The following is a 57,671-nucleotide window of genomic DNA, read 5'->3' as shown; positions in this document are numbered from 1 at the left end:
GTGATGGTGTTCATCGACGTAAACTGCGTCGACATGGCCATACCCAGCACAAACAGCGGCAGGATCAGCATCCAGATGGGTAACGCCGCAGATTGCAGGGAGAACTGCGCAATCATCAATCCAATAAAGATCGTCACGCCAACCAGCGTCTTACGATAGCCAAACCAGCGCAGCACCTGCGTGACCGTCGATTTTGCCAGAATTGAGCCCATCGCTGTGGGGGCCATCATGCAGCCAGCAATCAGGGCCGGATAGCCGAAACCGACCTGGAGCATCAGCGGCATCAGGAACGGTACGCAGCCCGTGCCCAGACGCGAGGCAATATTGCCCGCGATCCCGACGGAAAACGTTCGGGTGTTAAACAGAGATAAAGAGATAAGCGGTGTCGGATGGCGACGCGCATGACGGATATATAGAAGGAACAGCAGAATACCGCTAAGAATGATGGCCAGCGCCAGCCACGTCGCTACGATTTTCTCGCCAAACAGCTCCATCCCGCTGGAGAACAGGACCAGGCTCAGGCCAAACAGGAAGAAGCCGCCCATATCAAAGCTGCGTCGTGGTGTGGTGAAGTTCGGCATATATTTGCGGGCATAGATTAGCCCTGCCACACCAATCGGAATATTAATCAGGAAGATCCAGTGCCAGCTTGCCCAGGTCACCAGTACGCCGCCGAGAACCGGGCCAAGTATCGGGCCGACCAGCCCCGGCATAGTCACAAAGTTGAGCACCGGGAGCAGTTCGCTGCGCGGATAGGCGCGCAATAACGCCAGACGCGCGACGGGCATCATCATCGCGCCGCCTATCCCCTGTAGAACGCGGAAGATAACCAGTTCCGTCAGAGAGGTAGAGAGGGCGCAAGCCAGAGAACCGAGGGTGAACAGCGTCACCGCCAGCATAAACACTTTGCACGTGCCGAAACGATCGGCCAGCCAGCCGCTGACCGGAATGAGCATTGCCACCGTCAGGGTATAACTGATGATGGCGGATTGCATCGCCAGTGGGGAGCGGTTAAGGCTTTGGGCTATTGCGGGAAGGGCGGTATTGAGGATAGTGGCATCCAGTGCCTGCATAAAGAACGCCATGGCTGCAATCCACGGCAATCCGGCCATACTGCGTGCTTTTTTCTCTGTCATTTATTTACCTGCTGGTGGGTTGGCGCGGCCAGCAACGCCTGGCACGCACTCAGGGCTCGCTGCCCGTCGCTTTCCTGAATGGCATCGACTATCGCCTGATGCAGATCCAGCTTCACCACCTCATCCTGTGTGATAGAGGCAAAGTAAGTGTGGTACACAGAATGGAATAAAGAAGCAAAGGAGGTCAGGAAAGGATTTCCGCTCATATTATAGATATGTTCATGCCAGGCCATATCGACCTCTATCCAGCGCTCGCGGTTAAAGTGCTTTTTCAGATCCACCATCTCTTCCATAAAAGTATTGAGCTGCGCTTTTTGCTCTGCTGTGCCGAGCGTAGCGGCAAGCAGACAGGCCTGAGGCTCAAGACTGCTGCGCATGACCAGAAAGTGATCGACGACCTGATTAAAGTTATCTTCGGTCATCCACCAGGTGAGTAACTCCTGATCGAGAAAGTTCCAGTTCCCCTGAGGCATAACGCGGGTGCCAATGCGCGGGCGTGGAAGCACCATCCCTTTCGCCGTTAATGTTTTTACCGCTTCGCGAACGGCGGTACGGCTTACACCAAACTGATCCCCCAGCTCCATCTCGCTGGGCAGGATGCTACCTGGGGCATATTTACCCGCTAAGATCAGCTGAGCCAGCTTTTCTGCCAGCACATAGGACAGGTTTTTTTGAGCTGCCAGCTGTTGTGCGCTTAATGGCATCGCTTTTATTCCTTAAATATTGATGCGGCTAATTATGCCATCTCAGGGGTGATTGTGGTTGCAGATACATCAATTAGAACAATTTGTAGCTTGATCTCATCGCTTTTGGTGAAAAAAAACACGGTCAGAAACTTTTTTTAAATTACCTCTTGTCACTTCAGAAGAACTCCCTATAATGCGCCTCCACTGACACGGAACAACGGCACACACGCCGCCGGGTCAGCAGAGAAAAGCAAAATAAACGCTTGACTCTGAAGCGGGAAAGCGTAATATGCACACCCCGCGCCGCAGCGAAAACGTAGCGGCACTGCTCTTTAACAATTTATCAGACAATCTGTGTGGGCACTCAAAGTGACATGGATTCTTAATGTCCTCGGACACTAAATGAATACCAAGTCTCAACGAGTGAACACGTAATTCATTACGAAGTTTAATTCATTGAGCATCAAACTTTTAAATTGAAGAGTTTGATCATGGCTCAGATTGAACGCTGGCGGCAGGCCTAACACATGCAAGTCGAACGGTAACAGGAAGCAGCTTGCTGCTTCGCTGACGAGTGGCGGACGGGTGAGTAATGTCTGGGAAACTGCCTGATGGAGGGGGATAACTACTGGAAACGGTAGCTAATACCGCATAACGTCGCAAGACCAAAGAGGGGGACCTTCGGGCCTCTTGCCATCGGATGTGCCCAGATGGGATTAGCTAGTAGGTGGGGTAACGGCTCACCTAGGCGACGATCCCTAGCTGGTCTGAGAGGATGACCAGCCACACTGGAACTGAGACACGGTCCAGACTCCTACGGGAGGCAGCAGTGGGGAATATTGCACAATGGGCGCAAGCCTGATGCAGCCATGCCGCGTGTATGAAGAAGGCCTTCGGGTTGTAAAGTACTTTCAGCGGGGAGGAAGGCGACAGGGTTAATAACCCTGTCGATTGACGTTACCCGCAGAAGAAGCACCGGCTAACTCCGTGCCAGCAGCCGCGGTAATACGGAGGGTGCAAGCGTTAATCGGAATTACTGGGCGTAAAGCGCACGCAGGCGGTCTGTCAAGTCGGATGTGAAATCCCCGGGCTCAACCTGGGAACTGCATTCGAAACTGGCAGGCTAGAGTCTTGTAGAGGGGGGTAGAATTCCAGGTGTAGCGGTGAAATGCGTAGAGATCTGGAGGAATACCGGTGGCGAAGGCGGCCCCCTGGACAAAGACTGACGCTCAGGTGCGAAAGCGTGGGGAGCAAACAGGATTAGATACCCTGGTAGTCCACGCCGTAAACGATGTCGACTTGGAGGTTGTGCCCTTGAGGCGTGGCTTCCGGAGCTAACGCGTTAAGTCGACCGCCTGGGGAGTACGGCCGCAAGGTTAAAACTCAAATGAATTGACGGGGGCCCGCACAAGCGGTGGAGCATGTGGTTTAATTCGATGCAACGCGAAGAACCTTACCTACTCTTGACATCCAGAGAACTTAGCAGAGATGCTTTGGTGCCTTCGGGAACTCTGAGACAGGTGCTGCATGGCTGTCGTCAGCTCGTGTTGTGAAATGTTGGGTTAAGTCCCGCAACGAGCGCAACCCTTATCCTTTGTTGCCAGCGGTCCGGCCGGGAACTCAAAGGAGACTGCCAGTGATAAACTGGAGGAAGGTGGGGATGACGTCAAGTCATCATGGCCCTTACGAGTAGGGCTACACACGTGCTACAATGGCGCATACAAAGAGAAGCGACCTCGCGAGAGCAAGCGGACCTCATAAAGTGCGTCGTAGTCCGGATTGGAGTCTGCAACTCGACTCCATGAAGTCGGAATCGCTAGTAATCGTGGATCAGAATGCCACGGTGAATACGTTCCCGGGCCTTGTACACACCGCCCGTCACACCATGGGAGTGGGTTGCAAAAGAAGTAGGTAGCTTAACCTTCGGGAGGGCGCTTACCACTTTGTGATTCATGACTGGGGTGAAGTCGTAACAAGGTAACCGTAGGGGAACCTGCGGTTGGATCACCTCCTTACCTTAAAGAACCTGACTTTGTAGTGTCCACACAGATTGTCTGATGAAAAGTAAATAGCAAGGCGTCTTGCGATTGAGACTGTACGTCCCCTTCGTCTAGAGGCCCAGGACACCGCCCTTTCACGGCGGTAACAGGGGTTCGAATCCCCTAGGGGACGCCACTTGCTGGTTCGTGAGTGAAAGTCACCTGCCGTCATATCTCAAAACTGACTTGCGAGTCATGTTTGAGATATTTGCTCTTTAAAAATCTGGATCAAGCTGAAAATTGAAACGACACACAGCTCATGTGTGTTCGAGTCTCTCAAATTTTCGCAATCGGAAGTGAAACATCTTCGGGTTGTGAGGTTAAGCGACTAAGCGTACACGGTGGATGCCCTGGCAGTCAGAGGCGATGAAGGACGTGCTAATCTGCGAAAAGCGCCGGCGAGGTGATATGAACCTTTGACCCGGCGATGTCCGAATGGGGAAACCCAGTGCAATCCGTTGCACTATCGTTAACTGAATACATAGGTTAACGAGGCGAACCGGGGGAACTGAAACATCTAAGTACCCCGAGGAAAAGAAATCAACCGAGATTCCCCCAGTAGCGGCGAGCGAACGGGGAGCAGCCCGGAGTCTGAATCAGCTTGTGTGTTAGTGGAACGGTCTGGAAAGTCCGACGGTACAGGGTGATAGTCCCGTACACGAAAGCACACTTGCTGTGAACTCGAAGAGTAGGGCGGGACACGTGGTATCCTGTCTGAATATGGGGGGACCATCCTCCAAGGCTAAATACTCCTGACTGACCGATAGTGAACCAGTACCGTGAGGGAAAGGCGAAAAGAACCCCGGCGAGGGGAGTGAAAAAGAACCTGAAACCGTGTACGTACAAGCAGTGGGAGCCTCTTTATGGGGTGACTGCGTACCTTTTGTATAATGGGTCAGCGACTTATATTCTGTAGCAAGGTTAACCGTATAGGGGAGCCGAAGGGAAACCGAGTCTTAACTGGGCGTTAAGTTGCAGGGTATAGACCCGAAACCCGGTGATCTAGCCATGGGCAGGTTGAAGGTTGGGTAACACTAACTGGAGGACCGAACCGACTAATGTTGAAAAATTAGCGGATGACCTGTGGCTGGGGGTGAAAGGCCAATCAAACCGGGAGATAGCTGGTTCTCCCCGAAAGCTATTTAGGTAGCGCCTCGTGAACTCATCTTCGGGGGTAGAGCACTGTTTCGGCTAGGGGGCCATCCCGGCTTACCAACCCGATGCAAACTACGAATACCGAAGAATGTTATCACGGGAGACACACGGCGGGTGCTAACGTCCGTCGTGAAGAGGGAAACAACCCAGACCGCCAGCTAAGGTCCCAAAGTCATGGTTAAGTGGGAAACGATGTGGGAAGGCACAGACAGCCAGGATGTTGGCTTAGAAGCAGCCATCATTTAAAGAAAGCGTAATAGCTCACTGGTCGAGTCGGCCTGCGCGGAAGATGTAACGGGGCTAAACCATGCACCGAAGCTGCGGCAGCGACGCTTAGGCGTTGTTGGGTAGGGGAGCGTTCTGTAAGCCGTTGAAGGTGTCCTGTGAGGGGTGCTGGAGGTATCAGAAGTGCGAATGCTGACATAAGTAACGATAAAGCGGGTGAAAAGCCCGCTCGCCGGAAGACCAAGGGTTCCTGTCCAACGTTAATCGGGGCAGGGTGAGTCGACCCCTAAGGCGAGGCCGAAAGGCGTAGTCGATGGGAAACAGGTTAATATTCCTGTACTTGGTGTTACTGCGAAGGGGGGACGGAGAAGGCTATGTCAGCCGGGCGACGGTTGTCCCGGTTTAAGCATGTAGGCGGAGGTTCCAGGTAAATCCGGTACCTTATTAACGCTGAGGTGTGATGACGAGGCACTACGGTGCTGAAGTGATAAATGCCCTGCTTCCAGGAAAAGCCTCTAAGCATCAGGTAACACGAAATCGTACCCCAAACCGACACAGGTGGTCAGGTAGAGAATACCAAGGCGCTTGAGAGAACTCGGGTGAAGGAACTAGGCAAAATGGTGCCGTAACTTCGGGAGAAGGCACGCTGATATGTAGGTGAAGCCCCTGCGGGCGGAGCTGAAATCAGTCGAAGATACCAGCTGGCTGCAACTGTTTATTAAAAACACAGCACTGTGCAAACACGAAAGTGGACGTATACGGTGTGACGCCTGCCCGGTGCCGGAAGGTTAATTGATGGGGTTAGCGGCAACGCGAAGCTCTTGATCGAAGCCCCGGTAAACGGCGGCCGTAACTATAACGGTCCTAAGGTAGCGAAATTCCTTGTCGGGTAAGTTCCGACCTGCACGAATGGCGTAATGATGGCCAGGCTGTCTCCACCCGAGACTCAGTGAAATTGAACTCGCTGTGAAGATGCAGTGTACCCGCGGCAAGACGGAAAGACCCCGTGAACCTTTACTATAGCTTGACACTGAACACTGGTCCTTGATGTGTAGGATAGGTGGGAGGCTTTGAAGCGTGGACGCCAGTCTGCGTGGAGCCAACCTTGAAATACCACCCTTTAATGGCTGGTGTTCTAACGTAGACCCGTAATCCGGGTTGCGGACAGTGTCTGGTGGGTAGTTTGACTGGGGCGGTCTCCTCCCAAAGAGTAACGGAGGAGCACGAAGGTTGGCTAATCCTGGTCGGACATCAGGAGGTTAGTGCAATGGCATAAGCCAGCTTGACTGCGAGCGTGACGGCGCGAGCAGGTGCGAAAGCAGGTCATAGTGATCCGGTGGTTCTGAATGGAAGGGCCATCGCTCAACGGATAAAAGGTACTCCGGGGATAACAGGCTGATACCGCCCAAGAGTTCATATCGACGGCGGTGTTTGGCACCTCGATGTCGGCTCATCACATCCTGGGGCTGAAGTAGGTCCCAAGGGTATGGCTGTTCGCCATTTAAAGTGGTACGCGAGCTGGGTTTAGAACGTCGTGAGACAGTTCGGTCCCTATCTGCCGTGGGCGCTGGAGAATTGAGGGGGGCTGCTCCTAGTACGAGAGGACCGGAGTGGACGCATCACTGGTGTTCGGGTTGTCATGCCAATGGCACTGCCCGGTAGCTAAATGCGGAAGAGATAAGTGCTGAAAGCATCTAAGCACGAAACTTGCCCCGAGATGAGTTCTCCCTGAGACTTTAAGTCTCCTGAAGGAACGTTGAAGACGACGACGTTGATAGGTCGGGTGTGTAAGCGCAGCGATGCGTTGAGCTAACCGATACTAATGAACCGTGAGGCTTAACCTTACAACGCCGAAGCTGTTTTGGCGAAGAGACAGACACGATTTTCAGCCTGATACAGATTAACAGAATTTGCCTGGCGGCTTTAGCGCGGTGGTCCCACCTGACCCCATGCCGAACTCAGAAGTGAAACGCCGTAGCGCCGATGGTAGTGTGGGGTCTCCCCATGTGAGAGTAGGGAACTGCCAGGCATCAAACAAGTGAAGAGGCCATCCGCAAGGATGGCCTTTTTGCGTTTGTACGTCGAAAAACGATAGGCCGGGTCAGGCGAAGCCGTCACCCGGCAGCTTTCAGACTGCACACCACGCCAAAATAAACTCTGCAATCCCCTCCACATTATTCAAATCCAGAACCGGTACTTCCAGCGTCAACGCAGCGTCACTGGCCACAGCAATCACATGTTCATCCAGCGTTAACTCACTTACATCATGCCCGGCACCGTTTCTGAACAGCAGGATCTTCGCAACAGCCTCGTGCTTAAACCCCTCAACCAGCACCAGATCCAGCGTGGAATGATCCATCCGGCTGACAAGATAAGCGAGATCCAGCGGTGCTTCATCCGGAGTTTCTGTCATTAACGCCCAGCGCTGGTTACTCGCCACCATCGTTTGTGCAGCGCCAGCCTTACGCAGCTCATAGCTATCTTTCCCCGGCTTATCGACATCCATGTTATGGTGCGTGTGCTTAATCAATCCGGGACGAATACCTTTAGCGCAAAGTGCAGGTATCAGCTTTTTTAGCAGCGTAGTCTTCCCGGTGCCGCTCCAGGCAGAGATCGCTAATACGGGTATCATTTCTTCTCCTGCATCATCTGCAAATCTTCCGTCGTGTTTACATTCACAAACGCCGATTTCATGTCGCTGAAATCAACGGAATGCCCTCCTGACTGGCGCATAAATACCATGACGCGTCGCTCTCCTGCGGCCAGGTAATCTTCCAGCGCAGATATTAACGAGCGATTAATCAATGCGATCGTCGGATGGTCGCGTTCGCCGTCGTGTACCCAGACGACGGGAGCACCCTCGCACCGCTGCACCAGACGTTCAACCAGACAGGACGGGATGAAGGGCGTATCACATGAACAAAAGAGAAACCACTCTCCATGCGACTGCTGCATAACGGAAAGCATTCCCGCCAGCGGGCCGGGGTAGTCCACAAGCTTATCCTGATAAACCGGATATCCACTGCGCTGGTAAATATCAACATGTCGGTTAGCGCTGATCGCCATCGACGACACCTGATTTGCCAGGGTATCAGCAACATGCTGCCATAAGGGGGTGTTGTTCAGGAGCTGAAGACCTTTATCTTTTCCGCCCATTCGCGTTGCCCTGCCTCCGGCAAGAACGACCCCGATGATTTCCTGGCATTGATTCACGAATATCGCCTCTTTTATTGTGGGATTGACCCTGCTAACGTGTCTCTCTAAATGAAAGGAGCACTACCATGAAATGTAAACGTCTTAATGAAGTCATTGAGCTTCTCCAGCCGGCCTGGCAAAAAGAGCCAGAGCTGAATCTGATGCAATTTTTACAGAAACTGGCGAAAGAGTCAGGTTTTGATGGCGAACTGGCAGACCTTTCTGACGACATCCTGATCTACCACCTCAAAATGCGTGACTCGGCTAAAGATGCTGTTATTCCTGGTATTCAGAAAGATTATGAAGAGGATTTTAAAACCGCATTACTGCGCGCCCGAGGCGTAATTAAAGAGTAAAAGCTTGTAAGCGGAGCCACCGAAATCGCCACAAGATGATATCCTGAATCATTCGTATAATTTCCGGATGATCGGATGAACGACCAGGCTTTTACTTTCCAGACACTACACCCGGATACCATTATGGATGCGCTGTTCGAGCAGGGTATTCGGGTGGATTCCGGGTTAACCCCTTTAAACAGCTACGAAAACCGTGTCTACCAATTTCAGGACGAAGAGCGCCAGCGCTTTGTCGTAAAGTTTTACCGGCCACAGCGCTGGTCCGCAGAACAAATTCAGGAAGAGCATCAGTTTGCCCACGATCTGCTGGATGACGATGTTCCCGTTGCGGCACCGCTCAAATTTAATAACCAAACGCTGCTGACCCATCAGGGTTTTTACTACGCGGTATTTCCGAGCCTGGGCGGAAGACAGTTTGAGGCAGATAATATCGATCAGATGGAATGGGTTGCCCGTTATCTGGGGCGCATTCATCAGACGGGACGTAAAAAATCGTTTGTTGCCCGACCGACGATTGGTGTTCAGGAATATCTTATTGAGCCGCGAGAGGTATTCGAAACATCGGCGCTGATCCCAAAGGCGCTTAAGGATAATTTCCTCACGGCGACCGATAAGCTTATTGAGGCTGTAAAAGCCTGCTGGCGGGATGATATTACCGCTCTACGCCTGCACGGTGACTGCCACGCCGGGAATATTCTCTGGCGCGACGGCCCGCTATTTGTCGATCTTGATGACGCTCGTATGGGACCTGCGGTGCAGGATCTGTGGATGCTGCTCAACGGTGATAAAGCCGAGCAGCGCATGCAGCTTGAGACCATAATTGAAGCTTATGAAGAATTTAGCCCCTTTAATTCAGACGAAATTGCCCTGATAGAGCCTTTACGTGCGATGCGATTTGTTTATTATCTCGCGTGGTTAATCAGGCGTTGGGAAGACCCGGCTTTTCCCCGAAATTTCCCCTGGCTTACCGGGGAGGATTACTGGCGCAACCAGATATCCACATTTACCGAGCAGGTTAAGGTTCTACAGGAACCCCCTCTGCAATTAACGCCGATGTATTAATTGGACACACCCAGGAGAGAGTTAATCATGAAAAAAATTTGGCTGGCGCTGGCTGGTATGATTCTGGCATTTAGCGCAACTGCTGCGCAGTTTACCGACGGTAAGCAGTACATTACGCTGGACAAGCCTGTAGCTGGCGAGCCTCAGGTGCTGGAGTTCTTCTCCTTCTACTGCCCGCACTGCTACGAGTTTGAGCAGGTACTTCATGTTTCTGACAACGTGAAGAAAAAGCTGCCGGAAGGCACCAAAATGACGAAATACCACGTTGAGTTCCTTGGCCCATTGGGTAAAGATTTGACTCAGGCATGGGCGGTTGCGATTGCGCTGGGTGTGGAAGATAAGATCACCGCGCCTATGTTTGAAGCCGTACAGAAAACCCAGACCGTACAAACTACGGCAGATATCCGTAAAGTGTTTGTTGATGCCGGTGTGAAAGGTGAAGACTACGACGCTGCCTGGAACAGTTTTGTGGTGAAATCTCTCGTGGCACAGCAGGAAAAAGCTGCCGCTGACTTCCAGTTGCAGGGCGTGCCAGCGATGTATGTTAACGGTAAATACCAGGTAAATATGCGTGGTATGGACACCACCAGTATGGATATCTTCGTACAACAGTACGCTGATACCGTGAAACACCTGATTGAGATGAAGTAACAAACATAAAGAAAACGCCGGTCATTGACCGGCGTTTTTGTATGAAGATTTTAACTCCGCTATCTGTTCGTCTTTCTCTTTCCAGAGTGTATTGAGCCAAAGCTGGAAACGACGTTTGAAGTTTTTATCGTTAACGTAATCACCGTGCAGTTCCGTATCGATGGGCAACAGATCAACGCGGACTACGATACGCGTCAGCTTGCCGCTGAGCATATCGTAGAACGGCGTCCTGTCGTTTTCCGGATAGCAGAGCGTTACGTTCAACAATTTATCAAACTGCTCACCCAGCACGTTGAGGGCCATTGCGATACCCGCTGCCTTTGGCGGCAACAGGTGCTGATACGGAGAGCGAGTCTGCTGGCGCTTCTCTTCGGTAAAGCGCGAACCTTCGACGAAATTAACTATGGTGGTGGGATGCGCGCGAAACTTCTCGCAAGAACGGCGCGTAGTTTCCACGTCCATACCGCGGCGTTCCGGATGACGAATCAGATAGCTGCGTGAATAGCGTTTCATAAACGGCATATCCAGCGCCCAGCAGGCCAGACCAATGAAAGGCACCCATGCCAGTTGCTGTTTCAGAAAGTATTTGTTCATCGGAATATGTTTGCGAAACAGCACGCACAATACAACGATGTCGGCCCAACTGTGATGATTGCAGATCAGCAGATACCAGTTCTTTTTATTCAGCTTCTCAAGGCCCTGCACGTCCCACTTTAACCAGGGGTTCAGATACAACAGGATCGCCAGCCCTTCACACCAGCAGTACATCATAAAATTACAAAAAGCAGACACTGCACGCCATACCGGAGGGACGGGCAGCAGGAGCTTAATTATTCCGGCAACGATGATTGGCACAGAACAGGCGATGGTAACCAGAATAGTTAAAATGACGCTTAGCAATAAGGTTATCGCAGCGAGTATTTTCGACATAATGAATTTTTTCAGATAGTTAGCTGTAATTAAGCAGCCGGCTATCCGGTGCTGGGCGCCGATCTTATCAGATATTGGCCCAGACCAGGGCGCTTTCACACGAAGAGGCTGCGGCTTTTCCTGCCATGCAGCGAAATTTTCTATATATAGACAAGGTGCTTACGTCTTATATCCACATAGACTAAATAACCATCAGCGGGATGGGATCTTAAGTGATCTAATTTCAAATTATTGATTTTATTTGATAAATAATTTTTCAGTATCAGTTTTATAGAACTGTTATTCACCTGTATTAAAAATATGCACAAACTTATCCACAGTTTGTTTTTGCGAGCGATCTTCACGATCGCAAAATCTTTTTCTGTATAAAGCGCTAAAACCTGATGTTTTCATCCTTCTGTGGCATCCTTTACCCATAAATTAATTAAAGGCACGGACATTATGGTTCAGATCCCAGAAAACCCACTTATACTCGTCGATGGCTCTTCTTACCTTTATCGGGCGTATCATGCGTTTCCTCCTCTGACCAACAGCGCAGGGGAACCTACCGGCGCAATGTACGGCGTGCTGAATATGCTGCGCAGCCTGATTCTGCAATACCACCCAACCCATGCGGCCGTGGTGTTTGATGCGAAGGGGAAAACCTTCCGCGATGAATTATTTGAGCATTACAAATCTCACCGTCCTCCCATGCCTGACGATCTGCGTGCGCAGATTGAACCGCTGCACGCTATGGTCAAAGCGATGGGGCTGCCTTTGCTGGCTGTCTCGGGCGTTGAGGCTGACGACGTTATTGGCACCCTGGCGCGCGAAGCTGAAAAGGCTGGCCGTCCGGTGCTGATCAGTACCGGTGATAAAGACATGGCGCAGCTGGTAACACCTGGGATCACGCTGATTAATACCATGACCAACACCATTCTTGGCCCGGAAGAAGTGGTTGCCAAATATGGCGTGCCGCCAGAACTCATTATTGATTTCCTCGCCCTGATGGGGGATTCCTCGGATAACATCCCTGGCGTGCCGGGCGTGGGCGAAAAAACAGCTCAGGCGCTGCTGCAAGGGTTAGGTGGGTTGGATACGCTGTACGCAGAGTCCGACAAAATTGCCGGACTTACCTTCCGTGGTGCAAAAACCATGGCCGGAAAGCTCGCCGATAACAAAGAGGTGGCTTACCTCTCTTATCAGTTAGCCACCATCAAAACCGACGTCGAGCTGGAGCTTACCTGCGACCAGCTTGAAGTGCAGGAACCCGCCGCAGAAGAACTGCTTGGCCTGTTCAGAAAATACGAATTTAAACGCTGGACCACGGATGTCGAAGCCGGGAAATGGCTTCAGGCGAAAGGGGCAAAAGCTGCGGCGAAGCCGAAAGAAACTATCGTTGTCGATGCCGAAGAGCAGGCAGAAGAAGCAGCGGCAGCACTCTCATTCGATAACTATGAAACCATCCTTGAAGAGTCGCAGCTCGTCGCCTGGATTGAAAAGCTGAAAAAAGCGCCGGTATTTGCGTTCGATACCGAAACGGACAGTCTCGATAACATATCTGCCAATATGGTAGGTCTGTCATTCGCGACGGAGCCGGGTATGGCAGCCTATGTTCCGGTAGCGCATGACTATCTGGATGCGCCGGAGCAGATCTCGCGCGAGCGCGCCTTAGAACTGCTGAAGCCGATTCTGGAAGACGAGAAAGCGCTTAAGGTCGGGCAAAACCTGAAGTACGACCGCGGTATTCTGCAAAACTACGGCATTGAACTGCGTGGTATCGCTTTTGACACCATGCTGGAATCTTACATTCTGGACAGCGTGGCGGGCCGCCATGATATGGATTCCTTATCCGATCGTTGGCTGAAACACAAAACCATCACCTTTGAAGAAATTGCCGGTAAGGGCAAAAATCAGCTGACCTTTAACCAGATCGCGCTGGAAGAAGCAGGCCGCTACGCCGCGGAAGACGCTGACGTCACGCTACAGCTGCATCTCAAAATGTGGCCGAAATTGCAGAAGCACGAAGGGCCGCTGAATGTTTTCCAGAACATTGAGATGCCGCTGGTGCCTGTGCTGTCCCGCATTGAGCGTAACGGCGTCAAAATCGACCCAACGGTGCTACATAATCACTCTGGCGAGCTGGCGCAGCGCCTGACCGAGCTTGAACAGAAAGCGCATGAACTTGCTGGAGAGGCATTTAACCTGTCGTCACCGAAACAGCTGCAAACCATCCTGTTTGAAAAGCAGGGTATCAAACCGCTGAAGAAAACGCCGGGCGGCGCGCCTTCAACCTCTGAAGAGGTGCTGGAAGAGCTGGCGCTGGACTATCCGCTGCCAAAAGTTATCCTGCAGTACCGTGGTCTGGCGAAGCTGAAATCGACCTATACCGACAAACTGCCGTTGATGATTAACCCGAAAACGGGCCGCGTACATACTTCCTATCACCAGGCTGTAGCGGCGACCGGGCGACTTTCGTCAACCGATCCTAACCTGCAAAACATTCCGGTGCGTAATGAAGAGGGCCGCCGTATACGCCAGGCTTTCATTGCGCCAGAGGATTATCTGATTGTCTCCGCAGACTACTCGCAAATCGAACTGCGTATTATGGCGCACCTGTCGCGTGACAAAGGCCTGCTGACGGCATTTGCCGAAGGGAAGGATATCCACCGGGCGACAGCTGCCGAAGTGTTTGGCCTGCCGCTGGACAGCGTGACAAACGAACAGCGTCGTAGCGCAAAAGCGATTAACTTTGGCCTTATTTACGGCATGAGCGCATTTGGCCTATCACGCCAGCTCAACATTCCGCGTAAAGAGTCGCAGAAGTATATGGATCTCTACTTTGAGCGCTATCCGGGCGTGCTGGAATATATGGAGCGTACCCGCGCGCAGGCGAAAGAGAAAGGCTACGTTGAAACGCTGGATGGCCGTCGTCTTTACCTTCCGGACATCAAATCCAGCAACGCCGCGCGCCGTGCTGGCGCTGAACGTGCTGCTATCAATGCCCCGATGCAGGGCACTGCGGCAGACATCATCAAACGCGCGATGATCGCCGTTGATGCCTGGCTGGAAAAAGAGAAACCGCGCGTGAAAATGATCATGCAGGTACACGATGAACTGGTATTTGAAGTCCATAAAGACGACCTGGAAAAGGTCTCTCAGAAGATCCATGAACTGATGGAAAACAGCATGAAGCTGGACGTTCCGTTGCTGGTGGAAGTGGGTAGCGGCGAAAACTGGGATCAGGCTCACTAAGCGTTATCGGAATAACGCGCGTTTTATGTAAGTAAGCAACATAAGTACGCGCGTTTTGTGACGATCATTAGAATTCCCTATGTAAAGAATGAAAAAAAACTACAAAAAGTGCTTTTTCAAGAGACAAAAAAAGAGTAGAGTTAACGACGTAGGGTACAGAGGTAAGATGTTCTATCTTTCAGACCTTTTACTTCACGTAATCGGATTTGGCTGAATATTTTAGCCGCCCCAGTCAGTAATGACTGGGGCGTTTTTTATTGCGGGAAGGAAAGTTTCGGGCGAAAAAAACGCGGTCATCGCCGCGCCTGTTGTTACTCTGCTTCCGCTTCTGTCGCCGGTTCCAGATCGTTAAACCAGCTGTCTAGCTTCTGTCGCAGTTTGTCCACACCCTGCTTTTTCAGCGAGGAGAACGGTTCAACCTGTACATCACCGTTGAATGCCAGCACCGCTTCACGCACCTTGTTCACCTGCGCCTTGCGCGCGCCGCTCGCCAGCTTATCCGCTTTTGTCAGCAGCACCAGCACCGCAATATCGCTTGCCACCGCCCAGTCAATCATCTGCTGGTCGAGATCTTTTAGCGGGTGTCGAATATCCATCAGCACCACCAGACCTTTCAGACACATGCGTTTTTCCAGGTATTCACCCAGCGCACGCTGCCATTTGATCTTCATCTCTTCCGGTACCTGCGCGTAACCGTAGCCCGGTAAATCGACCAGGCGTTTGCCTTCAGCCACTTCAAACAGGTTAATCAGCTGAGTACGGCCAGGTGTTTTTGAGGTACGCGCCAGGTTTTTCTGATTGGTCAGCGTATTCAGGGCGCTGGATTTTCCCGCATTGGAGCGGCCAGCAAATGCCACTTCAATCCCTGTGTCTGAGGGCAGGTGGCGAATATCGGGCGCACTGGTGACAAAATGCGTCTGTTGGTAGTTCCAGGTAGTCACGTGGTCGTCTCCAAAAATCGTAATCTGTGGGGGATTATACCTGAATGCGGGCAAAAGGCTTTTCCCTTCGTCATTGACGTGTAAGTGAAAGCCCTACGGAATGTAAGAGATCTGCCCTTAAGCGTATGAGAAATTTAAGAGAAATCGCAGGCACTAAAAAACTCAAAATATTAAAATTCAAAGAGTTATTAATGAGTAATTATCTGAAAATCCGGTTTAGTACCTTTTCGTTGCTTGTTAGTTTAAGAGAACAAGGTAAAGTGTGCGTCAAGGCGAGGATGCCAGCAGGAAAACGACTTAAGGATAAGGGTCAGGAGCGCCAGGAGGCGAAGACTCAGGATTGTCAGGACGACCGGCGCCTGGAGGCGTTTTTAACAGGAAACGGAACCGTATCACGGACGGTAGTAGCCAAGGGATAAACAGGGTTTGTTGAAGGCAAACAGGGAATGTCTGACCCGTTAAGGGTTGTGAGTCAGGAAAAAAGGCGACAGATTGCTCTGTCGCCTTTTTTCTTTGCTTGCTTTCTGCTAGATTTCGCCGCAATTCTATACTGAAGAAAACGACTTAAAGATAAAACATCATGAAAAAACCGACCTCCGCTGCGGGCGCGAAACGCCCTGCAAAAGCACGCCGCAAAACGCGCGAAGAACTGAATCAGGAAGCGCGCGATCGCAAACGCGATAAAAAGCATCGTGGCCATACTGCGGGTAGCCGTGCTAACGGTGGCGGTGCCGCAGGCGCTTCTGCAAAAGGCAAACAGCAGAAAGATCCTCGTATCGGCAGTAAAACTCCCATTCCACTGGGCGTGACAGACACGCCGGTCACTAAGCAGCACAAACCAAAGAGCGAGAAACCTATGCTTTCACCGCAGGCTGAGCTGGATATGCTGGAGAACGATGAGCGCCTGGATGCGCTGCTGGAACGTCTTGAAGAGGGTGAAACCCTGACCGCTGAAGAGCAGTCCTGGGTAGATGCCAAACTGGATCGCATTGATGAACTGATGCAGAAGCTGGGTCTGTCCTACGATGATGAAGAAGACGAAGAGGAAGACGAAAAGCAGGAAGATATGATGCGTCTGCTGAAAGGTGGAAACTAACATTTGCACCCGGCAGGTACACTCGTCCTGCTTATAACCCTTCCGGTTATATGTTATCTGGTGTGGTTATTCGTTAAACTACGGCGGTTGTCGCGGCGACAGAAGTGGCTGCGCACCCGAATGATGGCCCGCAACGGGACCAGAACGGGCCGCCGTATACGAACGCGACACCAACGGAAGGAGTGAGCATGTCTGTACCATCTATCGACTGGGATTTGGCCCTGATCCAGAAATATAACTATTCCGGGCCGCGTTATACCTCATACCCCACCGCGCTGGAGTTTTCTGACGCTTTCGGCGAGGCGGATTTTCAGCATGCTGTGGCGCGCTATCCCGAGCGCCCGCTGTCGCTCTACGTCCATATTCCGTTCTGCCACAAGCTCTGCTACTTCTGCGGCTGCAATAAAATCGTTACCCGCCAGCAGCACAAAGCCGATCAATACCTCGATGCGCTTGAACAGGAAATTCTGCACCGCGCACCGCTGTTTAAAGGCCGTCACGTCAGCCAGCTTCACTGGGGCGGCGGTACGCCAACTTATCTGAACAAAGCGCAGATCAGCCGCCTGATGGCGCTTCTGCGCGGCAATTTCAGTTTTAACCACGACGCTGAAATTTCGATCGAGGTCGATCCGCGTGAAATCGAGCTGGATGTGCTGGATCATTTACGCGCCGAAGGCTTCAACCGCCTGAGTATGGGCGTACAGGACTTCAACAAAGAAGTACAGCGCCTGGTCAACCGCGAGCAGGATGAAGCGTTTATCTTTGCCTTACTCAACCATGCGCGTGAAATCGGCTTTACCTCAACGAATATAGACCTGATTTACGGCCTGCCGAAGCAGACGCCGGAGAGCTTCGCCTACACGCTTAAACGCGTGGCTGAGCTCAACCCGGACCGTCTGAGCGTCTTTAACTATGCGCACCTGCCGACGCTGTTCGCCGCGCAGCGCAAAATCAAAGATGCGGATCTGCCTTCCGCCCAGCAGAAGCTGGACATTTTGCAGGAGACCATCGCCTCGCTGACCGAAACCGGCTATCAGTTTATCGGGATGGATCACTTTGCCCGCCCTGACGACGAACTGGCGATTGCCCAGCGCGAAGGTGTTCTCCACCGTAACTTCCAGGGATACACCACCCAGGGAGATACCGATCTGCTCGGAATGGGTGTCTCCGCTATCAGCATGATTGGCGACTGCTACGCCCAGAACCAAAAAGAGCTGAAGCTGTATTACCAGCAAGTTGATGAAACGGGCAACGCGCTGTGGCGCGGCATTGCGTTAACGCGCGACGACTGCATCCGTCGTGATGTGATTAAGGCGCTTATCTGCAACTTCCGTCTCGAATTCCGCGAGGTGGAGTCGCAATGGGATCTGCAATTCAGCGATTACTTTGCCGAAGACCTGAAGCTTCTTGCGCCGCTGGCGAAAGACGGGCTGGTGGATGTGTCGGAGAGCGCGGTGGTCGTCACGCCGAAGGGGCGTCTGTTGATTCGTAATATCTGCATGTGCTTCGATGCCTATCTGCGCCAGAAAGCGCGTTTACAGCAGTTCTCGCGCGTGATTTAAGTTGCAATGCCGGATGGCGCTTCGCTTACCAGGCCTACAACTCGCAACTATGTAGGCCGGGTAAGGCGAAGCCGCCACCCGGCTTTTCATCGACAGCTCGTTAGCTAAACAGCCCAACCAGTGCCGCACACAATACCGCCGCAACGGCAGTTTGTGGCGTGTGGCTTTCTGCTGCACCGCTCGAAAGCAAGGTCACTAATGATTCCAGCATGATGCACCCCCCCAGTTTCCGGGCACGATCATACAAAACTCATCGGAACAGTAAAGCGCAAAATAACGGCACTTTGCGCTCAATTAGTAACCTTTACACAGCGGAGTAAGATCACTCCATTCCCAGCTCTTTCAGCTTGCGCGTCAGGGTGTTTCGACCCCATCCCAACAGGCGAGCCGCTTCCTGTTTGTGGCCCTGGGTATGACGAAGCGCGGTGGTCAACAGCGTGCGCTCCATTTCAGGCTGTGCTTCAGAGAGCAAGTTTTGATGACCGGAACGCAGCGCGCGATCTGCCCACTGCGCCAGCAGCGTTGCCCAGCTGTCCGGCAACGTATGTCCTGAGGTGCTCTCGGGCACGGTGGCTTCAAACAGTTCTGCCGGTAAATCCTGAATCAGCACTTCCTGGCCGGCGGCCATCACCGTCAGCCAGCGACAGGTGTTTTCCAGCTGACGCACGTTGCCCGGCCACGCCAGACGGGTGAGGGCGGCATCCGTTTCCGGATGAAGCTGCTTGGCTTCCACGCCCAGCTCGCGGGCCGCCACCTGCAGGAAATGGCGCGCCAGACGCGGGATATCTTCCCGACGCTCGCGCAGCGGCGGCAGGTGGACGCGGATCACGTTCAGACGATGGAATAAATCCTCACGGAATTTCCCCTCTTGTACGCGCAGCTCCAGGTTCTGGTGCGTCGCGGCGATAATGCGTACGTCCACCTTCACCGGCGCATACCCGCCCACGCGGTAAAACTGTCCATCTGCCAGCACGCGCAACAGTCGGGTCTGTACATCCAGCGGCATATCGCCGATTTCATCCAGGAAAAGCGTGCCGCCGTCAGCCTGTTCAAAGCGTCCCTGACGAATGGTATTGGCTCCGGTAAACGCCCCTTTTTCGTGGCCGAACAGCTCAGATTCAATTAAATCCTTAGGGATCGCTGCCATGTTCAGGGCGATAAAGGGGGCTTTCGCCCGCGGGCTGTGGCGATGCAGGGCGTGTGCGACCAATTCTTTACCGGTCCCTGATTCACCGTTAATCAAGACGCTGATAGACGAACGCGACAGACGCCCGATGATGCGAAACACGTCCTGCATGGCCGGCGCTTCACCGATGATGTCCGTCGTCGGTCCAAAGTCGGGGGCATTGCGGGGCTGCTGTTGCTCCTGATAGTGGCTGATAGCGCGCTCAACCAGCGCAACGGCTTCGTCGATATCAAACGGTTTTGGCAGGTAATCAAACGCGCCCTGCTGGTACGCGCTGACGGCAGCATCCAGGTCGGAGTGGGCGGTCATTATGATGACCGGAAGCATAGGGTGGCGCTGTTTGATCTGCTTTAAGAGCGCCAGTCCGTCCATTCCCGGCATGCGAATATCCGAGAGCAGAACGTCCGGCGTTTTGGTGGTGAGTGCGTCGAGCACCTCGCTGCCACTCTCAAACGTCGTGCAGCTCAATCCCGCTCCTGTGAGCGCGCGTTCAAGCACCCAACGGATGGAGCTATCGTCATCGACTACCCAGACTATCCCTCGTTGCATAAACGTCACCTTTATTTTTTAATCGGCAGGAAAACCGAAAACTCGGTATGTCCCGGCCAACTGGTAAATTCAATTTTGCCGGAGTGTTGGTCAATCAAATTTCGGGCTATGGATAACCCCAGCCCGGTGCCGCCTTCGCGACCGCTGACCATCGGGTAGAACAGGGTGTCCTGGAGATGCGGCGGGATCCCCGGTCCGTTATCTTCCACATCAATACGTGCTGCCAGACGATAACGTACGCCGTGCAGCGTCAGCTGGAACGCGGTGCGGGTACGCAGAATAATTTCGCCACCCTCCGGGCCCAGCGCCTGCAACGCGTTACGCACAATGTTCAACAGCACCTGTTCAATCTGGTCCGGATCGTGCGCCAGCTCCGGCAGGCTTGGGTCATAGTCACGCACCAGCGTGACGTTATCCGGCAGCTCCATCGAGACGAGTTTCACCACCCGCTCCGCGACCTTGTGAATGCTTTCTGAAACGTGCATCCCTGGCTGCTGCGGCCCGAGCAGGCGATCGACCAGATTACGCAGACGGTCCGCCTGCTCAATAATGACGTTGGTATACTCCGCCAGGGCAGGGTCAGGCAGCGCTTTGGTCAAAAGCTGTGCCGCACCGCGTAAGCCGCCCAGCGGGTTTTTGATCTCATGGGCCAGCCCGCGCACCAGGTCGCGCGCCGCAATCTGCTGCGCATGCTGAAGCTGCTCCTGGCTGAGACGACGCTGGTTATCCATCGGCGCCATTTCCAGCAGAATCATGCCATCTGGCAGGCGCTGTGCGGTGAGGGACAAAATATGCGAGCGTCCGTCAATCACCAGTGTCACTTCGTTATCGGTGAAGCCCTGACCCGCCTGCAAACTCTCCTGCATCAGGCCAATATTCAGCGAGAAATAGCTCAGCAGTTCTGGCAGCGGCGTGCCAAACAGTTTACGGGCGCTTTGGGCGAGCAGCTGCTGCGCCGCCGGGTTGGCGTAATGCACCGCCAGCTCGTCGTCGACCAACAAAATACTGTTAATTAAAGAATTGAGGATCTGCCCAGCATCGGGCAGCGTGCCAGTTGCCATTCAGCAGTCTCCTGGAGTCGTTGCACTATTTTAGTGCAGTATAGCGTTTTAGAGGTAAAAAGCGCGTGAGATCAGGTTGTTGGTGGAGAAAAAAGCCCATCCGAAGATGGGCTAAAGTTTCCACGGCAACGACTCCCGACGCGTATGCGCCGGGTAAAACAAATCAATTAAACGCTGTAGTACAGTTCGAACTCAACCGGGTGCGGCGTCATGCGAACGCGGTCGTTTTCTTCGGTACGCAGCGCGATGTAAGCGTCGATAGCTTCATCGGTGAACACGCCGCCAGCGGTCAGGAACTCGCGGTCTGCGTCCAGCGCCTGGAGGGCTTCTTCCAGAGAGCCGGCAACCTGTGGGATCTCTTTCGCTTCTTCTGGCGGCAGGTCGTACAGGTTTTTGTCCATGGCTTCGCCCGGGTGGATCTTGTTCTTGATACCGTCCAGACCGGCCATCAGCAGTGCTGCGAAGCACAGGTATGGGTTAGCCGCCGGGTCCGGGAAGCGCACTTCGATACGACGCGCTTTCGGAGACGCAACCACCGGGATACGGATAGAAGCAGAACGGTTACGGGCAGAGTACGCCAGCATTACTGGTGCTTCGTAGCCAGGGACCAGACGCTTGTAGGAGTTAGTGGTTGGGTTCGCCAGGGCGTTGATCGCTTTAGCGTGTTTGATAACACCACCGATGTAGTGCAGCGCCTGCTCGGACAGACCCGCGTATTTGTCGCCAGAGAACAGGTTAGTGCCGTTCTTGGACAGGGACATGTGGCAGTGCATACCGGAACCGTTGTCGCCGAACATGGGTTTTGGCATGAAGGTCGCGGTTTTACCGAAACGGTGCGCAACGTTGTGCACAACGTATTTGTAGATCTGAATCTCATCCGCTTTTTTGGTCATGGTGTTGAAGCGGGTTGCGATTTCGTTCTGGCCAGCCGTTGCCACTTCGTGGTGGTGCGCTTCAACAACCAGGCCCATCTCTTCCATGATCAGACACATGGTAGAACGGATGTCCTGAGAAGAATCGACCGGAGGAACCGGGAAGTAACCGCCTTTCACGCCCGGACGGTGACCTTTGTTACCACCTTCGTACTTGGTGGAAGAGTTCCATGCGCCTTCGATGTCATCGATAGCGACGTGGGAACCAGAAATGGAAGCACCAAAACGGATGTCGTCGAACAGGAAGAACTCTGGCTCTGGCCCGAACAGAACGGTGTCTGCAATACCGGTAGAACGCAGGTACTCTTCAGCGCGTTTTGCGATGGAGCGTGGGTCACGGTCATAGCCTTGCAGCGTGCCAGGTTCCAGGATATCGCAGCGGATGATCAGCGTAGGTTCTTCGTAGAACGGGTCAATGAGCGCAGTGGTTGCATCTGGCATCAGAACCATGTCGGATTCGTTAATGCCTTTCCAGCCGCCAATGGAGGAGCCGTCAAACATTTTGCCTTCTTCAAAGAATTCGGCGTTCACCTGATGAGCAGGGATCGTGACGTGCTGTTCTTTACCTTTGGTATCGGTGAAGCGCAGATCAACAAACTTCACTTCATGTTCGTTCAGCATCGTCAAAACGTGTTCAGCGGACATACTTAACTCTCCAGATTGGTCATTGTCGTCGTGGTAACGAGGTCTTCAAATCGGCTGGGCTGCCATATTTTTACTGTATTTCTGTAAAGCGAAATCTGTGCCAACTTTTAAAACACCCCAAAAAGGCGTTATCATGCGCACCATAGTGCAGAAGGGCTGCACCACATTGGATTCTTTGCACCATTATAGTGCTTCAGTGTGAACATTGAGCACCATATTGGTGCAATTTACGTTAAAGTGCCCTTTTACCGCTCCGTGAAAGCGATCACAAAGCATCTCTGCAATACTTGTTTGCGGGGGATGTTTGTGATCCTGTTTTGTAGTGCGATTAATCCGTGTACAATAACGCGCTATTTCTAAATGCCTGAGGCAAAGTTGTGATCGAAAAATTGCGTAATATCGCCATCATCGCGCACGTCGACCATGGTAAAACTACCCTGGTTGATAAGCTGCTACAGCAGTCCGGTACGTTTGATGCTCGTGCCGAAACTCAAGAGCGTGTGATGGACTCCAACGATTTGGAGAAAGAGCGTGGGATTACCATCCTCGCCAAAAACACCGCTATCAAATGGAATGACTACCGTATCAACATCGTTGATACCCCAGGGCACGCCGACTTCGGTGGTGAAGTTGAGCGCGTGATGTCCATGGTGGATTCCGTGCTGCTGGTGGTTGACGCATTTGATGGCCCTATGCCGCAAACGCGCTTCGTGACCAAAAAAGCATTTGCCCACGGCCTGAAACCTATCGTTGTGATCAACAAGGTTGACCGTCCTGGCGCGCGTCCTGACTGGGTTGTTGACCAGGTCTTCGACCTGTTCGTTAACCTCGACGCGACTGACGAACAGCTGGACTTCCCTATCGTTTATGCGTCTGCGCTGAACGGTATCGCCGGTCTGGATCACGAAGACATGGCGGAAGACATGACTCCGCTGTACCAGACGATTGTTGACCGCGTTCCTGCGCCAAACGTTGACCTGGAAGGCACCCTGCAAATGCAGATCTCCCAGCTCGACTACAACAACTATGTTGGCGTAATCGGCATTGGTCGTATCAAGCGCGGTAAAGTGAAGCCTAACCAGCAGGTCACTATCATCGATAGCGAAGGCAAAACCCGTAACGGTAAAGTCGGTAAAGTACTGACTCACCTGGGTCTTGAGCGTATCGAGAGCGACATCGCTGAAGCGGGCGACATCATCGCTATTACCGGTCTGGGTGAACTGAACATCTCCGATACCATCTGCGATCCGCAGAACGTCGAAGCGCTGCCAGCCCTGTCCGTTGATGAACCAACCGTATCCATGTTCTTCAACGTCAACACCTCTCCGTTCTGTGGTAAAGAAGGTAAGTTCGTTACCTCTCGTCAGATCCTTGACCGCCTGAACAAAGAGCTGGTGCATAACGTTGCGCTGCGCGTTGAAGAAACCGAAGACGCTGATGCATTCCGCGTTTCCGGTCGTGGTGAGCTGCACCTGTCTGTTCTGATTGAGAACATGCGTCGTGAAGGTTTCGAGATGGCGGTATCCCGTCCGAAAGTTATCTTCCGCGAAATCGATGGCCGTAAACAAGAGCCATTCGAAAACGTAACGCTGGACGTTGAAGAGCAGCACCAGGGTTCTGTCATGCAGGCACTGGGTGAGCGTAAAGGCGACCTGAAAAACATGAATCCAGATGGCAAAGGCCGCGTACGTCTCGACTACGTGATCCCAAGCCGTGGCCTGATCGGCTTCCGTTCTGAGTTCATGACCATGACCTCCGGTACCGGCCTGCTGTACTCCACCTTCAGCCACTATGACGACATCCGTCCGGGCGAAGTGGGCCAGCGTAACAACGGCGTACTGATCTCCAACGGTCAGGGTAAAGCGGTTGCGTTTGCGCTGTTCGGTCTGCAGGATCGCGGTAAGCTGTTCCTGGGTCACGGTGCTGAAGTTTACGAAGGCCAGATCATCGGTATTCACAGCCGTTCTAACGACCTGACGGTAAACTGCCTGACCGGTAAGAAACTGACCAACATGCGTGCGTCCGGTACTGACGAAGCAACGGTTCTGGTTCCACCGATCAAGATGACGCTGGAGCAGGCTCTGGAATTCATCGATGATGACGAACTGGTAGAAGTGACGCCTCAGTCAATTCGTATCCGTAAACGTCACCTGACCGAGAACGATCGTAAACGTGCTATGCGCGGTGCGAAAGAAGAGTAATTCGGTTATGCCGTAGGCCGGGTAAAGCGCAAGCGCCACCCGGCAACGAAAAGCCGCTGAGCGATCAGCGGCTTTTTTATTAGAAGGAATAACGTAACCCTAACCGAATCCGGTACTGCTCGCGGTTGTAATCATTCCATCGGTCCAGCCACTGGAGTTCGAGGTACGGCAGCCAGTTTCTGTCGATTTTATAGCTGAACTTGTTGGTAATTTCCCAGTGATGATCTTTGCCATTTTTGCTGTGGTAATCATTCACCCGCTGGAAAAAGTGCGGCTCAAAGGTGTAGAAAAACGCATCCGTCACTTTGAAATTCCAGTAGTTGGCGAATTCGTGCGTGTCGTTTTTATCCATCTGCCCGTTATAGTCCGGCGTATCGTAATTGTTATGGTTATAGCGATAGCGGAACGTCAGATTAAACCAGTCCGTAAATTTATAGTTAGTATCTAAATAGAGTGCTCCACCCGATCCTGCGCTGCTGTCGTTAATTAACCCGCCGGGCTGGAAGGTGAGTTTGTCGGTCGGTTTGAAGAGCGGATACCAACCCTCGATTTCGTTATAGCTGTGTTTCAGTTCGTCCCATTTCCCCACGTTATAAGCGTTGGTGAACATCAGCCCCGCGCCCATATCGAAGTTATAGCCCGCACGCAGGATCACCTCGTGCAGCTCAGAGACCGTATTGTACGCTTCGCGCGTTTCGACATAGGCCCCGGCAAAAACCGGGCAGGACACAGACGACACGATCAGTACGGTGATGATTCTATTCATAATTTGTCCATGTATCAGGTACAGAAAGGCCTCCCTCCTGATTAACAGGAAGGACATATTGGCCGGATTTATAGTTATAAAGTGACTGCTGACGCTTTATTGTTGGTGGTTATCTCAGGGGTATTTGCTGTCTGTTTTTTCCGTTTTCCAATCTCCTCGATAATAAAGGCGAAGCGCGCTTCGTTGAGTTTATAAAACAGCCCCATGGTCACGGCAGCAACGATCGCCAGGCCGCACGGCCAGAGGAAAATCAGCTGACGCAAACCCAGCAGCGTGCCCGCGCTCTGCACGGCATGGGGAACGTAGCCAATCTGGGTCAGCATGATGCCGGGCAGAAAACCGGCGAGCGCAGCGGAGATTTTGCGCGAGAAGGTATAGCCGGTATATACCGACCCTTCGGCGCGAATCCCGGTTTTCCACTCGCCGTAATCAACCGTATCCGGCACCAGCGCCCAGTTCAGGCTGTTCACAAACGCCGTGCCAAAGAAGGCCATGCAGGAAAAGAGCACAAACAGCAGGGAGCTGGTTCCCCAGAAGAAATTCAGCACGTCGCCCACCGCCCACAGCGCCAGCCCGCCCAGATAGACCGGTTTCTTGCCAAAGCGCTTTACCGCACCGGGCACCAGAAACACGCCAATCAGAATGCAGCCCATGCTGAAAAAGCCCATCCACGACAGGAGATGCAGATCGTTCAGCACATACTGGGTGTAATAGACCTGAATCGCCAGCTTGATGTTAAACGCGGCGAGGGTACAGAGGTTGGCGATGCACAGCACCAGCAGCGGCGGATTGCGGAAAATTGCGCAGAATGATTTCAGAATGCCGGGCTTATGGTGATCGGGCGTAAGCTCGACGTAGCGCTCTTTCACCCCGCTGTAGCACCACCACATGCAGAACAGCCCCCCGGTGACGAACACCAGCGCGGCCACCAGATAGCCGAGTGAGGGCTGGCTGACGAACAGCGCCTGAATCGGCATAAAGCCGACGGTGCAGAGCAACAGTCCTACCGTTGCGCCGCCCTGACGCCACGCCGCAAGCTGCGCGCGCTCGTTCGGGTTTTTGGTGATGGCCGGAACCATTGCACCGTAGGCGCAGTTCATCAGGCTGTAGCAGAGGCCAAACATCATGAAGAGCACGGTGGCGAGGGCCGTTTTCACCGTCAGGCTAAAGTCGTTGGCCATAAACTGCGCCGTGGCCACCAGCGCCACCGGGACGGAGGCGTAGAGAATGAATGGCCGGAATTTCCCCCGCGCGCCGATATTACGCCGGGAGTCCAGCAGCACCCCGGTCAGCATGTCGGTAAACGCGGTAAAGAACTTGGCGACCAGAAAAATGATGCCGCCGTAGAACGCGGGCATGCCCAGCTCGTCCGTGTAAAACTTCAGCAGATACAGCGTGCCAATACACAGCATCAGGTTCGAGCCAAAATCGCCCATCCCGTAGGCGCACTTCTCTCGCAGGCTCAATTTCAGGGTTAACGGATCAGTATTGTGTGTCATGGTCGATCCTCAAAGCGCCCCGCAGGGCGCTCAATCACGTCATTTATGCCGTACGTTTGCGCAGCTCAATTTCTTCCACGATGCGCACATACATCTTCTCGTTGAGGTTGTAGAAGCAGCCCATCGCCACGATGGTGATGACCGCCAGCAGGCTCGGGTAGATAAATATCAGCTGCCGCAGCCCTTCAACCGTGCCGGCGGATTGCACCACGTTGGGCACATAGCCAATCTGCGTAAGCATGATCCCCGGGAAGAAGCCCGCCAGCGCCTGCGATACCTTGCGGAAGAAGGTAAAGCCGGTATAGACCGTCCCCTCGGAGCGTACGCCGGTGCGCCACTCGCCGTACTCCACGGTATCGGAGACCAGCGCCCAGTTCAGGCTGTTCACGAACGCGGAACCGAAAAACGCCAGGCAGGAGAACGCCACAAAGCTCACCGAGCCGCCGCCGAAGAAGTAGTTAAGCAGATCGCCTGCCACCCAAATTGCCAGCCCGCTGATATAGACCTTTTTCTTACCAAAGCGCCGCACCGCGCCGGGCATCATAAAGACGCCGATAAAAATACAACCCATGCTGAAGAAGCCCATGTACGACAGCAGGATCGGGTCGTTCAGCACGTACTGCGTGTAGTAGACCTGAATGGCGAGTTTGACGTTAAAGGCACCCAGCGTGCACAGGTTAGCGATGCACAGGATAAACAGCGGACGGTTCCCGGCGATGGCGCGAAACGACTGCAACAGCCCCGGTTTCTGCGCCGGGTTAGCAGGTTGCGTCTCAACGTAACGCTCGGTTACGCCCTTATAGCACCACCACATAAAGAACAACCCGAACAGCGAGAAGAGGGTGGCGGCAAAGATGTAGCCAAGCTGGTCATTGCCCTCAATGAGGTTCATCACCGGGACAAAGCCCACCGTACAGAGCAGCAGGCCGAGCGTGGCGCCGCCCTGACGCCAGGCCGCCAGCGAGGCTCGCTCGTCCGGGTTTTTGGTAATGGCGGGCACCATCGCGCCGTAAGAGCAGTTCATCATGCTGAAGAACAGGCCGTACAGCATGAACAGCACCGTTGCCATCACCGTTTTGCCGGTCATCTCAAACGGTGTGCCGACGAAGTTGGCAATCGCCAGCAGCGTCACAGGGAAGGCTGCATACAGCACGAACGGGCGGAATTTCCCTTTCGGGCCAATCTTGCGCCGGGAGTCGAGCATGATCCCGGTGCCCATATCGGTGAAGGCGGTAAAAAACTTCGCAATCAGGAAGATAATCCCCCCGTAGGTACCGGGCAGTCCCAGCACGTCGGTGTAGAACTTCAGCAGATACAGCGTGCCGATATCCAGCAGGATGTTAGAGCCGAGATCGCCCATCCCGTAGGCGAGTTTTTCTTTAAACGGCAGGCGCAGGGTTGCCGGGTCAGAAGTATGTTGACTCATTATTGTTCTCCGTCTGCCCGCAGGTTTCCCCGCGGGCGAGCCTTATCAGATATGACGTAAGGTGCTAAACAGATCTGCCCATTCGCTTTGCTGGCGATAGAAGACCGGCGGTTTGCCGAGCGGGGCATCAACGTTCACGTCACCGCCCTGGCAGGTTTCCCCCGTCCAAGCATTGACCCAGCTGTCCTGCGGCAGATAGAGCGACCAGTCGCGGCGTCCCTCTTCATGAACCGGGGCCACCAGCAGATCGCGGCCAAACAGGTACTGGTATTTCAGCGTGTAGGCGCGCGCGTCGTCCTCGTAGTGCAGGAACAGCGGACGCATCACCGGCAGGCCGCTTTTCGCGTTCTGCGCAACCGCAGCTTTGATGTACGGCTTCAGAGTGGTGAACACGGTGGTCATGCGCGCGAAGTGCGCGATGGTTTCGGCGTCGCCGTCGAACTGCCAGTTGTCGCCAGGGCGATTGCCCTCGTGGGTACGCATCATCGGCGTAAAGGCGCTGAAATCGCACCAGCGCAGCAGCAGCTCTTTGCTGCGCTTCATCTCGAACAGCGTCGTATAGCCGCCAATGTCGCTGTGGTGCAGCCCGTGCCCGGTCATCGCCAGAGACAGCGCCGCCGGTACGACGGACGCCAGACCGTCGTCCAGGCTCCAGTCGACGTTCTGATCCCCCGCCCACATCATCACCGAGTGCTTCTGGCTGCCGGTGTAGCCCGCGCGCATGAAGAACAGGATCTCCCCGAGCTTGCCGGTCTCCTCCAGTGCTTCGTAGTTACATTTCGCCCACAGGGCAGGCCAGGCGTTATGCATGATCTCCGCGCTAACGCCGTTGTGCAGGAAGGTATCGGTCGGCAGATATTCCCCGAAATCGGCCATCCAGCCGCCGCAGCCCAGTTCGATCAGGTTCTTTTTGATGACCTCTTTGTACCAGCCGTAGGCTGCCGGGTTGGTCAGGTCGATAACGCCTGCGTAGAACTCGCCGAACTCAACGTGGTAATCCTCGCCGTTGGCGTTTTTGGTCAGATAGCCGCGTTTCGCCGCCTCTTCGCAGAGATCTTTATCGCTGGCGACGTACGGGTTGATATAGGAGAGGAACTGCACGCCTTCCTGTTTCCACTGCGCAATCCGCTCATCAAGCTGCGGATAGAGCGCGCTGTTCCACTTCCAGTTCCACATCACGCGTTTGCCGAAGGAGGTCATCCGGATGCCGGACCAGTCCTGCGCCCAGATGCCGTTGACCTTCACGCCGCCCTCGCGCATGGCGTCGAGCTTCTGCTGACACACCTCGGTGCCACCCTGAATACCCAGCGTCACGCCGTCGTAAACCCAGTCCGGCAGTTCAGGCTGACGCCCCAGCAGGCCGGTCAGTTTTTCCAGCAGATCGACGTAGGTTTCTGCGCATTCGAAGCGCAGCGTGGCGTTATCTTCCCAGAACGCCAGCTCGTGGAAGTCCGGCGTGCTGAAGTTGAAGTTCATATAACAGCTGTTATCCACGTGGCAGTAGTACTTCTGGGTGCTCACGAAGGTAGGCTGCGGGAAGAAGGTCCAGTAGTAATCGCCGCCCGCGTTCTCTTTGCAGTCGGCCTGCCAGGTGACGTAGGTCTGCTTATTGCGGCCCACGCCCTGCTCGCTGGTCCACAGCGGAAACGGCTTGCCGCGCAGATCGAAATACGAGAACTGCTCTCCGCAGCCGTATATATGATCGTCAGGCTGAGCTGCCAGCCGCAGCCAGATGCGGTTATGGCTGGCGGCGTCATTTTTCAGCTTCAGCTCCAGACGGCCTTCACCATCCACGCCCACCAACAACGTCGCGCTCACCGCGTCGCCGCGGGTAAAGCGGATTGCCCAGCCCGTGCTTTGCTGCGTAACGGTCGCGTTCGTCAGGGCAATCTTTTCGTTGAGCTTGTCTTTGATGCTGAAGTTGCCGCGAAACATCTCGATATCCGCCTCACCTGCGCCGATCCACAGGCAAGGGGCATCCGCAGAGTGGGATAAAATCAGACGGTCCTGCCAGCGCAGGGTAAAACCACTTTCGTTATTTTTCAGGTCAATATTGTGTAGGGTACGCATAAAAACTCCGTCTTTATTATTTGGCCAGGCTATCCAGTAATCCGGCGGCTACGGCAGGCGCTAAGCCCGGCGCCAGCGGCAGGCGGGGGATCACCAGGCAGTGCAGCAGATGGTAAATATCCTGCTTGCCGTCCCAGACTTTGGTGGTCACTTCGTTATTGGTGTCCAGCTCCTGCCACCATGAACCGTTTTCGTAATCCATCAGGTACTTGATGCAGTAATCCCACCACTTCTGATACCAGGCTTCGTACTGCGCCTCACCGGTGACGGTGTAGAGCGCGTAAGCCGTACCCATCGCTTCGACGATTGGCCAGCGCACGCGTTCGCGGACGATTGGCTTGCCGTCCCAGCCCACGGAGTAGACAAAGCCATCGGCCCCGTCGGGTGCCCAGGCGTCGCGGATAGTGGCGTGGAACAGTCCTTTCGCATCTTCCAGCAGCCATTCCGGCGGGGTTTCAAAGCGGGCTTCCAGCGCGGCGCGCAGGTGCAGCATCAGGCGACCCCACTCAATCCAGTGCCCCGGCGTGCCGCCGTAGGCGCGGAAGCGGTGGGCGGGATTATCAATGTTGTAATCGCGGATCGGGTTCCAGTTGGTGTCGAAATGCTCGTTAACGCGGTACTCCCCTTTGCGCGCCACGTCGTGAATAATCACCGAGGCGATGCGCAGGGCGCGGTCGAGCCATTTACGGTCGTGGGTCACGTCATAGACGATGAGGAAAGCTTCCACGGCGTGCATGTTGGCGTTACCGCCGCGGTAATCTTCCGTTTTGCTGAAGGCTTCATCCCAGGACTCCAGGCACATCTGCTCCTGTTCGCTCCAGAAGTAGCGCTCAATCACCTCGATGGCGTCGTCCAGCAACTTGCGTGCCTGCGGATGGCCGGTGGTGACGGCGCTCGCCGCGCCCAGCAGGACGAAGAAATGCTGATAGCCCTGCTTGGACGCATCAATCACGCCTTCATCGTTTACGCAGGCGTACCAGCCACCGTGCTGCTTGTCGCGCAGCGGACCGTTCAGGGCATTAATGCCGTGCTCAACCAGGGCGTACGCACCAGGACGTCCCATGTTCGCCGCCACCGCGTAAACGTGCAGCATGCGGGCGGTGATCCACAGATGGGTGCCCATATCGCTACGCACCTGCCCGTTATTGCCCAGCCAGCCAAAGCCGGTCGGTACGGCGGCGTTTTTACCGAAATCAAGAATGCGGTCGGTCTCTTGTTCGAGCCAGCGGTTATGGCTCAGGGTATTAAACCATTTCATGTTCGGATCCTTTCTTAACGGCGAGCCATCATTTCGTCGACGATCTCACCCAGACGCTGAAGTTTTGGTACGGAAATATCACGCAGCATCAGCTCGGTGTCCGGCAGGCCAATCACAGAGGACCAGACGGCGCGACCGGCTAAAAAGCCCGATGCCCCCGCCTGCATCGCCACGCTCACCGCGCGCGGGAATAACTTATCGTCCACGCCGGAGGAGAGGATCACCCACGGCATGGCGATGTTCTCGTTCAGCTTCTGCGAGGCCGTCAATAGCTCGTGCTGCGTGCCCTTACCAAACAGCGGCATTTCCACTTTGTAGAGGTCGGCACCGCTGTCGCCCAGCTCTTTGGCCGCATCGATAATCGCCTGCTCGCGGTCAAACGCGGCGCCGCGGCGCGGTGGACGCACAACCGGCTCGATAATGCTCAACAGACCGTTATCGTGGCACAGCGTATTGAACGCTTTCACCATCTCCAGGCGCTGCTGCGGATCTTCATCGCTGCGCCACAGCACCAGCAGCTTCAGCGCCTTGCCGCCGTCGCGTTTGACCGCCTGCGCGTCAATGCTCTTGTCGATCACCACGCTGTCGACCGGAATACCGTTCCCCGGAATAAACTCGTCGGCTGCCACAATCATCGCGCAGCTTTTGGCCACGGCCTGCTGCTCGACAATCTGGCGATAGCAGAACTGCTGGTCGACGAGAATGGCAGAGGCGTACGGCGACAGAATTTTTGCCGCGTTGACTTTAAAATCCGTCAGGTGCTGGTCGGTTACCGGTACCGGCGCGCCTGCCGCCGCAAACATCAGGCGCATCGCTTCGCGCTGATCCACGGCCAGCATCGCAAAACCGCCGGAAGGTCGGGTGATATCTTTCAGGGTGTACATCGTCATTCCTCAGTCCTTTCGTATCAGTGTGATTTTTTCAGCCCGGCAGATGCGCGAACCTGTTCAAGAATGGCTGTCCAGTCTTCGCGCCCGCGCCCGGCGGCGCGTGCCTGGTTGTAAACTTCTCGTGAAGCCGCGCCCAGCGGCATTGGGACATGCAGCTGGTTGGCCACGTCGAGGGCGATCCCCAGATCCTTATGCGCAAGGTCGATCATGAAGGCGGGTGAAAGATCCCCTTTCAGCACCTTGTTCGGCCATGACGTGGTGAAGTGGCCTTTGCCCGCAGGTGTGCCGCTCATCACCTTGAGCGCCACGTCAAAGGAGAGGCCAAGCGCTTCGCACAGTACGGCGGCCTCGGCGGAAAGGGCGTTCAGGGCGATGCTCATGTAGTTATTGATGAGCTTGACGCGGATGCCCATTCCCGGCCCGCCGGCGTTAATCAGTTCATTACCCATCGCCATTAAGACGGGGGTGGCGCGCTCAACCTGCTCTGCCGTGCCGCCTGCCAGCAGGAGTAGCGTACCGGCGATGGCATGATCAGAGGTGCGCCCGACGGGCACGTCCATCAGGCTGAAGCCTTGCTCAGCCATGTCGCGGATCAGCGCGTCGGTTTGCAGCGGGTGAATGGTGGACATATCAATGACCAGCGCGTCGCGGGACAACCCTTCGCACACGCCGTGCTCGCCGAACAGCACGCTGCGCACCAGGTCGCCGTTTGGCAGCATAGTGATCACGAATTCGGCATCCGTTGCTGCCTGTGCGGGCGTTGCCGCCGCCCGGGCGCCGCTCTCTACCAGCGCCTGAACCGCCTGCGGGTTCACATCAAAAACGTTAAGCTGGTGGCCCTGTTTCAACAGATTCTTCGCCATGGGCGCGCCCATCTGTCCTAAACCGATAAATGCGATTGCTGACATGCCTCTCTCCTGTCACATCGTGTCAATTTTTGCGCGTTTGTGGTGTCTGTTTTTGATCGTATTTGTAATTTATAGTCAAAAAATTGACACGGGTCACTTTTTAAACATTTGGTGAAATTAAAATGAAGGCATCAGAAATCGCAGAAGGAATCACCATGACTCGCATCGTTTGTGTCGGCATTACCGTGCTGGATCGCATCTGGTATCTCGATGATTTACCAAAAGAAGGTGGGAAATATGTCGCAAAAGACTACACGGAAGTGGGCGGCGGCCCGGCGGCAACGGCGGCAGTGGCAGCCGCGAAACTGGGCGCGGAAGTGGATTTTATTGGTCGGGTGGGGGACGACGATACCGGCAGACGGTTGCTTGCGGAGCTGGAATCCCTGGGGGTGAACACCCGCTATACGCGCGTAGTTAAGGGGGCCCGATCGTCGCAATCGGCGGTGCTGGTGGATGCAGGTGGGGAAAGAGTGATTGCCAACTACCCCAGCCCCGATCTGCCCGCCGAGGCAGGCTGGCTGCATGAAATCGACTTCTCTCAGTGGGACATTGTCTTAGCCGACGTGCGCTGGCATGACGGGGCAAAACAGGCATTTACCCTGGCCCGTCAGCAGGGCGTTCCGACGTTGCTGGATGCGGATGTTACCCCGCAGGATATCGCGGAGCTGATCGCCTTAAGCGATCACGCGGCCTTCTCTGCGCCGGGACTGCGGCGTTTAACGCAGTTGGATGAAACAGAAGACGCATTAAAAAAAGCACAAATGCTCACAAATGGACATGTGTATGTCACGCAGGGGCGAGACGGCTGTTTCTGGCTGGAAAACGGCGCGCTATGTCATCAGCCTGGTTTTGAAGTGAAGGTCATTGATACCACCGGCGCGGGCGACGTGTTCCACGGTGCGCTGGCGGTCAGCCTGGGGCAGAAATTGCCCGCCGCAGACGCCGTGCGTTTTGCCAGCGCCGTCGCAGCACTGAAATGCACAAAGCCCGGCGGGCGCGCGGGTATACCCGACTGTGATCAAACCCGCTCTTTTTTGTCACTTTTTGTATAAAATGCGGGGCGTGATGGTTTTCAGAGGACAGCCCATGAGCCTTACCGAACTGACCGGCAACCCGCGTCACGATCAGCTGCTGACGCTGATTGCCGATCGCGGCTATATGAACATTGATGAACTGGCGCAGCTGCTGGATGTGTCGACGCAAACCGTGCGCCGGGATATCCGCAAGCTTAGCGAGCAGGGGCTGATCACCCGTCATCACGGCGGTGCGGGCAGGGCATCCAGCGTGGTCAATACGGCGTTCGAACAGCGTGAAGTTTCGCTTACCGAAGAGAAACGGGCGATTGCCGAAGCGATTGCGGACTATATCCCGGATGGCTCGACCATCTTTATCACTATCGGGACGACCGTGGAGCACGTTGCCCGGGCACTGCTTAATCATAATCATCTGCGCATCATCACCAACAGCCTGCGGGTGGCGCACATTCTTTATAAGAACCCGCGTTTTGAGGTGATGGTACCTGGCGGTACGCTGCGCCCGCATAACGGCGGCATTATCGGGCCTGCGGCAACGGCGTTTGTGTCTGGCTTCCGGGCGGACTACCTCGTGACCAGCGTGGGGGCGATAGAGCACGACGGCGCGATGATGGAATTTGACGTTAACGAAGCCAGCGTGGTGAAAACCATGATTGCCCACTCCCGCCACATTTTACTGGCGGCCGATCATACGAAATACCACGCCTCCGCGGCGGTTGAAATTGGCAACGTGGCGCAGGCGACGGCACTGTTCACCGATGAGCTGCCCGGCCCGGCGCTGCAAAGTCACCTAAAATCCAGCAAGGTTGAGGTTGTCGAAGTGAATTCCGGAGAAGAGCAGCAGGCTGTCTGATCGTCTTATGGCCCGATATTGCGATTCGGGCCTTTCCTTTCTTTAAGCTGAATCTGGCGCATAGCTAAACTTTCTCTTTCCCGCTACAGTTACTTTTCCACGGCGAAAGGAGATAAACATGCTTTATATCTTTGACTTAGGAAATGTAATCGTCGATATCGATTTTAACCGGGTGCTGGGCGCATGGAGCGATTTTAGCCGTGTTCCGCTGGCGACGTTAAAGCAGAATTTCGCGATGGGTGAGACTTTCCATTTGCACGAGCGCGGTGAGCTCAGCGACGAAGCGTTCGCAGAGCGTTTCTGTCAGGAAATGGGTCTCTCGTTAAGCTACGAGCAATTTTCCCACGGCTGGCAGGCCATATTTGTCGCGATCCGCCCCGAAGTGATCGACATCATGCACAAGCTGCGCGAGCAGGGGCATCGCGTTGTCGTGCTGTCTAATACCAACCGCCTGCATACCACCTTCTGGCCGGATGAATACCCGGAAATTCACGCGGCGGCAGATAAAGTGTATCTCTCCCAGGAGATGGGGATGCGTAAACCTGAGGCGCGCATCTATCAGGCGGTATTGCAGGAAGAAGGATTCACGGCAGCGGATGCGGTCTTTTTTGACGACAACGCCGATAATATAGAAGGGGCTAATCAGTTAGGTATCACCTCCATTCTGGTGACCGGAAAAGAGACGATACCGAACTACTTTGCGAAGCAGTTATGCTAAAAACCGTTCATCAAAAAGCCAATCACCACACGCGCCCGCTGAGGGCGTGGCTGAAACTCCTCTGGCATCGCATTGATGAGGACAACATGACCACGCTGGCGGGCAATCTCGCTTACGTGTCCTTGCTCTCGCTGGTTCCGCTGGTGGCGGTAATTTTTGCGCTTTTTTCGGCGTTTCCGATGTTTGCCGATGTGAGCATGCAGCTTCGCCATTTTGTTTTCGCAAACTTTATTCCTGCCACCGGCGATGTGATCCAGAACTACATTGAACAGTTTGTCGCTAACTCCAGCAAGATGACGGCGGTGGGGGCGTGTGGGCTTATTGTTACCGCGCTGCTGCTGATGTACTCCATCGACAGTGCGCTCAACACTATCTGGCGGAGCAAAAAAGTCCGCCCAAAGGTCTATTCCTTTGCCGTCTACTGGATGATTTTAACCCTCGGCCCCTTGCTGGCGGGGGCGAGCCTGGCGATCAGCTCCTACCTTCTTTCGCTGCGCTGGGCGAGCGATTTAAACAGCGTGATCGATAACGTGCTGCGCATCTTCCCGCTGATTTTATCGTGGCTTTCGTTCTGGCTGCTTTATAGCGTGGTGCCAACTACGCGCGTACCCAACCGTGATGCCGTGGTGGGTGCGCTGGTCGCGGCGTTGCTCTTTGAGTTGGGCAAGAAAGGATTCGCGCTTTATATCACCATGTTCCCCTCTTATCAGCTGATTTACGGCGTACTGGCGGTGATCCCCATTTTGTTTGTCTGGGTCTACTGGACGTGGTGCATCGTCTTGCTTGGCGCCGAAATAACTGTCACTCTCGGGGTCTACCGCGAACTTAAAAAAGCAGCAGAAGCTGAAAAACAACAAGAAGCAGACCAACCATGATTGCATTGATTCAGCGCGTAACCCGTGCCAGCGTCACCGTGGCGGATGAGGTGACGGGTGAAATCGGCCCAGGACTTTTGGTGCTCCTGGGTGTCGAAAAGGATGACGACGAACAAAAAGCCAACCGCTTGTGTGAGCGCGTGCTGGGCTACCGCATTTTCAGCGATGCGGAAGGCAAGATGAACCTGAACGTTCAGCAGGCGGGCGGCAGCGTGCTGGTGGTGTCCCAGTTTACGCTGGCTGCGGATACCGAACGCGGCATGCGGCCGAGTTTTTCGAAGGGCGCGGCACCGGATCGCGCAGAAGCCCTTTACGAGTACTTTGTTGAGCGCTGTCGCCAACAGGACATGAATACACAAACCGGACGATTCGCTGCGGATATGCAGGTTTCGCTGGTGAACGATGGCCCCGTCACATTCTGGCTCCAGGTATGAGCCAACTGGCGGCCTGGCCGCGGGTAACAAGAGAGAGTACAGCTATGTATCACCTTCGAGTACCGCAAACGGAAGAAGAGTTAGAGGTATATTACCATTTCCGCTGGGAAATGCTGCGCAAGCCACTGCATCAACCGAAAGGGTCTGAACGCGACGCCTGGGACGCGATGGCGCACCACCAGATGGTGGTTGATGAAGAGGGCAATCTGGTTGCCGTGGGGCGTCTGTATATCAATGCCGACAACGAAGCTTCAATCCGCTTTATGGCCGTTCACCCCTCCGTGCAGGACAAAGGCCTTGGAACGCTGATGGCCATGACGCTGGAATCCGTCGCCCGTCAGGAAGGGGTCAAGCGCGTCACCTGTAGCGCCCGTGAAGATGCCGTTGAGTTCTTTGCCAAGCTTGGTTTCGTGAATCAGGGGGAAATCACCGCCCCGCAAACTACGCCGATTCGTCACTTTTTGATGATCAAACCCATCGCCACCCTGGACGATATTCTCCATCGTGCCGACTGGTGCGGGCAGCTCCAGCAGGCGTGGTATCAGCACATTCCGCTCAGTGAAAAAATGGGCGTGCGTATTCAGCAATATACCGGGCAAAAATTTATAACCACCATGCCGGAAACCGGCAACCAGAACCCACACCATACCCTGTTTGCTGGTAGCCTGTTTTCACTCGCCACGCTCACCGGCTGGGGACTGATCTGGCTGATGCTGCGCGAACGTCATCTCGGCGGCACCATTATTCTGGCCGATGCCCATATCCGCTACAGCGCGCCGATCAGCGGCAAGCCGAGCGCGGTAGCTGACCTGGGCGCACTGGGCGGCGATCTCGACCGTCTGGCGCGTGGGCGTAAAGCACGCGTACAAATGCAGGTTGAGCTGTTCGGCGATGAAACGCCGGGCGCGGTGTTTGAAGGCACCTATATCGTTCTGCCTGCGAAGCCGTATGGCGCGTATGAAGAGGGCGGGAACGAGGAGGAGTAGTCTCCTTCTCACTCTCGTCCGGCATGGTTAATGCGCCAGGCAATATCTCGCATAACGTCTCGCGCTGACTGGCTAATTCCACCCAACTGGAAGAAGCCGTGAATTACACCCCGCCATCGTTGAGCGGTACACTTCACGCCTTGCTCCGTGAGGCGCTGATAAAGCGCCTCGCCTTCGTCGCGTAACGGATCATACTCAGCGGTAACAATATGGACCTTCGGCAGACCGCTAAAGTCGTTGCGCCACAGTGGGCTGACTTCAGGATGCTGACGGTAAGCTTTATCCAGATACATTTCATAGCCGCTCAAAAGGGTATCGCGAGTAATTACGTAGTCCATGCCATTGAGGGTATAGCTTTCAAAACTGGCCGTAGCGTCGAGCATGGGGTAGATAAGAATGAGCTGTGCGGGATCCCAGAGACCTTTGGCCTTAAGCCGCAATGACGTTACCAGCGCAAAATGCCCTCCCGCACTGTCTCCACAAAGTGTAATCCGGTTTTTATCCACACCTAATTGTTCTGCATTTTGCCAGACAAGATCTGCCGCTCTCTCTGCATCGTCATGCGCAGCGGGGAAGGTATGCTCGGGTGCGAGTCTGTACTGAACCGCAATGACCCGACAGTTACCGTAAAACGCCAGTTGGCGAAGCTGATTATCATGGGTTTCAAACCCACCGCTGACAAAACAACCGCCATGATAGTAGAGGGCACAAGGTAACGTTTCAGGGGCAATGACAGGCGAAAATAGCCGAAAGGTCATCTCCTCAAGAACAAGCGTTTCAACCTGGACACGAGTTTCTGTCTCCCCGGCCAGAGCTGTGCTGGCAACATACCCGGCTCTCCGTTCATCTATATTCTGCTTTCGCGAGGAAGGCCGCCCTGCTGCAATAAAATCTTGTACAAGCTTATCAATTCCCTTTTCCAGCGCCATGGTTACGTCCTCAAGCTGTATTTATATACAGTTTTATAGCCTGGTTTACTAAAGATGAAAACAGAGGAATTTGAAGATATAAATGTCCTGGAAAGCGGCTCGCAAAATCAGTGACTGCCTTAACAATGTTCTTTAACCATGTCTTAATTATGGATATATTGCCTGAAAATTAACCGTAGATGATATACTAAGGTGATATATGAGTCTTTTGGCGGACCTTACTATGGGCAGAATACTGATCGATTTGTCTGATGACGTGATTCAACGACTGGATAACCTGAAGCAGTTGCGCAACCGGCCGCGCGCCGAACTGCTGCGGGAAGCCATAGAACTGTATCTCGACCAGCAGAATTCATCGGTTATCCGCGAAGCGCTTGGCCTGTGGGGAAATCAGCAGGAAGATGGGCTTGAGTACGAACGCAAGCTGCGTGAGGAGTGGTAATGATGGAGCACATGGCTGTGTATGACACCAATATCCTCATCGATCTTTTTAATAACCACGTTGAGGCTGCGGATGCGATCGATCGCACAGCTTCGCATCGTGCCATTAGCCTCATCACATGGATGGAAGTAATGGTGGGCGCTCGCAGGCACGGTCAAGAAGCAAAAACGGCAGCCGTGATGGGGGCCTTTGAAATTATTGATATAACAAGGGAAATTGCTGAAAGAAGCGTATTACTTCGCGAACAGCACGGGATGAAGCTTCCTGACGCCATTATTCTGGCTACTGCTCAGAGCAGAAGCTGTCCGTTAATTTCGCGCAATACGAAAGACTTTTCGGGTATTGCTGGGGTCGTTTCACCTTACCACCTGTAGGCCGGGCAAGCGTGCGCCGCCCGGCATTCTCACAGGAGATTACTCCCCTTCCCCCGGGAACAGGAACGGGTTGATCGAGCTACGGGCAAAGCCCTCCTGCTCCATCTTCGCGTCCAGGATCAGCGAGGCGAGATCGTCGGCTACCGCTTCGACTTTCGGGTCTTTTTCCTGATACAGAATCTTCAGGTAGGTCCCGCAGTCGCCGCAGCTTTCGGCTTTCACCGCCGCGTCTTCGTTTTCCAGCGACCAATAGTTCAGATCGCGGGTCTGTTCGCAGTTGCTGCACTTGATGCGCACCACGTGCCACTCGGTTTCACACAGGTTGCAGTGCAAGTAGCGCAGCCCCTGCGTCGTACCAATCTGTACCATGCTGGAGACCGGCATTGAGCCGCACACCGGGCAAAACTGGCGCGCTTCGCCATATTCAGCGCGGGCTTTACCCGGGATCAGGCTCGCCATTTGCGCCCAGTAGAGCGACAGCGCAGCCCAGATGAACGGCGCTTTATCGCTGCTCACCAGCGAGAAGTCGGAGGCAAACAGCGCGCTCGCCATCTCTTCCAGCTCTTGCTCTGAGGCTTTTTCCAGGTTCTCAATGACCGCCAGCGCCGTGCCGCTCATTTCGGGCTTCAGCTCGGCAATCAGCGAATGCAGCAGCTTATGCCAGTGCTTGTCGCGCGGCAGAACGTGAATGTCCAGCGGCGGCTTGCCCTGCGCGTTGGCTTCTTTGATGCGTGCGGTCAGATCCATTTGCAGCGGGTGGTCGTATAGCACCACTTCCTGCGCATGGGCGACCAGCGCGGCAAAACGCAGAAAATCGCCCAGCGGGTTGTTCTCTGCCAGCTCGCGCAGACGCTCTGCGCGGCGGTTGTAGAGGTTCTTGAGTCTGGGGAACAACAACGGCGGAATATAATCCGCCGTGCGTTTCTCGCTCGACCCCAGCTCATCTTGCGGGATTATGCGAATACTCATTCAGATGACTTTTCCTGTTTCTGGCGGACTTCACGGTACCAGCGCGGGTGATGTTTCTTCGCCCACGTACTGGTTACCCATCCTTCCACCATCGCGGTAATGGTGCCTTTCACCCAAAGGGCGGCGTAGATATGCACCATGATAACCACAATTAACGCCACTGCGGCAAATGAATGCAGCATCAGCGCAAATCGGATCACCGGGATTGAGAAAGCAGGCGCAAAGTACGGACGCCAGATGATCACGCCGCTCACCAGCAACAGGACCAGGAAGATAATCGCCGCCCAGAATACGCATTTCTGGCCGAAGTTATAACGCCCGGTATCACCCACTTCCTCGTTGACGACGATCTTACGAATATTCTTCGCCCAAAAGATATCATCCCGATTGATTAGGTTATGGTGCCAGTAGCGGAAAAACATGATGATAAACGAGGCAAACATCACCACACCCACGAACGGGTGCAGGATGCGCGCCAGCTGCGGCGTGCCCAGTATCTGCATCAGCCAGTTGAAGGAGGGGAAGAAGAACCCCAGCCCGCTTATCGCCGCCAGCATGAAGCAGAAGGCGGTGACCCAGTGGTTGATGCGTTCCGGCGCGGTGTAGCGCACGATGGTGTCACGTTTTCTCATTTGCGCACCTCGTCTTTCTCTTCATGCAGGTTATCGTCTTCCTCTTCCGCGCGGTTCGGACCAACGCCGACGTAGTGGAAGATGCTCGCTGCAAAGGTGGCCGCAAAACCGACCGCGGCCAGCGGTTTCCAGATACCTTTCCAGAACTTCACGGTGGCGCTGATTTCCGGGTTCTCCGGCAGGCCATGGTACAGATTCGGCTTGTCGGCGTGGTGCAGCACGTACATCACGTGCGTACCGCCAACCCCGGCCGGATCGTACAGGCCCGCGTTATCGTAACCACGGGTTTTCAGCTCGCCCACGCGCTCTGCCGCCAGCGTTTTCATATCCTCTTTAGAGCCAAAGTGGATAGCGCCGGTTGGGCAGGTCTTCACGCAGGCTGGCTCCTGACCGACATTTACGCGGTCAACGCACAGCGTACATTTGTAGACGCGGTTGTCTTCCGGGTTCATGCGCGGCACGTCGAACGGACAGCCCGCGATGCAGTAGCCGCAGCCAATACACTGCTCAGACTGGAAGTCGACGATGCCGTTGGCATACTGAATGATAGCCCCTTCTGACGGACACGCCTTCAGGCAGCCCGGATCCGCACAGTGCATACAGCCGTCTTTGCGGATAAGCCATTCCAGTTTGTCGTTCTGTTCCACTTCCGAGAAACGCATTACCGTCCAGGACTTGGCGGTCAGGTCCGCCGGGTTGTCGTACACCCCGACGTTGTGACCCACTTCGTCACGGATGTCGTTCCACTCTGAACAAGCCACCTGACAGGCTTTACAGCCGATACAGGTGGTCACGTCGATAAGCTTCGCCACTTCCTGCTGGTGGTCCCGCGCCTGAGGCGCGGGCGTGAAACCGTTAGTCGCGGAACGACGGATAATGTCTTGAGATTGATAAGCCATAAGTCGTCTCCGTTACACCTTTTCCACGTTCACGAGGAAGGCCTTAAACTCCGGCGTCTGCGTGTTCGCATCACCGACGAACGGCGTCAGGGTATTCGCAATGAACCCTTTCTTCGCCACGCCCTCATAACCCCAGTGAATTGGGATGCCGATGGTATCCACCTGCTGACCATGAACGTTCAGCGTGCGAATACGCTTGGTCACCACCGCCTTGGCTTTGATGTAGCCGCGGTTAGAGGAGACCTTCACGGTATCGCCATGGGCGATGCCGAGCTTGCCCGCCAGCTTCTCGCCGATCTCCACAAACTGTTCCGGCTGCGCGATGGCATTCAGCAGCGCGTGCTTGGTCCAGTAGTGGAAGTGCTCAGTCAGACGGTAAGTGGTGCCGACATACGGGAACTTGTCCTTTTTACCCAGCGCTTCAAAATCGCCCTTGAAGATACGGGCTGCCGGGTTAGAGACCACGTTCGGGTGCAGCGGGTTAGTACCCAGCGGCGTCTCAAACGGCTCATAGTGTTCCGGGAACGGACCTTCCGCCATCTTATCGATAGCAAACAGGCGCCCCATCCCTTCAGGCTGCATGATAAACGGCCCGACATCGCTGCCTGGTGCGGCAGTGCTGTAGTCCGGAATATCCACGCCGCCCCATTTCGCGCCGTCCCACTTGAGTAGCTGACGCTTCGGATCCCACGGGTTGCCCTGCGGGTCAGCAGAGGCACGGTTATAGAGGATGCGGCGGTTAAGCGGCCATGCCCATGCCCAGCCCAGCGTATTACCGAGGCCCGACGGGTCGGCGTTATCGCGGTTGGCCATCTGGTTGCCTTTCGGCGTCCAGCTACCGGCAAAGATCCAGCAGCCGCTTGACGTCGTACCGTCGTCACGCAGGTGTGCGAAGGTGCTGAGCTGATCGCCTTTCTTCGCCAGCACGGTGCCGGTCGCCGGGTCGATAACGTCCGCCAGCGCCTTACCGTTGCTCTCCATGGCCACTTCTTCCGGCGCAGGGTTTTCCGGCGTCGAATAGTTCCAGGTCATGTTCAGCACCGGCTCAGGCGTTGCGCCGCCTTCAGCCGCGTACATTTTACGCAGGCGTAAGAAGATACCGGCCAGGATCTCGCCGTCGTTCAGGGCGATGCCCGGGGCGTCCGCACCTTTCCAGTGCCACTGCAACCAGCGGCCAGAGTTGACGATAGAGCCGTTCTCTTCCGCGAAGCAGGTGGACGGCAGACGGAACACTTCGGTCTGAATCTTCGACGGGTCGACATCGTTCGACTCACCGTGGTTCTGCCAGAACGTCGAGGTTTCGGTATTGAGCGGGTCAATTGTCACCAGATACTTCAGTTTCGACAGAGACTCGACAACCTTGTTCTTGTTCGGGAACGACGCCACCGGGTTAAAGCCCTGGCAGATATAGCCGTTGACCTGGCCCTGGTGCATCATTTCGAAGTACTGGAGGACGTCGTACCCTTTGTCCCACTTCGGCAGCCAGTCAAAGCCCCAGCTGTTTTCCGCCGTCGCCTTGTCGCCGTAGAAGGCTTTCATCAGCGAGACGAAGAACTTCGGATAGTTGCCCCAGTAGTTTACCTGGCCTTCGAGCAGCGGTTTTGGCGTGCTGGCCATCAGATAGGTTTGCAGGTCGGTCTGTTTCTCGCTCGGCAGGTTCATGTAACCCGTCAGGCTCTGAGACAACAGGCCAAGGTCGGTCAGACCCTGAATGTTGGAGTGACCGCGCAGGGCGTTAACGCCGCCGCCTGCCATCCCCATGTTGCCGAGCAGCAACTGAACCATCGCCATGGTGCGGATGTTCTGCGCGCCGATGGAGTGCTGCGTCCAGCCGAGTGCATACAGGAACGACGCGGTCTTATCTTTGGCGCTGGTTTCGGCGATAAGCTCGCACACCTTCAGGAAGTCCGCCTTCGGCGTCCCACAGATGTTTTCGACAACCTCTGGCGTATAGCGGGACACGTGCTCTTTCAGCAGGTTCCACACGCAGCGCGGGTGTTGCAGGGTGGTGTCGCGCTTCGCAAAGCCGTTTTCGTCCAGCTCGTAGTTCCAGCTGGTTTTGTCGTACCTGCGTTTTTCGGCGTCATAACCGCTGAACAGGCCATCTTCGAAGTGGTAATCCTCACGCACGATCAGGCTGGCGTTGGTATAGGCTTCGGTGTACTCGCGGTTATATTTTTCGTTGGTCATCAGGTACAGCAATACGCCTGACAGGAAAGTGATGTCAGTACCTGAACGAATAGGGGTGTAGAAATCCGCCACTGACGCTGTACGCGTAAAGCGGGGATCGATCACAATCAGCTTCGCGCCGTTGTGGATTTTGGCTTCCATCGCCCAGCGGAACCCGACAGGGTGCGCTTCAGCGGCGTTACCGCCCATCACCACAATAAGGTTGGCGTTCTTGATGTCGACCCAGTGGTTGGTCATCGCACCGCGACCAAATGTTGGAGCAAGACTTGCTACCGTTGGTCCGTGTCAGACACGCGCCTGGTTGTCGACCGCGAGCATACCGAGTGCGCGCGTAAATTTCTGGGTTAAATAGCCGGTTTCGTTACTGGACGCTGAAGCACACAGCATGCCGGTGGAGAGCCAGCGGTTAACGGTGGTGCCTTCGGCATTCTTCGCAATAAAGTTGGCATCGCGGTCTTCTTTCATCAGCTTAGCGATGCGATCGAACGCCTCTTCCCAGCTGATTTGTTGCCATTTGTCAGAGCCGGGAGCACGGTACTCAGGAAACTTCAGGCGGCTTTCGGAGTGGATAAAATCTACCAGACCGGCCCCTTTCGGACACAGCGCACCACGGTTGACCGGATGATCCGGATCGCCTTCGATGTGGAAAATAGATGCTTTGGCGTTTTTCGCACCGTCGCCGAGGCTATACATTAACAGCCCACAGCCGACGGAGCAGTACGTACAGGTGTTACGGGTTTCGCGGGTGCGCAGCAGTTTATACTGCCGAGTTTCCGCCAGCGCTACGCCGGGCGCAAAGCCCAGTGCCGCCGCCGTGGTGCCTGCCATACCGCCAGCGCAGATCTTAAAGAACTGCCTTCTGCTGACCTGCATGGGTCACTCCTTGGTTCATTACGACATTGCTATGTAGTTTTACTTTGCGGTTGAGAATTAACCGCAAAGGAGAAAAATTTGCGTTAATCCCTCATTTCTCCGAGGGATAAGCCCAGAATACCACAATGTCGGTACGCCTGTTCCAACGGCGTTAAAACAAAGTGAACGTATTATCACGGCATTGATTATAAAGTGTGATATCAATCACATTTCTCTCTGCGGATGTTAAGGGTGTGTAGCAGATGACCGGTTGCACCCCTCCGAATTGAGTAGGAGAATGGATGCTGAAAAGTTGATCCATACTATGCGTAAGGTCCGCTGTTTGTGGTGCAATAGCAGGCTCACTTCCGTGGTTGTTCAGGAATACCGTCGTGTTTAAACAAAACCGTGCTACCCACGCGTCGCCACTGCCTGCGGGCATTGTGGAACTGTCGGTACACAGACCGCCTCACATTTCACATGCCACGCCGGATTTTCTGGCGGAAGAGGTCCCCGTTGCCCTTGTTTACAACGGGATTTCGCATGTGGTGATGATGGCCTCGCCGAAAGATCTCGAGCTGTTCGCCATCGGTTTCTCCCTCTCGGAAGGCATCATTGCGCATCCGCAGGAGATCTACGGCATGGACGTCGTACCGGCTTGCAACGGTCTCGAAGTGCAAATCGAACTCTCCAGCCGCCGCTTTATGGCGTTGAAAGAGCGCCGCCGGGCGCTGGCCGGACGTACCGGCTGCGGCGTGTGCGGTGTTGAACAGCTTAACGATATCGGCAAACCCATTATCCCGCTGCCGTTCACCCAGACGTTCAATCTGGCGCATCTTGATCGGGCGCTTGAGCACCTGAATGACGTTCAGCCCATCGGCCAGCTCAGCGGTTGTACGCATGCGGCGGCGTGGGTATTGCCGTCGGGGAGCATTGCAGGCGGGCATGAAGATGTTGGCCGCCACGTCGCGCTGGATAAGCTGCTGGGCCGTCGCGCTCGGGAAAACAACGTCTGGCAGCAAGGGGCCGCGCTCGTTTCCAGCCGCGCCAGCTACGAGATGGTGCAAAAATCCGCCATGTGCGGCGTGGAAATTTTGTTTGCGGTGTCAGCGGCAACCACGCTGGCGGTTGAAGTGGCGGAGCGCTGCAACCTGACGCTGGTGGGGTTCTGCAAGCCAGGCAGGGCGACAATTTACACCCATCCGCAGCGATTAATTGTTAATCAGTAATTTTGAATGAGTATAGCAAATCCTTCCGCTTTTAGTTGTTCATGATGAGGTCTAGTATTTATCTCATCAAGGCACGGTGCCTTATCTAGACAACTTAACGAAAGGGTTTATCTCATGAAAAGCATCAAAACTTTTGTCGCAGTAATCGCTCTGGCTACATCTTTCGGTTCTTTCGCTGCGCAGACTGTGACCGCATCCGCCTCTACGCTGGACGGTGCAGAAGCTAAAATCGCCGCACAGGCTCAGGAAGCGGGCGCGTCATCCTACAAAATTACTCAGGCATTCACCGGTAACCGCGTACACATGACCGCTGAACTGAACAAATAATTTCGCAGTACCGTCGAAAGAGCGCCCCTGGGGCGCTTTTTTAGTTTATGCCCGCCAGACGCAGCAGCGCCGTCACCACCGCCGCCGCGACGATCACCACAATTAACGGCATTTTGCGCCAGGCCAGAAACACCGCGAACCCCACCCCCAGCACGCGCGCCATCCCGGCAAAATGGTCCCCTTCATAAAACGTTGTCGCCAGCGCGACGGAGAACAACAAAACGGTAGCCGCATCTGAAAGCAGCGCCTGCGACCGTTCAGAAAGCGCCAGCCGGCTGCCGAGTTTTGCCCCGCCGAGACGCATCAGATAGGTTCCGGCAGAAAGAATGGCGATGCCGAGAATAAAGACCGTCATGTTTTCCATTATTTTTTCCTCGCGGCAAGGCCGAGCAAAGAGAGCAGCACCGGCAGGCCAACCGGCGCAAACGGTACGGCGGCCAGCGACAACACTGCGCCGCTACAGGCGCGGATCAGCGTGGTGCGGTTTTTAAATGCCGGCACCACTAACGCCAGCAGGATCGCCGGGAACACCGCGTCCAGCCCGATGGTTTCCGGGTCTGGCAGTAGCTTGCCGACCATCGCCCCCAGCACCGCGCCCAGCGGCCAGATGATTGCCACGCCTAACCCGCACAGCCAGTAGGCCGCTTTACGCTGCTCGGCGGTTTTTTGCGACAGGCCAAACACCACGCTTTCATCGTTCATGATATGACAGCCCAGAAAGCTCAGGCCGCGCTTGCCCACCAGGTCACGCACCGTCACGCCGAACGGCACATGGCGCGCGTTTACCAGTAAACCCGCAGCGGCCGCCGCCAGCGGATTGCCGCCGCTCGCCACGATGCCGATAAACATAAACTCGGATGCGCCTGCCAGCACCGTGAGGGAGAGGACAAATGGCACCCACAGCGGGAAGCCGTAGGCCATCGCCAGCGAGCCGTAGGACATGCCGACCACGCCCACCGCGAGGCAGACCAGGACGATCGCTTTTATCGTGTCGCCTTTCAGGCAAGAGAGGTGATTCTTCATACCATTTTAGCCATATCGAACGTATTTCCATTATAATGAACGCATCAAAAACGTTTTACAAGGCGAACGATTCGTTCGTTATAGAGAGAATGAGGCCGTTATTATGACGCAGCCAATCAGCGTAATCGCCAGAAGCCTGGTGCGAGAACGCCTGCGAACCGGACTTTCGCTGGCGGAGATCGCCCGCCGTGCCGGGATCGCCAAATCCACGCTTTCACAACTGGAGTCTGGCAACGGCAACCCTAGCCTGGAAACGCTCTGGTCGCTTTGCGTGGCGCTGGATATTCCGTTTGCCCGGTTACTGGAGCCGCAACAACCCGTCACGCAGGTGATCCGCCGCGGCGAGGGCACAAAAGTTGTCGCCGGGCAGGCGAACTACGAGGCGATTTTGCTCGCGGCGTGTCCGCCGGGGGCGCGTCGTGATATCTACCTGCTGCTGACTCAGCCGGGGGCAGACCGTATTTCCCAGCCGCATCCGCCTGGGTCGGTTGAGCATATTATCGTGACCCAGGGGCGGGCGATGGTCGGCCTGATCGACGCGGCGGAAGAGCTCGGCCCGGGGGATTACATTTGCTATCCCGCTGACCAGCCGCATATCTTTAAGGCGCTGGAGCCAGATACGCACGCGCTGCTGGTGGCGGAACAAAGCTAAACAGCGGCAAACCCGCTGCCGGTAAGACGACAGCGGGGCGATAAAATGAGACTAAGATCATAAAACAAAATATCCATATTAAATATATTCGACCATTAAATCATTTATGGCGTGAATTGTTCTTTGTACTTTAATTTAAGTTTAATACAGTTTTTAGAATATTTAATCATTTGGATTATAAATAAATATGAAAGACTAATTGTTCGTTTATGCGAGAATTCATTGGGTTAGGTGGGAGACGTCACGTTTAATGGCGATACTTTATCCTGTTAACCTATTTTTGTTATTCATGGAATTTATGTGTGATTACCTTGTTTTTTCGCAGGGCTGCTTATTTTTATGATTTGTTAACCTCTGAAATATATTTACACATAATTTTTATAGGGGTATGTTTGTTCTAAGAAATAATCATTATTCGCGCATTGGCTCTTATAACGATAAGGGCATGTAAAGGAGACAATAAAAATGAAAAAAAGAGTGCTGGTAGCATTTATTGTATCTGTCGGAGTAAGTGGCGCTGTCTATGCAAATAATACCGTACGTTTTTTAGGAGAAGTTACCGATCAAACCTGTACCATAAAAATTAATGGCACCGATTCTTATCCGGTTGTCCTGTTGCCTGCCGTCAGTAAAAGCGAGCTGACGGCCGCGGGGTCCAGCGCAGGGCAAACGCCTTTCACTGTGACGTTGAGCGGCTGCGATGTTACTGCGACGTCGTCATCTTCGGCAGGCGTACGTTTTGTCAGTAATTATCTGGACGGTAACAACCTAAAAAATATCGCGGCGGCAAGCCCGGCGACGAACGTTGCTATTCAGCTACTTGAAGGCACGACCGAGCTGGACTTCACCAGCGGCATAGCAAAAACGTCTATGCAGACGGTAGGTGGAACGAGCGGTCCAGACTCTGTCTCCTTTGATATGGCTGCACGTTACTACTCTTCTGCTGGCGGGGCTACGGCCGGAGCAGTAGAAGCGCAAGCACAGTTCGCAATTACCTATTTGTAACTCTTTTAGGCGCTACTTAACGTAGCGCCATTTATTCCCTATTAATTAGGGAGGTGTATATGCTGTACACTAATAAATGCTGTTTTATTGCTGTAATGGCATTTTTGTCTTCTATTTTTATATCGAACATAGCATCTTCCAGTGTTATTCTTAAAGGTAATAGAATAATTTATTCTGCTGATGCAAAAGATAAGGTTGTAGAATTTTCTAACAATGGTGATACACCGATGCTGGTGCAGGTGTGGCTGGATAAAAATAACCCAGACTCAACGCCAGACACAGCGGATGCACCTTTTATCGTCACGCCACAAATATTTCGGATTAATGCGCTGAATGGTCATGCGCTGCGGCTAAAATTTACAGGGCAGACCCAACAGCTCCCACAGGATCGCGAGTCCGTGTTCTGGTTTAATTATTTGCAATATCCCGCCATTAAATCGTCCGATCTTGCACAGAATCGCCTGGCATTGATTGTAAAAAGCCGGCTCAAAGTATTTTATCGCCCGCCCGGTCTGCGCGGCGACGCCGGTCAGGCTCTGACGCAACTTCAGGTGCAGCGTAAAGGAAATATGCTGACGTTACAAAACCCTACGCCATGGCATATTTCACTGCGCAACGCGCTGTTAACCCGAGGTGAGAAATCTAGGGCGGTTGGCCAATCGGTGATGATTCCACCATTTGGCGACACACGCTGGGTTTTAACCGATCCGGTGGCCACATCTGTCACGGTTTACGCCATGAATGATTATGGCACGGCGGTGAGCCACACCTTCACGCTGCCTCGCTAGAAGTCGACATGGAAAGAGTGGGCAGGGAGGGTTTTATGCTCCGACATCGCGCGTATCCCCGGTGTTGTCTGTTTGTCTCGACGCTGACGTTAATCAGCGCCTCTTTCGTGCAAGCGCAAGAAGCGTATGTCTTTGACGCGTCGCTACTTCGCGGGTCTGGCCTGAATAAGGTTGATATTGAACAGTTAAACCAGGATTCAATGATCAAGCCCGGCAGTTATACACTGGATCTATATGTTAACGGTACGCTGGCCGCGAGGGATGACATCGTATTTACAGCCGTGGAACATCGCGTAATGCCGTGTTTTAGCTGGGGTACCTTAAAAAAGATTGGGCTGAAATCGTTGCCGGAAGAGCCTGGAGAAGGCTGCTATCGTCCGGACAATGCGCTTTTTTCCGGCATCACGGTGAGCAGCGTGATGTCGCAAATGCGTGTTGATTTTTCGGTACCACAAACCCTGCTGGATAAACTGCCGCGAGGAGGAATACGTGAAGAGAGCCTGGAGTCCGGAGAAAGTATGCTCTTTCTCAACTACATGGCTAACCAGTACCACGTCACGCAAAAGCAGGATGGCGGTGGCACGACAGACTCCACTTACCTGAACCTGAATGGCGGGTTAAATCTGGGACTGTGGCGCTATCGTCAGCAGTCTGCGCTCAACTATGACAGCGATCTGGGCAGCCATTGGACAACAACGCGGCGCTATGTCCAGCGAGCGATTGTGCCGCTGCGCAGTGAAATGATGATTGGCGAAGGCTACACCGACGGCAGATTTTTTTCCGGGATCAGCTTTCGCGGCGTGCAGCTCACCTCCGATACCCGAATGCGTCCGGAATCTCAGCGCGGCTACGCGCCAGTGGTGCGTGGGATTGCGCGAACCAACGCCAAAGTGACCATTCGCCAGGGCAACAACACGCTCTATGAAACCACGGTCGCGCCCGGTGCGTTTGCGATTGACGATCTTTATCCCACTAATTACGCAGGTGATCTGAACGTCATTGTCACGGAAGCGGATGGGAATGAAAGTACGTTTAACGTACCCTTTTCCGCGCTGGCGGAATCCATGCGCGCGGGGTTTTCGGAATACAGTGCGACAGTGGGGCGCGTGCGGGACGTGGGCAACAATGACGAATTCAGTGAAATTGTCTGGCAGCACGGGGTAACGAATGCGCTCACTATCAATGCGGGCAATCAACTGGCAAACGGCTATCAGGCGTTTATGCTCGGCGGCGTTTACAGTTCCACGCTGGGCGCATGGGGGATGGACAGCACTTTCTCGCGCGCACGGCTGAACAGCGACGATTACCAAACCGGCTGGATGTCCAGGCTCAACTACAGTAAACATTTTCCACAGACGGGGACGTCGGTTGCGTTGGCGGGCTACCGCTACTCTACAGGCGGCTATGCTGAGCTGTACGATGTGCTCGGTTCACGCGCTGCGCATAATGAGGAGTGGCAATCCTCCACCTGGCGGCAGCGCTCCAGGGTTGAGCTTTCGGCCAGCCAGGCGCTGGACTGGTTGGGTAATATTAATCTTTCCTTCTCTTCACAGGACTATCGCGACCAGAAAAGCCGCGATAAGCAGCTTCAGGCCAGCTGGAGTAAGGCATTTGCCTACGGCATATCGGTGAACCTTACGGCGGCGCGCACCCGACGAATCACCCCATCTTCACAAAACGGCATGGGGAACGCCGTCGACTGGAGCGACGCCTGGCAGGCAAAAACGCAAACGCTGTGGTCATTATCGTTTTCTATTCCGCTTGGGCAGAGTCGCTACTCGCCAATGCTTTCGATTAGCGCTAACCATAGTGATGATGACGGCGGAGATTATCAGTCGACGCTTAGCGGGGTGATGGGTGAGCGCGATCCGCTGAGCTACAGCCTCAACTACGCCACAAACGATCGCGGGGAGCAGTCCGTCTGGGGAGCAAATTTTCAGAAGAATTTCCCTTGGGCCAGCGGCGGCGCGTCGTGGTCTTCCTCCAGCGATTACTGGCAGGCGTCGGCATCGTTACAGGGGGCACTGGTATTGCATCGTGGAGGTATCACGCCGGGACCGTATCTTGGTGACACCTTCGCATTAATTGAAGCACCCGGTGCGGATGGCGCACGGATATCCGGCGGGCAAGGGGCACAGGTGAACGCGTTTGGCTATGCGCTTGCACCATCGTTGGTGCCTTATCAGTTCAATACTGTCAGCCTGGACCCGCAAGACATGGCCGACGATGTGGAACTCCAGACATCGGTTCAGCGTGTTGCGCCATTCGCCGGGGCGATGGTTCGCCTGCGCTACACCACGCTTCAGGGACAGGCCATGTTGATCACTGCGCAGAGGCTGAAAGGTGAGGTTATCCCGATGGGGGCCGCCGTTTACGATGAGTATGACAACAGCATTGGCATGATGGGGCAGGCGAGTCAGCTCTATTTTCGCGCCAGCGACGAGAAAGGCATATTGCGGATTAAGTGGGGGGAGGCCCAGCAGGAAAGCTGTCGGATAGCCTGGCAAAATACGCAGCCGTCGGAACCGTTACGGGTATTAACGTTGCCTTGCCGTTAAGCCCACCAGGGAGGAAATCATGAACAGACTACGTTTTGTCGTCGCGGCATTTTGCCTGATGAGCGTGGCGGCGTTTGCCCAGTGCGAAAAAGGGCCAAAATTCGAGCACACCGAAGAGGACGGAATGGGGACAGGGCTTGCGCTGGGGCGTATCAATGTCAGCAGCATTGACGTTCAGCCGGAAGGTACAGTTTTGGCTAGTAGCGTGGTGCGCTTCTCTGATAATCCGCTCTATAGCAGCCCCGATAATATTTTGTGGGTCTGCGATATTAGCGATAAAAATAACATCTTCGAAATCATTGCCACTAACGGAGATGACCGTTACGGCGGCTACTGGGATATGGGGCAGGCAAGCGGTAATCCGAATGTTTACGGCACCTTATTTAAAAAAGTCGGGGTGCGTTTAACGCACCTTAACTCAGGCACTGTGTTTACCCGAAATTATCAACGGATACCGATGACCCGTTACGCGGTCTCAGACGATGGCAAAAAAATTTATATTCGGGTCAAGGATTTTAGCCCCATTCGCGCCGAGGCGATTCGTCTCAGCGCAGATGTTCCCACCAACACGGGAGCCGGAACCTGGTGTGGCGCTCCGGTGAGTAGCGGCAGCTATAGCTGTAATCAGCCCAATGGCTACGTCAGTTTTTGTTCGCCGGGCAGTAAAAATAACGATGCTTACTGTGATTCCGGAGACTCGGCAACCAGTTACACCGGGTGGGGTTACGATAACTGGATGGCGTTAAACATGGGAACGGCACCTGTCTCAACGCTGACCACCATCGCTACGTGCGTGGCGAAAAACGTCACGCCTGTGGTCGTGTTCCCTTCTATTTCGCGAACTGAGCTGGAAAGCGGCAAAGCGGCGCAAGCCAATTTCAGCGTGACGGTTCGTTGTGAAAATACAGCCGTCGGCGGTGTGGCGCAAAACCAGACGGCGCTGGGGTTACAGGTGCCTTACGAAAGCTTTCTCGCCGCGCAAACTCTTGGGCTGGTAAACAGCAGCGGCGGGGTGAGCCATCTCCTTTCCGAGAATTACGGACAAACCGGTATGGCAAGGGGAGTGGGGATACAGATTGCTAATGCCAGCGACGGTATAGTTCGCCAGTTCCTCGGTTGGGATCGCTGTACGACCACCAGTTGCGCAACGGGCAATAGCGGTGGCTGGTATCCCGTCAATGTAGGGGCAACCCGAATTGCAGGATCAGGGAATACCCAGGACTACCTGATTAACTTTAATGCTTCACTGGTGCGTTTACCTGACGAGGCGATCGCTGCCGGTAAGGTAGATGCCAGGGCGTATGTTTGGGTGAAAGTGCAATGATGCGTATTTCTCTGTTATTGCTATGGATGCTTGTGTCCTGGCCCTGCGCAGCGGGCATTATTGCCTCCGCAACGCGTGTGATTTTTCATGAAGGCGAAGCGCAACAGAGTCTGATGCTGGTGAATACCAATCCGTGGCCGGTAGTCGTGCAAACCTGGGTGGATGATGGCGATATCAATCGCGAACCGGGAAGTGTTAAAACGCCGTTTGTTGCGGTGCCGCCGTTGTTTCGTCTGGAGCCTAAGGGCGTACAAGGGCTACGTATCATGCACAACAAAGCGCGTATGCCCACTGACCGGGAATCGGCATTCTGGCTGAACATCTATGAAATCCCGCCTACCGGAAGTGTTGCCACACAACAACAAAGCATGGTGCTGACGATGAATACACAGATGAAAATATTCTGGCGTCCGGCGTCGCTCAACAATCCAGAAAGCGCGTGGGCGCGATTAACCTTTCATCGCGAGGGTTCTGTGCTGGTTTGTCATAATGATTCGCCTTACTTTGTCTCTTTTGCGGGCATTAACTTTAAGGCAGGCGAAAAGCTGTATCCGGTGACACAACTACCCGACATGATGGTTGCCCCCTTCGGGGAGAAGCGCTACGCCTTTGCCGCCAATGCCCCCTTCTCCGGGCAGGTGCAGGGGGAGTTAATCGACGACAACGGTAATAGCGCTGTTTATAACTGGCCGGTTAAATAACGCGACCCGACACAATATGCCGGGCCATGGCTCAGTCCAGGTAAAACACCTCGTTCAGCTCCGCACTCACCGGGCTGTTGTCCGGGTTAGACGGCATAACGTCAGCCATATGTTTCCACCAGCGCTGGCAGACGTCGGTGTTTGCCACCGCGTTCCAGCGCTCTTCCGATTCAATCTCCACTGTCGCAAACAGCAGGTTGCGGGCTTTGTCGAGGTAAATGGCGTAGTGGTGCGCGCCGTGGGCTTTCAGCACCGCTTCCAGCTCAGGCCAGATCGGGTTGTGGCGGCGCGCATACTCCTCGTGCGCATCCGGGTTTACCTGCATCACAAACGCTTTGCGGATCATAATGCCTCCAGGTATAGCTCGCGGACCTCATCGCGGCTGGCGGTACGTGGGTTGCACGGCGCGCACGGGTCAGCGAGCGCTTTATCCAGCCAGCCTTCAATATCGGCTTTGGTCACGCCAAGCTGGCTAAATCCGGACGGAATGCCGACGCGGGCACTTAGATCGCGAATCGCCTGAATGGCGGACATGCTGGCCGCTTCGTCGCTCATGCCGCGCGTGTCAACGCCCATCGCCTGCGCCACACGGGCGAATCGGGCGACCGCGTTCGGGCGGTTAAAGTTTTCGATGATCGGCAGCAGGATGGCGTTGCAGACGCCGTGCGGCAGGTTGTGCGTCGCGCCCGGCTGGTGCGCCAGAGCATGCACCAGCCCCAGCCCGGCGCTGTTAAACGCCATGCCCGCCAGATACTGCCCAAAGGCCATCTGCTCGCGCGCTTCCAGGTTGTGACCGTCGTCGACCGCTTTCGGCAGCCAGAGGTTGATCAGACGAATGGCTTCCAGCGCGTTGGCATCGGTCAGTGGGTGTGCGCCCACGGAGACGTAAGCTTCAATGGCGTGGGTTAGCGCGTCCATGCCGGTTGCGGCGGTCACGGAGGCCGGAATATCGAGCATCACGCTGGCATCGTCCACGGCGATATCCGGGATGATGTTCGGGTCGATGATCACCTCTTTCACCTGACGCGCGGCGTCGATGATCACCGCGTTGCTGGTCATCTCCGCTGCCGTGCCTGCGGTGGTGTTGATCGCCACCAGCGGCACGCCCGCGTTTTTCACCTTGCCGACGCCGGAGTAATCGGTTGACGGACCGGGGTTGGCGGTGAGGATTTTGATCGCCTTGGCGGTATCAATCGGGCTGCCGCCGCCGAAGGCAATCACGTAATCACACTCCGCGTCCTGATATGCCGCATAGCCTTTCTGCACCAGCGCTTCCGTTGGGTTTGGGAATACTTCATCGAACAGGTGATACGACATCTGATGGGCGTCGAGCGCGGAAAACAAACTGTCGAGCAGGCCCAGCTTCACCAACTGGCCGTCGGTGACAATCAGCGCTTTTCCCCACTGTTTGTTTGCCACCAGATTGACCATATCGCCGATCGCGCCCGCGCCGTGCAGGCTGATTTTGGGGAGTGCCAACATAAAGCTCATGATAATTCTCCTTAATATGCTTTTGAGGTAATCCGTTCCCCTCACCCTAACCCTCTCCCCGGAGGGGAGAGGGGACTGCTCGGTGCGGCTTTTCACCCTCTCCCCTCAGGGGAGAGGGCAGGGGTGAGGGGCAATTTAATTCCGTCTTCGCTGCATCATCCGGCGGGTAATAATCGGCAGCGAAATCACCACGATTAGCATCGCGCCGATAATCACCGACATCACAATGCCGGGCACGTTGAGCAGGCTCAGGCCGAAGGTCACCAGCCCCATCAGGAAGGCGGCGATAATCACGCCCACCATGCTGCCGGACCCACCGAGAATATTGACGCCGCCGAGCACCGCCATCGTCACCACCGCCAGCTCCCAGCCCATCGCGATGGTCGGGCGGGTGCTGCCCAGACGCGAGGTAAGCAGCACCGACGCCAGGCCGGACATCAGCCCAACCAGCGCGAAGAGGATCAGGTTGTGGCGCTTCACGTTGATGCCGGAGTACCACGCGCCGGTCGGGTTGTTGCCGATGGCGTAGGTGCGGCGGCCAAAGTTGGTGCGGTGCAGCACAAAGGCAAACAGCGCGGCCAGCACGATAAACAGCGCGAACTCAAACGACAGCGCGCCCCAGACGTAGCCCTGGCCGAACCAGGCGAAGCTCTCAGGGTAGCTGTTCAGCGCCTGGTCCCCGAGCAGGATGTAGGTGATCCCGCGGTACAGGCTCATGGTGCCGATG

General features: G+C 54.7%; 51 protein-coding genes, 1 tRNA gene and 3 rRNA genes (2 of these 55 running past the window's edge). 28 read left to right on the top strand and 27 right to left on the bottom strand.

Annotated features, from left to right (window positions below; translation table 11 throughout):
- Positions 1-1,136, bottom strand: the 5' portion of a protein-coding gene (gene mdtD, locus L3069_RS22495) for a multidrug transporter subunit MdtD (protein WP_038414968.1). 298 nt of this gene lie to the left of the window's left edge; 1,136 of the gene's 1,434 nt are visible here — the first part of the coding sequence; it begins with the start codon at positions 1,134-1,136; the stop codon falls past the left edge of the window.
- Entirely contained in the window at positions 1,133-1,840 is a 708-nt protein-coding gene (locus tag L3069_RS22490; RefSeq protein ID WP_023298937.1) for a FadR/GntR family transcriptional regulator, read from the bottom strand. The genes mdtD and L3069_RS22490 overlap by 4 nt, the downstream gene beginning before the upstream one ends.
- 455 nt (positions 1,841-2,295) lie before the next feature.
- On the opposite strand from L3069_RS22490, the gene L3069_RS22485 reads away from it, so the two are divergent.
- The 4 genes from L3069_RS22485 (at position 2,296) to rrf (ending at position 7,270) form a co-directional block, all read left to right on the top strand.
- Positions 2,296-3,837: ribosomal RNA gene (locus tag L3069_RS22485) — 16S ribosomal RNA — on the top strand.
- Between the two features lie 84 nt (positions 3,838-3,921).
- Positions 3,922-3,997, top strand: a tRNA-Glu gene (locus tag L3069_RS22480).
- Positions 3,998-4,179: 182 nt separating this feature from the next.
- Positions 4,180-7,085: ribosomal RNA gene (locus L3069_RS22475) — 23S ribosomal RNA — on the top strand.
- Between the two features lie 69 nt (positions 7,086-7,154).
- Positions 7,155-7,270, top strand: a 5S ribosomal RNA gene (gene rrf / locus L3069_RS22470).
- Together the 16S, 23S and 5S rRNA genes with 1 tRNA gene alongside form the textbook arrangement of a ribosomal RNA operon.
- 99 nt (positions 7,271-7,369) lie before the next feature.
- Here rrf and mobB read toward each other — a convergent pair.
- Entirely contained in the window at positions 7,370-7,873 is a 504-nt protein-coding gene (mobB, locus tag L3069_RS22465; RefSeq protein ID WP_022649861.1) for a molybdopterin-guanine dinucleotide biosynthesis protein MobB, read from the bottom strand.
- A complete protein-coding gene (gene mobA / locus L3069_RS22460; protein WP_022649860.1) occupies positions 7,870-8,454 on the bottom strand; it encodes a molybdenum cofactor guanylyltransferase MobA in 585 nt (194 codons plus the stop codon). Before mobA ends, mobB begins: the two co-directional genes overlap by 4 nt.
- A gap of 68 nt (positions 8,455-8,522) precedes the next feature.
- Between mobA and L3069_RS22455 the strand changes: the two genes are divergently transcribed.
- From L3069_RS22455 to dsbA, 3 genes are all read left to right on the top strand, one after another.
- Positions 8,523-8,792 carry a YihD family protein gene (locus L3069_RS22455; RefSeq protein WP_003861904.1) on the top strand — a complete coding sequence of 90 codons (270 nt, stop codon included), beginning with the start codon at positions 8,523-8,525 and terminating at the stop codon, positions 8,790-8,792.
- 75 nt (positions 8,793-8,867) lie between these two features.
- A complete protein-coding gene (locus L3069_RS22450) occupies positions 8,868-9,854 on the top strand; it encodes a serine/threonine protein kinase (protein ID WP_038416959.1) in 987 nt (328 codons plus the stop codon).
- Positions 9,855-9,881: 27 nt separating this feature from the next.
- Positions 9,882-10,505, top strand: a complete 624-nt coding sequence (gene dsbA, locus L3069_RS22445) for a thiol:disulfide interchange protein DsbA (protein ID WP_038416958.1) — start codon at positions 9,882-9,884, stop codon at positions 10,503-10,505.
- Between the two features lie 21 nt (positions 10,506-10,526).
- On the opposite strand, the gene L3069_RS22440 is transcribed toward dsbA, so the two are convergent.
- Entirely contained in the window at positions 10,527-11,435 is a 909-nt protein-coding gene (locus tag L3069_RS22440) for an acyltransferase (protein ID WP_022649857.1), read from the bottom strand.
- A 441-nt stretch (positions 11,436-11,876) separates the two neighbouring features.
- On the opposite strand from L3069_RS22440, the gene polA reads away from it, so the two are divergent.
- Entirely contained in the window at positions 11,877-14,669 is a 2,793-nt protein-coding gene (gene polA, locus L3069_RS22435; RefSeq protein ID WP_032626913.1) for a DNA polymerase I, read from the top strand.
- 311 nt (positions 14,670-14,980) lie between these two features.
- Here the strand turns inward: polA and yihA are convergent, their stop codons facing one another.
- Positions 14,981-15,610: a ribosome biogenesis GTP-binding protein YihA/YsxC gene (gene yihA, locus L3069_RS22430; RefSeq protein WP_003861913.1), complete on the bottom strand. Its 630-nt coding sequence runs from the start codon at positions 15,608-15,610 to the stop codon at positions 14,981-14,983.
- Between the two features lie 191 nt (positions 15,611-15,801).
- Here yihA and L3069_RS22425 point away from each other — a divergent pair, with 191 nt between their 5' ends.
- From L3069_RS22425 to hemN, 3 genes are all read left to right on the top strand, one after another.
- Positions 15,802-16,029, top strand: a complete 228-nt coding sequence (locus L3069_RS22425) for a hypothetical protein (protein WP_022649855.1) — start codon at positions 15,802-15,804, stop codon at positions 16,027-16,029.
- A 161-nt stretch (positions 16,030-16,190) separates the two neighbouring features.
- Complete coding sequence (gene yihI / locus L3069_RS22420; protein ID WP_022649854.1) at positions 16,191-16,706, top strand: Der GTPase-activating protein YihI; 516 nt, start codon at positions 16,191-16,193, stop codon at positions 16,704-16,706.
- Positions 16,707-16,894: 188 nt separating this feature from the next.
- Complete coding sequence (hemN, locus tag L3069_RS22415; protein ID WP_032626916.1) at positions 16,895-18,268, top strand: oxygen-independent coproporphyrinogen III oxidase; 1,374 nt, start codon at positions 16,895-16,897, stop codon at positions 18,266-18,268.
- 100 nt (positions 18,269-18,368) lie between these two features.
- Here the strand turns inward: hemN and L3069_RS22410 are convergent, their stop codons facing one another.
- The 4 genes from L3069_RS22410 to glnA all read right to left on the bottom strand — a co-directional run bounded on the left by L3069_RS22410 (position 18,369) and on the right by glnA (position 22,641).
- Complete coding sequence (locus L3069_RS22410) at positions 18,369-18,479, bottom strand: YshB family small membrane protein (protein WP_017382667.1); 111 nt, start codon at positions 18,477-18,479, stop codon at positions 18,369-18,371.
- 111 nt (positions 18,480-18,590) lie between these two features.
- On the bottom strand, positions 18,591-20,003 hold the full coding sequence (glnG, locus tag L3069_RS22405) for a nitrogen regulation protein NR(I) (RefSeq protein WP_038416956.1): 1,413 nt from the start codon (positions 20,001-20,003) through the stop codon (positions 18,591-18,593).
- Positions 20,004-20,014: 11 nt separating this feature from the next.
- Complete coding sequence (gene glnL, locus L3069_RS22400) at positions 20,015-21,064, bottom strand: nitrogen regulation protein NR(II) (protein ID WP_003861923.1); 1,050 nt, start codon at positions 21,062-21,064, stop codon at positions 20,015-20,017.
- 167 nt (positions 21,065-21,231) lie between these two features.
- Positions 21,232-22,641 (bottom strand): glutamate--ammonia ligase, encoded by a 1,410-nt coding sequence (glnA, locus tag L3069_RS22395; RefSeq protein WP_003861925.1) that lies wholly within the window; start codon positions 22,639-22,641, stop codon positions 21,232-21,234.
- A gap of 377 nt (positions 22,642-23,018) precedes the next feature.
- Between glnA and typA the strand changes: the two genes are divergently transcribed.
- Positions 23,019-24,842, top strand: a complete 1,824-nt coding sequence (gene typA / locus L3069_RS22390; RefSeq protein ID WP_022649851.1) for a ribosome-dependent GTPase TypA — start codon at positions 23,019-23,021, stop codon at positions 24,840-24,842.
- Positions 24,843-24,921: 79 nt separating this feature from the next.
- Here the strand turns inward: typA and ompL are convergent, their stop codons facing one another.
- From ompL to yihU, 7 genes are all read right to left on the bottom strand, one after another.
- On the bottom strand, positions 24,922-25,608 hold the full coding sequence (gene ompL, locus L3069_RS22385) for a porin OmpL (protein WP_100167741.1): 687 nt from the start codon (positions 25,606-25,608) through the stop codon (positions 24,922-24,924).
- Between the two features lie 74 nt (positions 25,609-25,682).
- Entirely contained in the window at positions 25,683-27,107 is a 1,425-nt protein-coding gene (locus L3069_RS22380) for an MFS transporter (RefSeq protein ID WP_022649849.1), read from the bottom strand.
- 43 nt (positions 27,108-27,150) lie between these two features.
- Positions 27,151-28,533, bottom strand: a complete 1,383-nt coding sequence (locus L3069_RS22375; protein WP_022649848.1) for an MFS transporter — start codon at positions 28,531-28,533, stop codon at positions 27,151-27,153.
- 45 nt (positions 28,534-28,578) lie between these two features.
- Positions 28,579-30,603 carry an alpha-glucosidase gene (locus L3069_RS22370; RefSeq protein WP_038416954.1) on the bottom strand — a complete coding sequence of 675 codons (2,025 nt, stop codon included), beginning with the start codon at positions 30,601-30,603 and terminating at the stop codon, positions 28,579-28,581.
- A 16-nt stretch (positions 30,604-30,619) separates the two neighbouring features.
- Positions 30,620-31,861 carry a sulfoquinovose isomerase gene (yihS, locus tag L3069_RS22365; RefSeq protein WP_022649846.1) on the bottom strand — a complete coding sequence of 414 codons (1,242 nt, stop codon included), beginning with the start codon at positions 31,859-31,861 and terminating at the stop codon, positions 30,620-30,622.
- Positions 31,862-31,875: 14 nt separating this feature from the next.
- Positions 31,876-32,751: a sulfofructosephosphate aldolase gene (yihT, locus tag L3069_RS22360; protein WP_038416952.1), complete on the bottom strand. Its 876-nt coding sequence runs from the start codon at positions 32,749-32,751 to the stop codon at positions 31,876-31,878.
- A gap of 17 nt (positions 32,752-32,768) precedes the next feature.
- Entirely contained in the window at positions 32,769-33,659 is an 891-nt protein-coding gene (gene yihU / locus L3069_RS22355; RefSeq protein WP_022649844.1) for a sulfolactaldehyde 3-reductase, read from the bottom strand.
- A gap of 155 nt (positions 33,660-33,814) precedes the next feature.
- Between yihU and L3069_RS22350 the strand changes: the two genes are divergently transcribed.
- The 6 genes from L3069_RS22350 to fabY all read left to right on the top strand — a co-directional run bounded on the left by L3069_RS22350 (position 33,815) and on the right by fabY (position 38,559).
- The gene (locus L3069_RS22350; RefSeq protein WP_038416951.1) at positions 33,815-34,711 is read left to right on the top strand and encodes a sugar kinase; all 897 of its coding nucleotides are present in this window, start codon (positions 33,815-33,817) and stop codon (positions 34,709-34,711) included.
- Between the two features lie 34 nt (positions 34,712-34,745).
- Positions 34,746-35,546 (top strand): DeoR/GlpR family DNA-binding transcription regulator, encoded by an 801-nt coding sequence (locus L3069_RS22345; RefSeq protein ID WP_038416949.1) that lies wholly within the window; start codon positions 34,746-34,748, stop codon positions 35,544-35,546.
- A gap of 118 nt (positions 35,547-35,664) precedes the next feature.
- Entirely contained in the window at positions 35,665-36,264 is a 600-nt protein-coding gene (gene yihX / locus L3069_RS22340) for a glucose-1-phosphatase (RefSeq protein WP_023315056.1), read from the top strand.
- A complete protein-coding gene (locus L3069_RS22335) occupies positions 36,258-37,139 on the top strand; it encodes a virulence factor BrkB family protein (protein ID WP_023298923.1) in 882 nt (293 codons plus the stop codon). Before yihX ends, L3069_RS22335 begins: the two co-directional genes overlap by 7 nt.
- Positions 37,136-37,573: a D-aminoacyl-tRNA deacylase gene (gene dtd, locus L3069_RS22330; protein WP_015569909.1), complete on the top strand. Its 438-nt coding sequence runs from the start codon at positions 37,136-37,138 to the stop codon at positions 37,571-37,573. Before L3069_RS22335 ends, dtd begins: the two co-directional genes overlap by 4 nt.
- A 44-nt stretch (positions 37,574-37,617) precedes the next feature.
- The gene (fabY, locus tag L3069_RS22325) at positions 37,618-38,559 is read left to right on the top strand and encodes a fatty acid biosynthesis protein FabY (protein ID WP_022649838.1); all 942 of its coding nucleotides are present in this window, start codon (positions 37,618-37,620) and stop codon (positions 38,557-38,559) included.
- Between the two features lie 8 nt (positions 38,560-38,567).
- Here the strand turns inward: fabY and L3069_RS22320 are convergent, their stop codons facing one another.
- On the bottom strand, positions 38,568-39,488 hold the full coding sequence (locus L3069_RS22320; RefSeq protein ID WP_038416944.1) for an alpha/beta hydrolase: 921 nt from the start codon (positions 39,486-39,488) through the stop codon (positions 38,568-38,570).
- Positions 39,489-39,687: 199 nt separating this feature from the next.
- Here L3069_RS22320 and L3069_RS22315 point away from each other — a divergent pair, with 199 nt between their 5' ends.
- Complete coding sequence (locus L3069_RS22315; RefSeq protein ID WP_023298920.1) at positions 39,688-39,930, top strand: ribbon-helix-helix protein, CopG family; 243 nt, start codon at positions 39,688-39,690, stop codon at positions 39,928-39,930.
- A gap of 2 nt (positions 39,931-39,932) precedes the next feature.
- Positions 39,933-40,304 (top strand): type II toxin-antitoxin system VapC family toxin, encoded by a 372-nt coding sequence (locus L3069_RS22310; protein ID WP_080298797.1) that lies wholly within the window; start codon positions 39,933-39,935, stop codon positions 40,302-40,304.
- A 39-nt stretch (positions 40,305-40,343) separates the two neighbouring features.
- Here L3069_RS22310 and fdhE read toward each other — a convergent pair whose 3' ends face one another.
- The 4 genes from fdhE to fdnG are packed head-to-tail and all read right to left on the bottom strand — an operon-like array spanning position 40,344 to position 45,867.
- The gene (gene fdhE, locus L3069_RS22305) at positions 40,344-41,273 is read right to left on the bottom strand and encodes a formate dehydrogenase accessory protein FdhE (RefSeq protein ID WP_022649835.1); all 930 of its coding nucleotides are present in this window, start codon (positions 41,271-41,273) and stop codon (positions 40,344-40,346) included.
- Positions 41,270-41,905, bottom strand: a complete 636-nt coding sequence (gene fdoI / locus L3069_RS22300) for a formate dehydrogenase cytochrome b556 subunit (protein ID WP_006808711.1) — start codon at positions 41,903-41,905, stop codon at positions 41,270-41,272. Before fdoI ends, fdhE begins: the two co-directional genes overlap by 4 nt.
- Positions 41,902-42,804, bottom strand: a complete 903-nt coding sequence (fdxH, locus tag L3069_RS22295) for a formate dehydrogenase subunit beta (protein ID WP_003861960.1) — start codon at positions 42,802-42,804, stop codon at positions 41,902-41,904. The genes fdoI and fdxH overlap by 4 nt, the downstream gene beginning before the upstream one ends.
- Positions 42,805-42,816: 12 nt before the next feature.
- Positions 42,817-45,867 carry a formate dehydrogenase-N subunit alpha gene (fdnG, locus tag L3069_RS22290; protein WP_094948451.1) on the bottom strand — a complete coding sequence of 1,017 codons (3,051 nt, stop codon included), beginning with the start codon at positions 45,865-45,867 and terminating at the stop codon, positions 42,817-42,819.
- A gap of 371 nt (positions 45,868-46,238) precedes the next feature.
- On the opposite strand from fdnG, the gene fdhD reads away from it, so the two are divergent.
- The gene (fdhD, locus tag L3069_RS22285; protein WP_023298918.1) at positions 46,239-47,075 is read left to right on the top strand and encodes a formate dehydrogenase accessory sulfurtransferase FdhD; all 837 of its coding nucleotides are present in this window, start codon (positions 46,239-46,241) and stop codon (positions 47,073-47,075) included.
- A 114-nt stretch (positions 47,076-47,189) separates the two neighbouring features.
- On the top strand, positions 47,190-47,402 hold the full coding sequence (locus tag L3069_RS22280) for a DUF1471 domain-containing protein (protein WP_003861966.1): 213 nt from the start codon (positions 47,190-47,192) through the stop codon (positions 47,400-47,402).
- 40 nt (positions 47,403-47,442) lie between these two features.
- Here L3069_RS22280 and L3069_RS22275 read toward each other — a convergent pair whose 3' ends face one another.
- The gene (locus L3069_RS22275; RefSeq protein WP_022649832.1) at positions 47,443-47,766 is read right to left on the bottom strand and encodes an AzlD domain-containing protein; all 324 of its coding nucleotides are present in this window, start codon (positions 47,764-47,766) and stop codon (positions 47,443-47,445) included.
- Entirely contained in the window at positions 47,766-48,425 is a 660-nt protein-coding gene (locus L3069_RS22270; protein WP_003861971.1) for an AzlC family ABC transporter permease, read from the bottom strand. The genes L3069_RS22275 and L3069_RS22270 overlap by 1 nt, the downstream gene beginning before the upstream one ends.
- 103 nt (positions 48,426-48,528) lie before the next feature.
- Here L3069_RS22270 and L3069_RS22265 point away from each other — a divergent pair, with 103 nt between their 5' ends.
- The 6 genes from L3069_RS22265 (at position 48,529) to L3069_RS22240 (ending at position 55,453) form a co-directional block, all read left to right on the top strand.
- Positions 48,529-49,077, top strand: a complete 549-nt coding sequence (locus tag L3069_RS22265; protein WP_022649830.1) for a helix-turn-helix domain-containing protein — start codon at positions 48,529-48,531, stop codon at positions 49,075-49,077.
- Between the two features lie 465 nt (positions 49,078-49,542).
- A complete protein-coding gene (locus L3069_RS22260; RefSeq protein ID WP_022649829.1) occupies positions 49,543-50,082 on the top strand; it encodes a fimbrial protein in 540 nt (179 codons plus the stop codon).
- Between the two features lie 59 nt (positions 50,083-50,141).
- Positions 50,142-50,870, top strand: coding sequence for a molecular chaperone (locus tag L3069_RS22255; RefSeq protein WP_038416938.1), 729 nt, complete (start codon positions 50,142-50,144; stop codon positions 50,868-50,870).
- 35 nt (positions 50,871-50,905) lie between these two features.
- Positions 50,906-53,428 (top strand): fimbria/pilus outer membrane usher protein, encoded by a 2,523-nt coding sequence (locus tag L3069_RS22250; RefSeq protein ID WP_051979836.1) that lies wholly within the window; start codon positions 50,906-50,908, stop codon positions 53,426-53,428.
- A 19-nt stretch (positions 53,429-53,447) separates the two neighbouring features.
- On the top strand, positions 53,448-54,752 hold the full coding sequence (locus L3069_RS22245) for a fimbrial protein (RefSeq protein WP_038416936.1): 1,305 nt from the start codon (positions 53,448-53,450) through the stop codon (positions 54,750-54,752).
- Positions 54,749-55,453, top strand: a complete 705-nt coding sequence (locus L3069_RS22240; RefSeq protein ID WP_022649825.1) for a molecular chaperone — start codon at positions 54,749-54,751, stop codon at positions 55,451-55,453. The genes L3069_RS22245 and L3069_RS22240 overlap by 4 nt, the downstream gene beginning before the upstream one ends.
- Positions 55,454-55,484: 31 nt before the next feature.
- Here the strand turns inward: L3069_RS22240 and rhaM are convergent, their stop codons facing one another.
- From rhaM to L3069_RS22225, 3 genes are all read right to left on the bottom strand, one after another.
- On the bottom strand, positions 55,485-55,799 hold the full coding sequence (rhaM, locus tag L3069_RS22235) for an L-rhamnose mutarotase (protein WP_022649824.1): 315 nt from the start codon (positions 55,797-55,799) through the stop codon (positions 55,485-55,487).
- Positions 55,796-56,944: a lactaldehyde reductase gene (fucO, locus tag L3069_RS22230; RefSeq protein WP_023305097.1), complete on the bottom strand. Its 1,149-nt coding sequence runs from the start codon at positions 56,942-56,944 to the stop codon at positions 55,796-55,798. Before fucO ends, rhaM begins: the two co-directional genes overlap by 4 nt.
- A gap of 135 nt (positions 56,945-57,079) precedes the next feature.
- Positions 57,080-57,671: the 3' portion of an ABC transporter permease gene (locus L3069_RS22225; protein WP_038416935.1), read on the bottom strand. Its footprint extends 410 nt past the window's final position; 592 of the gene's 1,002 nt are visible here — the last part of the coding sequence; its start codon lies beyond the right edge, outside the window; its stop codon occupies positions 57,080-57,082.

Source organism: Enterobacter cloacae complex sp. ECL411 (assembly GCF_021869665.1).
In the GTDB taxonomy this organism is placed as follows: Bacteria; Pseudomonadota; Gammaproteobacteria; order Enterobacterales; family Enterobacteriaceae; genus Enterobacter; species Enterobacter intestinihominis.
The sequence above is the reverse complement of the archived record's forward strand: the minus strand, read 5'-3'. Positions and strand labels throughout refer to the sequence as shown.

Coding starts and splice junctions, on each gene's coding strand:
- L3069_RS22490 (WP_023298937.1), bottom strand. CDS start 1,840: ATGCCATTAAGCGCACAACAGCTGGCAGCTCAAAAAAACCTGTCCTAT.
- mobB (WP_022649861.1), bottom strand. CDS start 7,873: ATGATACCCGTATTAGCGATCTCTGCCTGGAGCGGCACCGGGAAGACT.
- L3069_RS22455 (WP_003861904.1), top strand. CDS start 8,523: ATGAAATGTAAACGTCTTAATGAAGTCATTGAGCTTCTCCAGCCGGCC.
- L3069_RS22450 (WP_038416959.1), top strand. CDS start 8,868: ATGAACGACCAGGCTTTTACTTTCCAGACACTACACCCGGATACCATT.
- dsbA (WP_038416958.1), top strand. CDS start 9,882: ATGAAAAAAATTTGGCTGGCGCTGGCTGGTATGATTCTGGCATTTAGC.
- L3069_RS22440 (WP_022649857.1), bottom strand. CDS start 11,435: ATGTCGAAAATACTCGCTGCGATAACCTTATTGCTAAGCGTCATTTTA.
- polA (WP_032626913.1), top strand. CDS start 11,877: ATGGTTCAGATCCCAGAAAACCCACTTATACTCGTCGATGGCTCTTCT.
- L3069_RS22425 (WP_022649855.1), top strand. CDS start 15,802: ATGAGTAATTATCTGAAAATCCGGTTTAGTACCTTTTCGTTGCTTGTT.
- yihI (WP_022649854.1), top strand. CDS start 16,191: ATGAAAAAACCGACCTCCGCTGCGGGCGCGAAACGCCCTGCAAAAGCA.
- hemN (WP_032626916.1), top strand. CDS start 16,895: ATGTCTGTACCATCTATCGACTGGGATTTGGCCCTGATCCAGAAATAT.
- L3069_RS22410 (WP_017382667.1), bottom strand. CDS start 18,479: ATGCTGGAATCATTAGTGACCTTGCTTTCGAGCGGTGCAGCAGAAAGC.
- glnG (WP_038416956.1), bottom strand. CDS start 20,003: ATGCAACGAGGGATAGTCTGGGTAGTCGATGACGATAGCTCCATCCGT.
- glnL (WP_003861923.1), bottom strand. CDS start 21,064: ATGGCAACTGGCACGCTGCCCGATGCTGGGCAGATCCTCAATTCTTTA.
- glnA (WP_003861925.1), bottom strand. CDS start 22,641: ATGTCCGCTGAACACGTTTTGACGATGCTGAACGAACATGAAGTGAAG.
- ompL (WP_100167741.1), bottom strand. CDS start 25,608: ATGAATAGAATCATCACCGTACTGATCGTGTCGTCTGTGTCCTGCCCG.
- L3069_RS22380 (WP_022649849.1), bottom strand. CDS start 27,107: ATGACACACAATACTGATCCGTTAACCCTGAAATTGAGCCTGCGAGAG.
- L3069_RS22375 (WP_022649848.1), bottom strand. CDS start 28,533: ATGAGTCAACATACTTCTGACCCGGCAACCCTGCGCCTGCCGTTTAAA.
- L3069_RS22370 (WP_038416954.1), bottom strand. CDS start 30,603: ATGCGTACCCTACACAATATTGACCTGAAAAATAACGAAAGTGGTTTT.
- yihS (WP_022649846.1), bottom strand. CDS start 31,861: ATGAAATGGTTTAATACCCTGAGCCATAACCGCTGGCTCGAACAAGAG.
- yihT (WP_038416952.1), bottom strand. CDS start 32,751: ATGACGATGTACACCCTGAAAGATATCACCCGACCTTCCGGCGGTTTT.
- yihU (WP_022649844.1), bottom strand. CDS start 33,659: ATGTCAGCAATCGCATTTATCGGTTTAGGACAGATGGGCGCGCCCATG.
- L3069_RS22350 (WP_038416951.1), top strand. CDS start 33,815: ATGACTCGCATCGTTTGTGTCGGCATTACCGTGCTGGATCGCATCTGG.
- L3069_RS22345 (WP_038416949.1), top strand. CDS start 34,746: ATGAGCCTTACCGAACTGACCGGCAACCCGCGTCACGATCAGCTGCTG.
- yihX (WP_023315056.1), top strand. CDS start 35,665: ATGCTTTATATCTTTGACTTAGGAAATGTAATCGTCGATATCGATTTT.
- L3069_RS22335 (WP_023298923.1), top strand. CDS start 36,258: ATGCTAAAAACCGTTCATCAAAAAGCCAATCACCACACGCGCCCGCTG.
- dtd (WP_015569909.1), top strand. CDS start 37,136: ATGATTGCATTGATTCAGCGCGTAACCCGTGCCAGCGTCACCGTGGCG.
- fabY (WP_022649838.1), top strand. CDS start 37,618: ATGTATCACCTTCGAGTACCGCAAACGGAAGAAGAGTTAGAGGTATAT.
- L3069_RS22320 (WP_038416944.1), bottom strand. CDS start 39,488: ATGGCGCTGGAAAAGGGAATTGATAAGCTTGTACAAGATTTTATTGCA.
- L3069_RS22315 (WP_023298920.1), top strand. CDS start 39,688: ATGAGTCTTTTGGCGGACCTTACTATGGGCAGAATACTGATCGATTTG.
- L3069_RS22310 (WP_080298797.1), top strand. CDS start 39,933: ATGGAGCACATGGCTGTGTATGACACCAATATCCTCATCGATCTTTTT.
- fdhE (WP_022649835.1), bottom strand. CDS start 41,273: ATGAGTATTCGCATAATCCCGCAAGATGAGCTGGGGTCGAGCGAGAAA.
- fdoI (WP_006808711.1), bottom strand. CDS start 41,905: ATGAGAAAACGTGACACCATCGTGCGCTACACCGCGCCGGAACGCATC.
- fdxH (WP_003861960.1), bottom strand. CDS start 42,804: ATGGCTTATCAATCTCAAGACATTATCCGTCGTTCCGCGACTAACGGT.
- L3069_RS22280 (WP_003861966.1), top strand. CDS start 47,190: ATGAAAAGCATCAAAACTTTTGTCGCAGTAATCGCTCTGGCTACATCT.
- L3069_RS22275 (WP_022649832.1), bottom strand. CDS start 47,766: ATGGAAAACATGACGGTCTTTATTCTCGGCATCGCCATTCTTTCTGCC.
- L3069_RS22270 (WP_003861971.1), bottom strand. CDS start 48,425: ATGAAGAATCACCTCTCTTGCCTGAAAGGCGACACGATAAAAGCGATC.
- L3069_RS22265 (WP_022649830.1), top strand. CDS start 48,529: ATGACGCAGCCAATCAGCGTAATCGCCAGAAGCCTGGTGCGAGAACGC.
- L3069_RS22260 (WP_022649829.1), top strand. CDS start 49,543: ATGAAAAAAAGAGTGCTGGTAGCATTTATTGTATCTGTCGGAGTAAGT.
- L3069_RS22255 (WP_038416938.1), top strand. CDS start 50,142: ATGCTGTACACTAATAAATGCTGTTTTATTGCTGTAATGGCATTTTTG.
- L3069_RS22250 (WP_051979836.1), top strand. CDS start 50,906: ATGCTCCGACATCGCGCGTATCCCCGGTGTTGTCTGTTTGTCTCGACG.
- L3069_RS22245 (WP_038416936.1), top strand. CDS start 53,448: ATGAACAGACTACGTTTTGTCGTCGCGGCATTTTGCCTGATGAGCGTG.
- L3069_RS22240 (WP_022649825.1), top strand. CDS start 54,749: ATGATGCGTATTTCTCTGTTATTGCTATGGATGCTTGTGTCCTGGCCC.
- rhaM (WP_022649824.1), bottom strand. CDS start 55,799: ATGATCCGCAAAGCGTTTGTGATGCAGGTAAACCCGGATGCGCACGAG.
- fucO (WP_023305097.1), bottom strand. CDS start 56,944: ATGAGCTTTATGTTGGCACTCCCCAAAATCAGCCTGCACGGCGCGGGC.